The following is a 57,671-nucleotide window of genomic DNA, read 5'->3' on the forward strand; positions in this document are numbered from 1 at the left end:
AATAATGAAAATGGTTTTTTAATTGAAATGAATAGTCAGAAAGAGTTTATAGAAAAGGTAGTTCAACTAGCTCAGGATAGTGAGCTACGTAAAAAGATTGGTAATAAAGCTCAATTAGTATCTGAAAAATATTCTGAAGAGAATATTTATAGACTTTGGGATGAAACTATACACCAAGCAATGAGAGGGAAGGGATGAAGTTGAAACGAGTATTTATTTGTTCTGAAGTGTCATTTCCTCGTGGTGGAGCAACAGCAAATTATATTGAATACTTAGCGTTAGCTCTGATTGCTGGAGGATATAACCCTATAGTAATTGGGGAAGGGAAAAGCAACGAAGCGGTTTTCGATAACAATACAAGGATATATAAAGGCATTGAATACTATAATTTCCCTTTAAAGAAAGAAGTTTCTAGATATAAAATTAAAAGATTTATCGATGCGAATTTTTATAGTGGTACGCAGATAGTAAGTATACTCAAAAAGCTAGATTTATCATCAGATGATTATATTATATTTTATACATCGAATTGTTTCACCATAGATAGAGTCTGGAAGTATGCAGAACAACAAGGAACCATGGCTTCTATGTGCATTACTGAACATCATAGAAAAAGTGAGTTTGAAAGTAAATTGTTATATTGGCGATACTGTTATTCATTCAAACATTCTATTTCTAAAACAAAAAGTGTTTTTCCAATCAGTCGATATCTTGAGGATTTCTATAAAAATAAAGGTTGTCGTACATTATTGCTTCCTATTATGTCAAATCCTTACGAATATTCTTTTGAAATAGATAAAAGTGATAAAAAAATTAATTTCATTTATTCTGGTGCTGCCTTTAATAAGGATTCATTTCATACTATGTTAAAGTCCTTTTTATTGCTTACTGACCAAGAAAAAAACAATGTGCATTTTCATTTGACGGGAGTGAAAAAAGAAAAACTTCTTAAATATCTAGGAGATCAAGCTGGAATGTTAGAGGAGTTAAGTTCTGTTCTCACAATTCATCCATGGCTTGAATATGATCAATTAGTTGAATTAATGAAACAGATGGATTATTTATTTATAGCAAGAGAAAGTAATCAAACAACCGCTGCAAACTTTCCTAGTAAAGTTCCTGAACTTATGTGCTATGGAGTTGTTCCTTTGGTATCCCATGTTGGAGATTATACAGAAATTTATTTGGAAGACGGAGTGGATAGTTTAATCTTTGATGGATGTACAGCAGAGGTTGGTGTACAAGCGTTAAGGCGTGCTATCCAATTACCTCCGGAAATGAGAATTAAGATGAGAGAGAATGCTAGAAGAACTGCTGAAGAGAAATTTTATTATGGTATATGGGCAGAGAAAATTATTACATTTATAGAGAAGTGTAGAGAAGAAGGGGCTAGCTAAATTAGCTCCTATTTATATGAAAATTGTGAGGTATGGATATGCGGGAATTGAGCAGTTAAAATGATTGACTCAAGAGGGCATAACATCGACAGGGGTTTAATATGAAGGAAAAAAATCTTAAAAATAAAATTGTATCCGGATTATTTTGGACGTTCGTTGAAAGAATACTTGCCCAAAGTATTTCGTTTGCTTTATCAATTATTTTAGCAAGGCTTCTCATGCCAAGCGAATACGGTATAGTGGTTTTAGTTCTTGTGTTTATTAATTTAGCAAACGTTTTAGTATCAAATGGAATAGGAGAATCATTAATTCAAAAAAAGAATACTAATGAAATAGATTTTTCTACTATTTTCTATTGTAGTTTTATACTTTCTATTTTTTTATACTTGATTCTATTTCTTTCAGCTCCTTACATAGCTGGGTTTTACGAAAATCTTCAATTAGTATGGGTATTAAGGATACTTGCATTAGTAATACCAGTTTCATCTATAAATTCTATCCAATACGCATATGTTGCAAAAAAAATGATGTTTAAGAAATTCTTTTTTTCAACTTTGAGTGGTACGGTTCTTTCGGGAATTATTGGAATTGTTATGGCGTATTCTGGCTTTGGCGTGTGGGCGTTAGTAGCTCAGTATTTAATTAATACAGTGGTTATTACTGTAGTCTTATTTTTTATTGTAAGATGGCGCCCCAAGCTGTTGTTCTCTTTAAAATCAGCTAAAGAACTTATGGGATTTGGTTGGAAATTATTAGTAGCTAACTTTATTAACAGCTTCTATAATGAGTTAAGAAGTTTGGTGATTGGTAAGGCATATACAATGGCAGATTTAGCTTATTATAATCGGGGTAATCAGATTCCTAGTCTTATCATTACCAATATCAATACATCTATTGGAAAAGTTATATTTCCTGCAATGGCAGAAGTAAATGAAGATTCTACCCGTTTGAAAATTTTAACAAGGCGAGCAATGAAAACTACAGCGTACCTAACTTTTCCTCTAATGATAGGATTAATGTGTATTTCACATTCCTTAGTTTTAGTTTTACTTACCGAGAAATGGTTGTTTGTGGTTCCATTTTTACAGATTTGTTGTATTTATTGGTTGTTCCAGCCTATGCAAACATCTAACTGGCAAGTAATCAAGGCTCTTGGGAGAAGTGATTTATTAATGAATTTAGAAATTTTTAAAAAAATAATCGGTATTTTAATGTTAGTAGTAAGTATGAATATAAGTGTACAAGCGATTGCGTTATCAAATGCTATCTTTGCTGGTATTTCGATGTTGATTAATATGATACCAAATAAAAAGTTAATTAATTACTCAATGTTAGATCAATTTCGTGATATGGCACCTCCTTTACTAATTTCAGTTATTATGGGAGGAACTATCTATACTATTTCATGGATTTCTCTCTCAAACATCAGTATATTAATTTTACAAATTGTATGTGGAGGCCTAATATACATCGGTACTTCCTATATCTTTAAAATCGATAGTTTTATGTATCTTTTGGATATATTTTCTAAAATAATAAAGAAGAAACGTATTTCTAACTCACTAGAAAGATCAATATAGTTATCTTATAAGTTCATTCTGGATTTTCATGTATGTTGATAAGTCTAGAACTTATCGGATTTTTATTATTTGACTAAATAGATGATTTGTATAAGAATCCCTATCATTGTTAGCGGATTTTGTGTTTTAGAATATTTTATAAGAATAGAGGAATGAGAGAATATGTACAATATAGCAGTAGCAGGAACTGGGTATGTTGGTTTGGTTGCAGGTGTATGTTTCGCTGAAGTAGGACATCAGGTAACTTGTGTTGATATTGATGAAAATAAAGTTAGTATGCTAAAATCTGGAGTTTCTCCAATTTACGAAAAAGGTTTAGAAAAATTAATGCAAAAAAATTACGTAGCTGGTCGAATAGACTATACTACCGACTTTGTATCCGCCTATAAAGAGGCGGACGTAATATTTATTGGTGTAGGCACACCAGAGCAATCAGATGGTTCGGCAAACCTTTCATATATTTCAACAGTTGCAAGGCAAATTGCTGAATCAATAGAAAAGAGCTGCTTAGTAGTAGTCAAATCCACAGTGCCGGTTGGTACAAATGATAAAGTTGAACAATTCATTCAAGACTTTTTAGTAAACGATGTTCATGTTGAAGTTGCATCTAACCCAGAATTCTTGGCACAAGGTTCTGCTGTGCATGATACATTGCATGCAGACAGAATTATCATAGGAACAGAAAGTAAATGGGCTGAAAAAATACTTACAGATGTATATGAACCTTTTAATTTACCTATTGTTTCAGTAAATAGACGGTCAGCAGAAATGATTAAGTATGCTTCCAATGATTTCTTAGCTCTGAAAATATCTTATATGAACGACATTGCTAATCTTTGTGAGCTAGTGGGAGCAGATATTCAAGACGTTGCTAAAGGAATGAGCTTCGATGAACGTATTGGTAGTAAGTTTTTAAATGCGGGTATTGGTTACGGAGGATCATGCTTTCCTAAAGATACAAAAGCTTTAGAATATATTGCTAAGCAGCAAGGGTACGAACTAAAAACTGTTAAAGCTGCTATTGAAGTAAATAGAGATCAAAAAACTAAACTGTTTAAAAAGGCTAGTAAAAGGCTTATTACATTTAATAATTTGAAAGTAGCTGTACTAGGATTAACATTTAAACCTGGAACAGATGATTTAAGAGAAGCTGCATCCATTGAAAATATACCATTGTTACTTGAACAAGGAGCAGAAATTTATGCATATGATCCTGTAGGAGCGGAAAATTTCTCTAAACTATATCCAGAAGGCAAGCTAAGAAACGGGAGTATGACTTATGTGGATAGTATAGAGCATGCTTTAGATCAGGCAAATGTGTGTTTTATTTTTACTGAATGGAAGGAAATAAAAGAAGTATCACCTGAAATTTATAAAAAATTAATGCGAACACCTCTAATTTATGATGGAAGAAATATATATAACGTAGAGAATATGCAGGAAATGGGAGTAGAGTACCACTCTATAGGTAGAAAATTTTCAATAAGAAAAGGGGTAAAAAAAATTGAATTTCAAAACTCTTGATTGTAGTAAAACTTATTTAATAACTGGTGCAGCAGGATTCATTGGATATTACTTATCTAACAAACTTTTAGAACAAGGTTGTCGAGTAATTGGCGTTGATAATATGAATGACTACTACGATGTAAATTTAAAAAATACTCGTTTAGAACTATTAGAACCATACGAAAATTTTACTTTTATTAAAGGCGATATTTCAGATAAAAACATGGTAAATGATATTTTTAAAACGTATAGTCCTAATATTGTAGTAAACTTAGCTGCTCAAGCTGGAGTAAGGTATTCTATAGAGAATCCAGATGCTTATATTGAGAGTAATATTATTGGTTTTTATAATATTCTTGAAGCTTGTAGATATAACCCTGTAGATCATCTAGTATATGCTTCCTCTAGTTCTGTCTATGGAGCTAACAAAAAAGTACCATTTGAAGAAACTGATATGGTGGATAATCCTGTTTCGCTTTATGCTGCAACAAAAAAATCAAATGAGTTAATGGCCCATACCTATAGTCACCTTTATAAAATTCCTGCAACGGGTCTCCGTTTCTTTACAGTATACGGTCCTTTAGGACGTCCAGATATGGCGTATTTTAATTTTACTCAGAAATATTTTTCTGATGAGCCCATTCAGATATTTAATAACGGTGATTTTAACAATGATCTCTATCGAGATTTTACTTACGTGGATGATATTATAGAGGGAATTGAGTTATTAATTAATAATTCTCCAGTTTTAGAAGGAAGTAACAATCATGAAGTATTTAATATTGGTAACAATAGCCCTGAAAAATTAATGAATTTTATAGAAACGTTAGAGGAATGTTTAAGTAACTCTTTAGGAAAAAGAGTTTCATTCACGAAATTATTTGAACCGATTAAACCTGGGGATGTTCCGGCTACCTATGCTTCAACAAAAATGTTAGAGAAAGCAATTGGATTTAAACCTAAAACTAGTATAAAAGAAGGTCTACAAAAATTCTCAGATTGGTATATACAATATTATAATAAAAATACTATTTTAAATAATAAATAAAAATCTTCTAAAAATTCCTAACCTTATAATTGTTGTTTTATAAAATATAAGCAGAAAATTGAAGACGTTCAAAATAGATATTAAGACCTGCAAATAGCTGGGTCTTTTTTTATTGGAGGGAAATGAATGAAACTTGTATTGTTATCCGGTGGATCTGGTAAGCGTCTATGGCCGTTATCAAATGATACGCGTTCGAAGCAGTTTTTAAAGGTATTAGAAGGACGGGATGGACAGAAAGAGTCAATGGTTCAGCGCGTCTGGACTCAAATTGAAACGGTTGGGTTAAATGAATCAACAGTCATTGCGACGTCTAAGCTTCAGCGTGATATGATCAGAAGCCAGGTCGGAACCGACATTCCGTTAATTATCGAGCCTGAGCGCCGGGATACGTTTCCAGCGATTGCTTTAGCTGCTTCATATCTTCATTCTGAGGAGCAAGCAGCTGAAGATGAAATCGTTGTGGTACTGCCGGTAGATCCTTATGTGGAAGACGGATTTTTTGAACGGGTAAAAGATTTAGAAAGTGTGCTTCGTGATTCAAAAGCGGATTTAGCGTTAATGGGTGTTACACCTACGTATCCTTCATCTAAATACGGATATATCGTGCCGGAAGGAAAGGTACAAGGGGACAGTTATTTTACAGTGGATTGTTTTACAGAAAAGCCGAGTGAAGAAGCAGCTGTTGACTTAATTAATCAGCGTGCGCTTTGGAACTGCGGCGTTTTTGCGTTTCGTTTGGGTTATTTGCTTCAAATACTACAAGAGAAGAATTTGCCGCTTCAATTTGAAACGCTTCATAAAGAATATGCAACCTTGCCTAAAATTAGTTTTGATTATGAAGTGGTAGAGAAGTCAAGTCATATTGTCGCGCTTCCATATGATGGGTACTGGAAAGATCTTGGTACGTGGAATACGTTAACCGAAGAAATGGCGACATCTCAAATTGGAAAAGGTGTATTAACGGATGATTCAGCTAATACGCATTTAGTAAATGAATTAGATATTCCAGTTACGGTGTTAGGCGTGAAAGATGTAGTTGTTGCCGCTAGTCCAGACGGAATTTTAGTTGCGGATAAAGCATCTAGTCCTAAAATTAAAGAAATTATTGGCGATTGGAACTACCCTCCAATGTATGAAGAACGTCTTTGGGGGTGGTCACGCGTGTTAGATTATGCGAAGTATGATGAAGAAACTGAAATGGTGACAAAACGTATTCATATTTCGAAAGGAAAGAACTCGACGTATCATTATCATAATTTACGTGATGAAGTATGGACGATTGTACGTGGAGAAGGAGAGCTTGCGCTTGATGACTATATTCGCCGCGTGAAAGCAGGGGATATTATTCACTTGCCGGCTGGTAAAAAGCACGGAATTCATGCGTTAACTGACCTTGAATTTATTGAAGTCCAAACGGGAAAAGTCATTTCAAATGAAGATAGTATTCGCCTTATCTATGAATGGAACGATGTGATTAAACAATTCCAATCTTCAAGACCACAGGTGATTTTATAAGGGATAGAAGCTTAGATACAGTCAAAGCTTCTATTTTTTTATGTAATTAATAGGGAGGTGCTTCTGGTTGAAAACAATTGCCTATTATATTTCAGACTACGGATATGGTCATGCGACTAGAAGCACGGCCATTATTCGTGAATTATTAAAGCAAAATGAAGAGATAGAAATCATTATTTGTCATTCATTTGCGATTGAGTTTCTTAGACAATCTTTTAAATATGAACGTCGTGTGAGGTTTCGAGAGATTTTAACGGATGTTGGCTACGTACTAAAAGAAAATTCTCTAGAACCAGATGCTGATTTGTTGAATCATAAAGTTGCTTCTTATGTATCAAGTTTTCATACAAAACTTATGTATGAAAAGCGCTTTATGGAAGTAGCCAACGTTTCATTTGTGATTTCAGATATTTCTCCGTTAGGGATCGCAGGTGCCTATCTATTAAACTTGCCTTCTTTAGGAATATCAAATTTCACTTGGTTTACAGCATACGAAGGATTAATTGGAGAGCTATCGCTGGAATTTTTAGAAAAACGTTATCAGCAGATGACGTATCAGTTTTCGCTAGCATGCAGTGATGAGCCACATTGGGGTATCAAAGAAAATCAAAGCTTTGGTTTTTATTCAAGAGAGATAAACGATGCTGAAGTACAGCGTATTCGTAAAGAGATTGACCCTGTGGGCGAGAGTCATATCATCTACTTCGGTCTGGGGATGAAAGTAGATATTGAAACGTTGTCCGACTTGCCAATTTGGCAAAGTCCAAACTGCAAGTTTATCGTTTCATCGAATGTTGATGTTACTCATTCCAATGTTTATAAAATTCCTCAAGATGAAACAGAAACGCAGCACTATGTAGCGGCAGCTGATCTTGTTTTAACAAAAGCAGGCTGGGGGACGATTAGTGAAGCGGTTTGCGCTGGTGTGCCGCTGTTGATTACAAATCGCAGCAGCATGAAAGAAGATCGTCATACGATTGATTATTTAGTTCATCATCAGCTATGCGACCTGATAGAGTGGAAGGAGTTAGAAAGCTTAGTAGTGACTCCTTTACTCATTGAAACATGCAGGCGGCAGCAAATCAATCGCTATAAAAATGAAGTGATGCATATCGCCGAAGAAATCAATAAAAAAATAAACAGTAAGTAAGGAGTTCATTCAAAACGATGAAAAAAGCACCTATTTTTTTAGCGCCTCTATTTCAAGAACGTATCTGGGGTGGAACGGAGTTGGAGAGTCAGTACGGGTATCGTATACCTTCTGCTCAAACGGGCGAGTGCTGGGCGATTTCAGCTCATCCAAACGGTCCGAATACAGTTCGAGAAGGTTATTATGCCGGCAAAACGCTAGGTGAGCTTTGGGATGAGCATCCAGAGATATTTGGGCATTTTAACAGCCCAAGATTCCCCCTTTTAACAAAAATTTTAGATGCTAATGACGATTTATCCATTCAAGTGCATCCAGGTGATGAGTATGCACAGGAGTTCGAAAATGGTGAGCTCGGGAAAACAGAATGTTGGTATATCCTAGACTGTAAAGAAGATGCGACGATGATTTTTGGTCACCGTGCACAAAGTAAAGAAGAATTTATGCAGTTAGTAAACGAAGGTCACTGGAATGATTTATTGCAGCGTGTAAAAATCAAGCCCGGTGATTTTTTCTATGTTCCAAGCGGTACGCTGCATGCTCTTTGTGAAGGAACTCTCGTTCTTGAAACGCAGCAAAGTTCAGATACAACGTATCGTGTGTATGACTATAATCGCCTCGGACAAGAAGGAAAGCTGCGAGAACTTCACTTAGAAAAAGCGATTGACGTGACAACCATTCCTCATATCGCATCGCATATAGAACCTATTAGTATTCAAGAAAAAGGCGGCACCATCACTACTTTTTTAGAAGAAGATTATTTTTCTGTCTATAAATGGGACATACAGTCTTCGCTTGAGTTAGTTCAAACGCAGCATTTTACGTTAGGAAGTGTCATTGAAGGAAACGGAACGCTTTGGACAGAAGAAGGAGAGTTTCCGTTGCAAAAAGGAGACCATTTTATTTTGCCAAATTCGATTCAATCATTCACTTTGACAGGCAAGCTCGAAGTTATTGCTTCTCATCCAAATGAGAATGTTAAACGTATATACGAAGCTGCAAATGTTGCTGGAGCTATGGCAAAAATCTAACGGACCGTGTAAGAACATAATAGGCCATTTATCATAAATGGTATAAATATTTTACATGCTATGCCGATATAAAGATAGAAAGAAAAAATAAGAACTGTCAATATGTCATTTAATTTACAAAAGAATATAGTAAAAGAATCTTTTGTCAACTATAATGAACAGTATATTGAATTTTTAGAAGTTACTAAGTTCGGAGGTCAACTATGGAAGAGACAATTAGTTTGCGAGAGTTGTTTGCAGTGCTTCGTAAGCGTCTTTGGCTTATTGTACTGATTACAATTATCGCTGCAACCGTAAGTGGAGTGATTAGCTTTTTTGTGCTAACGCCTGTGTACGAATCAAAGACACAAATTTTAGTCAATCAAGCGAAAAATGATCAGCAATTGTACAATACGCAAACCGTTCAAACGAACGTACAGCTGATTAACACGTACAATGATATTATTAAAAGTCCGGCTATCTTAGATAAAGTGATTAAAGAGCTAAAGCTTGATACGTCCGCTCAATCCCTAAGCGGTCAAATTCAAGTGACAAACGCACAGGACTCGCAGGTAGCACAGATTGTCGTACAAGATACAAGTGCGAAGCGTGCGACTGATATTGCGAATACAACGGCTTCGGTTTTCAAAAAAGAAGTGCCTAAGATTATGAATGTGGATAATGTGAGCGTGCTGTCAAAAGCAACGCTTGGCGAAAGTGCAAGTCCGGTTAAGCCTCAGCCTCTTTTAAATATTGCGATTGCGGTCGTAGTTGGTTTGATGGTAGGTATCGGGTTGTCATTCTTACTTGAATACTTAGACAACACGTTAAAGACCGAGCAAGATATTGAAAATATTCTAGATCTTCCTGTGATTGGAATTGTGACGAACATTAAAGATGTACCTAAGCCAACAAACGTATCGCGACCAGATGTAGCTGCTCGTGTACCGCAAAGAGGTGAGACGTATGGCTCGTAAAAACAAAGCTCAAAAAAATGATAAAATGCTAACGTTAAAAAGACGTTTGCTTGCTCATAATAGTCCAAAAGATCCTGTAGCTGAACAGTACCGTACGATTCGTACCAATATTCAGTTCTCAAACGTTGATCAAGAGATTAAGACGATAGTTGTCACATCAAGCGGTGCTGAAGAAGGAAAGTCTACAACCACTTCTAATCTAGCAACGGTTTATGCGCAGCAAGGGTTAAACGTATTACTGATTGACGCTGATTTACGTAAACCAACGGGTCATTACACGTTTCGATTAGAAAACCACATTGGTCTTACGAATGTATTGACACGTCAATCTACGTTAGCGCAAGCGGTTCAAGAGTCAGAAATTCCTCATCTTTCTGTTCTAACAAGCGGTCCTATTCCGCCAAATCCATCTGAACTGTTAGCATCTGCTCAGATGGTTGAGTTGTTAAAAGAAATGAAGGAACAGTTCGATATGGTTATTTTTGATACGCCTCCGATTTTAGCGGTGGCCGATGCGCAGATTTTAGCGAATCAAGTAGACGGCACGATTTTAGTTGTAAGCAGCGGTAAAACAGAGAAAGACGCTGCGTTAAAATCGAAAGAGCTGTTAAGTAATGCGCAAGGTAAGCTGCTTGGAGTTGTATTAAATAACCGCAAAGTAGAAGAAGGAAACTACTATTATTATTATGGCAGCAATTAATCAAAGCCTCCCCGCTAGCTTTTGCTAGCGGGGAGGCTTTTTGGCGTATTTTTATAGAAGAAACACATAAGAAATTATGACTATTGTTATAGAAAGTTTAAAATATGAGATTTTTCATAGTTGAAGTATTTATAAAGAATTAGTGAAATTTTTTCCATTTATTTATGTATTGACAGGATAGCTAAAAAGTAGGTTTTTCTCGATGAACAGCACATTTTAGGGCTTGTTTAGTAGTTCGAATGAAATGAATAGATGTATTCAGACTATTCTTAAATATTTACAGGGCGTTGGTTTGCAGATGTTTCGACAAAAAAAGACATAGAAATACATGTTATAATATGCTAACATAAGTATTGCTTTTATTAGGTCTTAAGAAGGATAGGGGTGAGGGTAGATGATTGACTTACATTGTCATATTTTGCCTAATGTCGATGATGGTTCTGCAAGTAGTGAGATGAGTATTGAAATGGCAAAACGAGCGGTATCAGAAGGCATTACGGCTATTGTTGCTACGCCTCATCATCAGAATGGCAGATATCTCAATGAAAAAGAAGCTATTTTACAGAGTGTTGAACAATTAAATAGTTTATTAGTTCGTGAAGGAGTGCCATTAACCATTTTACCTGGTCAAGAAAACCGTATTTACGGTGAACTCTTAGACGACTATCATCAAGACAAAATACTCACTTTAAACAATACGGGAAAATACTTGTTTGTTGAATTTCCTTCGAGTCAAGTCCCTCGATATGCGGAGCGGCTGCTGTTTGATATTCAATCACAGGGAATCATCCCTATTATCGTCCATCCAGAACGAAACAGTCGGTTGTTAGAAGACCCTGATCTTCTCTATAACTTTATTAATAAAGGAGCATTAGCTCAAGTTACAGCTTCTAGCTTGGTTGGACACTTTGGAAAGAAGATAAAGAAATTTTCTCACCAGTTAATAGACGCCAACCTCGTGCATTTTGTTTCCTCAGACGCCCATAACCTTCAACATCGCTCTTTTCATATGCAAGCGGCGATCGATGTAATTGAGGAGGAGCATGGAAGAGATTATTATTATATGTTTCTAGAAAACGCTCAATGCGTTGTAGACGGAACACAGTGCTACAAAGAATCTCCAGAAAAAATTATGCGGAAAAAGTTTCTAGGTATTTTTTAATGCCTAGAGGGTAGAAGCTATTGAGCAGTATAGGAATCATGAAAGAATTTGATCATTTACCTAAGAGTGTAAAAAAGGCTGTGCGGTATATTTACCAAGATGCATCTTACGATCAGCTGCTGATTTTAAAGAAACATTTAGCACATGCCATTCAGCAGAAAGAACAAGAACTTTATAAAAAAAGAGACTAGTATTTTCTATTAAAAATACTAGTGCTTTTATACATAATTTAATGAAACTAGGTGACTGCATTGCAACAGCGTATTAAAGTAATGACGATTTTTGGAACACGTCCAGAAGCCATTAAAATGGCTCCCCTTGTATTAGAATTAAATAAACGTTCAGAAGAATTTGAATCTATCGTGACGGTAACAGCTCAGCATCGTGAAATGTTAGATCAAGTACTGCGTGTATTTGATATTACACCAGATCACGACTTGAACATTATGAAAGACCGCCAAACGCTTATGGATGTCACAACACGCGGACTTCAAGGACTAGATCAAGTCATGAAAGAAGTTCAGCCTGATATCGTACTGGTGCACGGCGATACAACAACAACCTTCATCGCAGGCCTTGCGGCTTTTTATAATCAAATCAAAGTAGGTCATGTAGAAGCGGGTCTTCGTACATGGAATAAATACTCTCCGTACCCGGAAGAAATGAATCGCCAGTTAACAGGTGTATTAGCGGACCTTCATTTTGCTCCTACTACAAAATCTGCGCATAACTTGCTGCAAGAAAACAAAAAAGAAGAAACGTTATTTATTACAGGAAACACGGCAATCGATGCACTAAAAACAACCGTGTTAGAAGAATATTCTCATCCGGTATTAGATCGTGTAGGCGACGACCGTTTAATTCTGTTAACCGCTCACCGCCGTGAAAACCTTGGTGAACCAATGCGTAATATGTTCCGTGCGATCAAACGAATTGTAGAGGAACATGATGACGTACAAGTAGTCTACCCTGTACATTTAAATCCTGTTGTTCGTGAATTAGCGGACGAAGTGCTAGGAAATGATCCTCGCATTCAATTAATTGAACCTCTAGAAGTAGTGGACTTCCATAATTTCGCTTCACGTGCTCATATCATTTTAACGGATTCAGGCGGCGTGCAAGAAGAAGCTCCTTCATTAGGTGTACCGGTATTAGTTCTGCGTGATACAACCGAACGTCCTGAAGGAATTGAAGCAGGCACATTAAAGCTTGCAGGTGTGGAAGAAGAAACCATTTATTCACTTGCTAAAGAGCTTTTAACAAATGAAGAAGAATATGCGCGTATGTCTAAAGCGTCAAATCCATATGGTGATGGTCTTGCTTCAAAACGTATTGCCGATGCAATTAGCGAATATTTCAGCGCTCAAAATAAGTAATTAGTAGATGGGGGAAGTTTAATCATGTCAAAAGTAAAAAAAGCAATTATTCCAGCTGCGGGATTAGGTACACGTTTCTTACCAGCCACAAAAGCAATGCCAAAGGAAATGCTTCCAATTGTAGACAAACCGACTATTCAGTACATTATTGAAGAAGCAATTGAATCTGGTATTGAAGATATTATTATCGTAACGGGTAAAGGAAAACGTGCGATTGAAGATCATTTCGATAATGCTCCTGAACTAGAACAAAACCTTGTAGAAAAGGAAAAGTTCGAACTTCTGGAAAAAGTGCGTCAATCAGCGAACGTAGAAATTCACTACATCCGTCAAAAAGAGCCAAAAGGGTTAGGGCACGCGGTTTGGTGTGCGCGCAAATTTATTGGTGATGAGCCGTTTGCTGTACTGTTAGGAGACGACATCGTTCAAGCAGAAACGCCTTGCTTGCGTCAGTTAATGAATCAGTATGACGAAACGCTATCTTCAGTGATCGGTGTGCAGACGGTTCCAGAAAACGAAACGAACCGTTACGGAATTGTAGATCCTATTTCAAGCAATGGCCGCCGTTATCAAGTGGATACATTCGTTGAAAAGCCAGCATTAGGAACAGCACCTTCTAATCTAGCTATTATGGGACGTTATATCTTCACGCCTGAAATCTTTAAGTTTTTAGAACAGCAGGAAGTAGGCGCAGGTGGAGAGATCCAATTAACAGATGCAATTCAAAAGCTTAACGAAATTCAGCGCGTATTTGCTTACGACTTTGAAGGCAAACGTTACGACGTAGGTGAAAAGCTTGGATTTATTCAAACGTCGCTAGAATTTGCTCTTCAGCATGAAGATCTACGTGAAGATTTACTTACATTTATGGATGAGCTATTACAAAGAGAAAACGTAAAAGCTTAATTGATGTTTCACTAGTTCGCTTGGCGAGCTAGTGAAATTGTATTGGAGTGAAGTTGCTTTGACAAAAAGGGTACTTGTGATTTCTCAACATTTCTATCCTGAAATCGGTAGTGCAGGAAATCGTATAAAAAACATATATAAGCTACTAAAAGATGAAAATTATGACGTAAATGTACTGACGACTGAGCCCACATATCCAAATAAAAAGATCTATCATGACGAACAGTTTTGGGATGATGAGTCAATCGATGAAGAAAATGATGTAACGCGCATTGGTGTGAAAAATCGCAAGTATTCTAGAAGTATTATCAACCGTTTAATGTATTATTTAGAAATTGCTTTTAAAATGATGCTATTCATTTTAACCGACCGAAAAAAGTACGATGTGATTTTCGTTACATCTCCGCCTATTTTTATTGCTGTCGTCGGGCTGCTTGCCAAATACCGTTACCGAAGGCCGCTTATTTTAGACATTCGAGATTTATGGCCCGAATCGTTAAAAGGGGTAGGGGTGTTTAATTATCCTGTCGTCATCTCTGTATTTAGCCGCCTAGAGAAAATTCTCTATGTAAAAGCCGATCATATTATTGTAAACAGTGAAGGCTTTATTCGTTTTATGACAGAGAAATATGCCATTCCGTTAAACAAAATTCACTTTATGCCTAATGCTGCAAACCGCAATGAAATTTCGATGATTGAATCTGGAAGCGATGTATTTAAAGTGATGTATGCAGGCAATATTGGTTTAGCGCAAGATGTAACGGTTCTAATGGACCTTGCAAAAGAGCTAAATGAGTATAATATTGAATTGACGGTCATGGGATATGGGTTTAAAAAGAAGGAGTTTGTGCGCTTTGCAAAAGAGCATAAGTTAACAAATGTTCGTTTCATTAAACCAACTACTCGTCAAGAATGTTTACATATTATTTCTGAGCATCATATTGGAATTGTGACGTTGAACGGCAAGCAAGTATTTGAAACGGTTCTTCCTGGCAAGATCGTTGATTATATGACGTGTGGAATTCCTATTGTCGCATCGGTTTCTGGCTATGCAAAAGACGTGATTGTTTCACATGAAGCTGGAATTGTATCAGAGACGAATACAGCAGATGAGATGCTCAGACATATCCTCTATTTGTATCAGCACCCTTCTAAAAGAGGTGAAATGTCTCGCAACAGCTTGAATTATGTGAAAAAGCATTTCTTCTGGGAAAAAAATATTGAAGTATTAATACGTTTGATTGAGAATAAAAGTTCTGAGCCGCTGCATGTGGAGCAGACAGAATCAGTGGATAAGGTTGAAGTATTATGAGAAAAAATGTCTGTATGTTTGTATGGAATCATTTTACCAATGATGCGCGCGTCCTGCGCGAATGTACGGCTTTATCAGAGAATGGTTATGCCGTTGATTTAATTTGTATTCATGATCCGAGCAATCCGGATTTAAAACAGTATGAAGAAGTAAATGAACATTTTCACGTTCATCGCGTCAAGCGATATCCTTCTTCGCTGCTTTTTATGAAAAAAGCGTATCGCGCACTTCTAAAATATAAAGTGCTCGCTCTGATCGCTTTTTTGCTGTGGTTAGGAGCAGCGTACGTAGCTCCTTATGCAGTCCTTCCTGTTACAATTGTAGCCGCGCTGTTATTAAAAACGAAGCTCCAAGTAGTCTGGGTAAGAGGAAGCATTATCTTAAGGATGATTTTAAAAGGCAGGAAGAAGAAGTACGAGATTTATCACTCGAATGATTTAAATACGCTTCCTCAAGGGTTTATCTGTTCAAAGCTTCGCTTTAAGCGTAAGTATCTTGTCTATGATTCTCACGAGGTGCAAACGAGTAGAACGGGCTATGACAGCGGCGTATACGCAAAAATGGAGTCGTTCTTTATTAATAAAATTGACTCTATGATTGTAGAAAATCATACGCGTGCAAAATACAATGAAGATTTATATGGCTTCTATCCAAACGTTGTCTATAACTATCCGTTTCGACCAAAAAATAAGCAGCAGCAACAAGCGAATTTGCACGAACGCTTAGGGCTTCCTGCAAATGAAAAAATTCTGCTGTATCAAGGCGGCATTCAAACGGGACGAGGTCTTGAAAAGCTTGTTCAAGCGGCGCCGTTATTTAAAGAAGGAACGTTAGTTTTTATTGGAGACGGACGCATCAAGCCAGAGCTAGAGCGTATGGTAGCTGAAATGAAGTTAGAAGATAAAGTGAAGTTTATTCCAAAAGTACCCCTGCAAGACTTACCGAAGTATACAAAAAATGCGTACTTAGGTTTTCAAGTATTAAATAATGTGTGCTTCAATCACTATTCCGCTTCTTCAAATAAGTTGTTTGAATACATTATGAGCGATGTACCGGTGGTAGCATGCGACTTTCCAGAGATTAAAAAAGTAGTAGAAGGCGAGCATATTGGATTGTGTGTAGATTCGCATGATTACAAAGAGATTGCGAGTGCTGTTAATCAGTTATTACGAGATCCTATGCTGCGCGAAACGATGAGCAACAACTGTAAAACAGCGAAGTTCAAGTACAACTGGGAAAGTGAACAAGTTCAATTTTTGAAAGTCTATCAAGCAATATAACGTAAAAGGAGGAACTTACGCGTATGGGTGTCAAACTCCATAGCCATGTATCTGTAGAAGTTCTGGAAAAAGAACTTCAAGTGGTTAAATCGGAACTAATCGAACAATTAAACATAAGAGAAAAAGAATTAAAAGAGTACCAGGATTTGCAAAAGCGTTATACGATGTTAGAAAAAAGATATGCGGCTATCAGCCGTTCTTTTCTAGGAAAGTTAACGCTAAAGTATTGGACGGTTCGAAAGCGAATGGGTACAAATAAAGCAACAAAGGGGCATAGATAATGATCAGTGATATTCAAAAGCGTATGAAGTCGATTACGCAAAAAAGAGATTGGGCAAAAGCACATCGCATTCCAAGCCTAGAGTTTTCAGAAGTCGAAGCGAATAGCGGCTGGTTTAAAAAGCATCAAGCTGCTGTTTCATTTAATGAAGACGACCGAAGTTTTACTGTTGATTTGAATTCTAACAACTATACGTATCTAACTTATCGCGAGCAGAATATCGACTTTCAACAAGCTCCTGTAGAAGAGAATATTGCATTTGACTTTTCTAGTCAGCAAACGCTTGTCTTCAAAGGGACAAAAAGTGAAAGTGTCTCCGTCGAGTTATTCATTATTGAATATAAAAATCGTCAAAAAGTAGGTATACATAGATTTGAAATGAACAGTGAAGGTATTATACCGTTCTCTCAATCTACTGATTCTATCCGCTTAGCGCTGCGCGTGAAAGGGCAGGGAACATTTAAAATTGAGAGTATGTTAATTAATGACCGAGGATTCTGGAATCAAAGCGAGCTTTTGACAGAAGGAAATTATATTGTTTTAGAACAAAATCAGTGGTACATGCCTAAGTCCGATCAACTATACTATGATCCATTTAACAAAAAGTTCAACGTAAGTTTTGAAGATAAGCAATTCGCGTATGTAACGCACAGAGAAGGAAATGCTGCTTTCTCTGCTCAGCCTGCAAGTCCAGTGGCTGTTCATGACGATACACTATCGGTTTGTTTCCAAGGCGAGAAAGAGAATGCTGTTGATGTACGTCTTGCTATTGTTTTCTACCTAGACGGAAAAAAAGTAGGAACAGATGAATTAAAGTTAAACAATAAAAAGCTGATTCATTTCCAAGAAGAATATAACGCTATTCGTCTAGCAGTGAGAGTATCTGGTAAAGGTGAATTTAAGCTTGATGATATCATCATTAACAACGTGTCTTATTGGTGGGTTCATGATGTTGAAGTGACCGTTCCTAAAGTGACGGTTGATGCACCTGTTAAGTATGCTCTTAATGAACACTCTCTTAAAGGATGGCAAGAATCAAATAACGGTGTCATTTATCATCCTTGGAACCAGCTGTTTCAATCGAAGTTAAAAGGACAGGAATTCATTCATTTAACGGCTCAGCACTTTAATACAAGTGAAAATATCTCAGTAGCTGTTGATCATAATTCTACGTATGTGATTACACCAGCAGGTGAAGTGTACGAAGGTATTGAGTTAGTTGTATATGCTGTAGGATATAAAAACAACAAGCAAAATGAAATCCATCAGCTTGAGCTAAATGAAAAAGCTGAACTGCGTTTCAAAAAAGATACGGAACACGTTGAGTTTTTAATACGTGTGACGGAGAGCGGATTCTTTAAAGGACTGCAGATTAACATTCAAGAAAAGCCAATTGAAATTACCAACAGTGCACAGCTAGAGCTACAAGCTTCAGATTGGTTTGCAAGCGCGAAGAAATTAGTACAGCTTTCTGCATCAGAAAAAGGGCTGCGCGGTTCAGTAAATATTGAAGCTGGCAAAAACAGCTATATTTCGTATAAAGAAACAAATAACAGTTTTAAAATGCTTCCGACTCACCATATCATGACGATGCAAAAAGGATTTGAATATGAGTTCACTGTAAAAGGGAAAGCAGATGAAGATGTAGCTGTGATTCCAATGTTTATTGGATATTCAGATGAAGAAAAGCTTCAAGTGCTGCAGCTAAAATTTAACTCAATGACAAAAGTTCAAATTCATCCTGACATTACACAGTTCCGAATTGCTTTACGTGTTTCTGGAAAAGGTGAATTTGATGTTCATACGATTTCTATTAATGAAATGAAAAGCATTGAACGAGAGCAGTCATTAGATTACGTAGCCAAACAAGAAGTAGATGCATTTAACATGCTTCCTCCAAAGCCGATCAAAGAAATGAAGATGGCGGTTATTTTTGACGAATTTACGACGGCTTCTTATGAACATGAGTGTAAATTAATTAAAATGACGCCGGATAACTGGCTTGAGGTTATGACAAAAGAACAGCCAGATCTGTTAATGGTTGAATCTGCTTGGCGTGGTAACGGAGGCGTTTGGAATAAGCGTGTTGGTTACTACGGAGAAGAGAATATGAAGCCTCTTTACTCACTGTTAGCTTGGTGCAAAGAGCATAATGTGCCAACCGTATTCTGGAACAAGGAAGATCCTGTTCACTTTAATCGTTTTATTGAAACAGCTAGACGATTTGATTATATTTTCACAACGGATGAAAACATGGTTCCTTACTACCAAGAAAGAGCTGGACATCAAAACGCATTTGCGCTGCCGTTTGCTGCGCAGCCGGCTATTCATAACCCGATTAAAATCGTGGATGAACGCGAAAACAAAGCGTGTTTCGCTGGATCTTATTATCGTCATCATGAAGAAAGATGTATTGATATGGATCGATTATTAGATGCCGCGGCTAAAGTGGGATTAGATATTTATGATCGAAACTATATTCAAAACTTAAAAGGTCTTATGCCAAACCATCAATTCCCGGATCGCTTTGTTCCTTATGTAAAAGGAAACTTAAAGTATTACGAAATTGATAAAGCCTATAAAGGCTACAAAGTTATGATTAACGTAAATACAGTAAAAGAATCTCCTACGATGTTCTCTCGCCGTGTGTATGAAGGATTAGCATGCGGAACGCCTGTTATTAGTACGTATGCACAGGGAATTGGAGAAATTTTCGGTGATCTTGTTTATATGTCTGAAGATCCAACGAGTTTGCATGAAGAATTCAAGCAGCTGTTAGAAGATGAACGTTACTACGAAGAAAAAGCTTTAACGGGTATTCGAGATGTATTAACTAAGCATACGTATACGCATCGCCTAGAGTACATCATTGAGAAAGTGGGCTTAAACTTTGCTTTTGAACTGCCGACAGTTACGGTAGTCGCGATTGCTAATACGCGTCAAGAGTTTGAGAACATCGTTGATCAATTTAACCGTCAAGCTTATGAAAATAAGCAATTATATATTCTAGTAGATACATTCGATGGCTATTTAGATCTTTACAATAAGTACAACACAAAAACCATTCACACGTTTGTTCGCAGTTATATGCACAACTACTTAAACATTCGCGACTGGATTTCAAGTGAGTATGTAACGTACTTTGGCCAAGACAGCTATTATGGGCAAAATTATTTACTAGACTTAATGCTGAGTACAACGTTTACGGACAGTGACTTTATTGGTAAAACAACTCACTACAGTGTGGAAAACGGAAAGCTTGAAGAGAAAAATGCAGGTCAAGAATACGAGTTTGTAAGAGAGTTATCGTCACAGAGCTCCGTTGCTAAAACAAATGTATACAGCAATCTTTCACTTGAGCAAGTAATTAATCTCTTTGAACAAGATCAAAGTCTTGCGTCATATGCTAAATACGGCAAGCAGTTCTTTAGTAATGACAAATTTAATTACTTGAAATTAGAAGATAGCAGCAAGGACGACATCACTGCTATGGTAAATAAAATAGAGCTGTGAGGTTACAAAAATGAAAAAGATATTATTTGCAGGACATGATTTAAAATTTGCACGTATCATTATGGACCGTTTGGCAAGCCGTCCTGGGTTTGAAATTAAAACGGACGAGTGGAGTGGCCATAATGCTCATGATGAAGAACAGAGCCAAGCTTGCTTAGAATGGGCCGACGTTATTGTTTGCGAATGGGGACTTGGAAATGCAGTGTGGTATTCTCATCATAAAAAGCCTCATCAGCAGTTAATTGTACGCATGCATCTTCAAGAGCGTGATACGATTTACCCTCATAGTTTTAACATGGAAAATATCGATAAAATTATCGCGATTTCTCCATACGTATATGAAGAGTTTTATCGAACGTTTAATTTTCCGCGTGAAAAGATGACGATGATTTATAACGTAGTAGATACAGAAAAAGTGGATGGCTCCAAAACGGAAGACGCTAAGTATCATTTAGGCATTATTGGAATTTGTCCGCAGCGAAAGCGTCTAGACTTGGCTGTAGATATGCTAGATAAGTTATGGCATCAAGATAATCGCTATAAGCTGTTTGTTAAAGGGAAAATGCCGCAGGAATATTCATGGCTGTGGAATAAAGAAGAAGAGCGTGAATATTACGAAGCAATTTTTAATCGTATCGAAAAAGCTCCATGGAAAGACGCTGTTATTTTTGAAGGGTTCGGCGATATTTCTGAATGGCTTTCAAAGGTAGGAATTATTCTATCAACAAGTGATTTTGAAAGCTTCCACCTTTCACCAAGTGAAGGGATGGCTTCAGGTGCTTATCCAATTATTCTCAACTGGGACGGCAGTGATACGATTTATCCGAAAGAGTATCTTCTATCTGATGTGGAGGAAGCAGTAGCGTGTATTCTAGCACTGAACTCAAAAGAAACAGATGCAGAGCTTCAAGCTTCTTTAAAAGAGTATGTAAAGCAGCACTTTGGAGCTGAAAAAGTAGCGAATCAATGGGAAGAGTTAATTGTGAACGTTGCGGAACCTGTTTTAAGTTAATCTATAAGTTCCTTTTGAAATTTATAGTTTGTATGCGTACAGCGCGCATATGAGAAAGTGGGAAATGACTGAATGATAAATACAAAAAAAGCATTAACGGCATTGGATGAAGAAAAAATTCAAAAGCTGATGAGAATCTTACCGAAAAGTCGGAATAAAGATCCGCTAGCAGCTGCTAAAAACATTATGGGTAATAAATATCCACTTCCGCCTTTTGGGGTCATTCGATACCCAAAAGGAATTCTATGGAATGAAGATAAATCTAGAAGTTTTTTACGCTTGATTCATGGTCATACTTTTTTAGGGTGTTTGACAGATGCTTACGAAGAGACAAAAGAAGAGCAGTACAAAGATAAAGCCGTTGGTTTAGTCAAAGATTGGATTCAGAAAAATCCTTATCCTAATGGTTCAAATGAAATGGCTTTTCACGATGAGACAACGGCAATGCGTTTGCAGTATTGGCTGAGATTATACATCTTAGCGAAGGACAAGCTTGCTTCATCCGATGAACAGCTTATCGTAGAGAATATGGCCAAAACGGCTAATTTACTGTCTCAAGATGACTTCCATTCAACAAATACAAATCACGGCATGTTCCAAGATATTTCTTTGCTTGCTTACGCAATGTATTTTGAAGAAGCAGATAATGAGTCGGATCGTTATCGTGATATTGCATTAAAGCGTCTTGTTGATTACTTTACCTATGTGTATACAGAAGAAGGCGTACATAAGGAACATTCGCCGTCTTATCATTTTCTCGTATCCAATTATTTAAATAAATTGGTTGTATGGCTGAAGGATGTGAGCCCTAACCACGCAAAGTTTTTTGTTGATTTATTTAAAAAGACAGAAAAATATGCAACCTATATTATTCGACCAGACGGACTGTTCCCGCCTCTTTGTGATACAGAATCGAAGCCTGTTGTAAACAGCAGCTACCGAAGCTTGTACAAAAGTGAAGAGTTTCTATATGCAGTACATCAAGGTAAAGCTGGGAGAATGCCTGTAGAAAAAGATGCGGTGTTCAAAGACTCTGGTTATGCGATTTTCAGAAGCGGATGGGAAAGAAAAGAAAAGGAAACGTACGTACTGTTTTCCGCAGCTTATCATACTAGTTACCATAAGCACAGTGATGACTTAAATATGCACATTTATTCAAACGGTGATATCATTACAGAAGCTGGACCGAATGGATATAATTACAAAGATAAGTTTACGAAATATGCGTATTCTTCATTTGGACACAATACGCTAATCGTGGATGGACAAGGTCTTCCTCGAGTGGATCATCAGCACGAAAAAGTATATATAAAAGATTATCAGCTAACGGAAGGCTACTCGGAAGCAACGGGAGTGAATGAACGTTATAGCGGAGTTACTCACACACGTAACGTACGCTATAACAAACAGCTTGAGCATATTACTGTACGCGATCAAGTCGCTTCAGAAGATACTCATCAATACAAGCTGTTTTGGCATGTGGCTCCAGACTTAGAGGTTCACGTAAGAGATCAAATTGTTGAGTTGTTTAGAAACAATAACAAAGTAGCTGAACTTGAAATTACATCTACTACAGATGTGAATATACGAGCTGTGCGTGAACAAACAGTTCCGCACGTGCAAGGATGGGTATTTCCTAAGATGGAAGCAAAAAAGCCTGCCACTGTGCTTGAGCTGGATTTCAGCAGCGGCAAAGAGTCGGTTGAAGTAGTGACAGAGTTCCGCTTAGCGAATTATAAAATCGCAGCAAGAGATCAAGGACCATTTGAATTAGAGTCACATTACCAATCTATGAACGGCGTGAAGTATCACTTTGTTCCAGCAGCTGACGAGACATTACAGGATAAATTGGTTATTGTCTTTTCTGCTTTAGCTAATAAATATCATTATGTATATAATTATATGAAAACGTTAGATGAAGTTGGAGCGAACAAACTGTTCATTTTAGATGATTTTGGTGAACAAGGCTCTTACTACTTAGGCAAAAATAGAAATCATGTGATTGAAACAAGCGTATCTTCGCTTATTCAATATATTATGTCCAAGCACGGTTTTATGCACAAAAATGTCATGACCGTAGGTTCGTCTAAAGGCGGCTATGCGGCGTTATACTATGGAATTAAGTATCATTTTGGACAAGTAATTGCCGGTGCTCCTCAAAGTAAATTAGGAGACTTTTTGATTGATCAGGCAGAGCATGTCAACATTGCAGAGTATATTTCGGGATCGGATAATGTAAACAAAGAATACTTAAATCAAATTCTATTTAACTTGCTAGATCAGCCCGTGGATAGCGCACCAGACATCCGTTTATATGTAGGAACGTGGGATTATCATCACAAAAGTCATGTTCTTCCGCTGTATCATCAGCTAAAAGACAGAGGATATAAAGTAACGCTAGATTTAGAAGATCGAGCAAATCATAAAGATTTAAAAGGTTATTTTCCTCTGTATCTTGGCCGAACGATTAGCGAAATTTTAGACGTGCAGTATGTCGAACATGTGCCATTTAAAATTAAAAGAGCTCTTTTAAAAGATAACGAGAGCTACTTTATTGTAAGATGTGACACAGAAGGTCAAGGCAATTTAGAGTACGCGTATTACATTTATAAAGACGATAAAATCGTTCACAAAACTTCTTACATCGACGAAGAAATTTTCCGCTATAAGCCAAGAGCTAAAGGCGAATACAGATGTAGAATTTTTGTAAGAAATCAATACAAACAAAAAGCGGTTAGAGACACAAATAGTGTCTTTATATAAAACATTATTAAGCAGTTAACACAGGAGGAAATAAAATGAAACTTTGTACAGTAGGATTAGGATATATCGGATTACCAACATCTATTATGTTTGCAAAACATGATGTGGATGTTGTAGGTGTAGACGTAAGTCAACGCGTAATTGAATCATTAAACAATGGGAAAATCCATTTAGAAGAGCCTGGTCTGCAGGAAGCGTTAAATGAAGTAATTGAAAAAGGTACATTCCGCGCAGCATTACAGCCGGAAAAAGCAGATGCATTCATCGTAGCGGTACCAACACCAAACCATGATGATCAACATAAATCTTGTGATCTATCATATGTATTAAGTGCTGTAAGCAACGTCATTCCTTACTTAGAAAAAGGAAACGTATTAATCGTAGAATCTACAATCGCACCGCGCAGCATGGATGACCATGTGAAACCGTTAGTAGAAGCAGCAGGTTTTGAAGTTGGTAAAGATGTGTTCTTAGTACATTGTCCAGAACGTGTACTTCCAGGACAAATTCTTCACGAACTAATCCACAACAACCGTATTGTTGGAGGGCTTACACCAAATTGTACAGAAGCTGGTGCAATGGTATACAGCACGTTTGTACAAGGTGAAATCATTAAAACAGATGCAAAAACAGCAGAAATGTCAAAACTAATGGAAAACACATTCCGTGACGTAAACATCGCGCTAGCAAACGAATTAACAAAAGTATGTAACGAATTAGAAATCGATGCGTTAGAAGTTGTTCAAATGGCTAACAAGCATCCGCGTGTAAACCTTCATACACCAGGACCGGGTGTAGGCGGACACTGCTTAGCTGTAGACCCATATTTCATCGTTGCAAAAGCGCCTAAAACAGCGCAGCTTATTAATCTAGCAAGAACAATTAACACATCTATGCCTCAATACGTAGTAGACAACACAAATGCTCTAATGGAAAAAGTAGACGGACGCGTTGTGACAGTATTCGGTTTAACGTATAAAGGAAACGTAGACGACATTCGTGAAAGTCCGGCAATGGAAATCTATGATCTATTAAAAGCAGAAGGCAAATACGAAATTCGCGCATTTGACCCTCACGTGGAACAAGATTGGGTTGAACAAGATATCAAGGAAGCTGTACGTAACTCTGATTTAGTTCTTGTGTTAACAGACCATAATGAATTTAAAGAATTAAACTGGAGCGAATTAGAAGGTATGGCAACAAAACGTATTTTTGATACGAAAAACGTGGTAGCTAACCGTTCTGACAATTTCAGCTATATTAACTATGGTAACCTACATGCATTTCTTAAGAAGGAAGAAGTAATGGCATGAATTCTGTAGGGAGGATTTTGAAAGAACAATCCTCGAATTTTCATTTGATATTGAGATTATCTCTTTATGATGCAAAAAGTAAATACCAAATGCACTATCTTGGAGCTGTATGGCAGTTTTTAGGACCTGCCATACAGATTCTTCTGTACTGGCTTGTTTTTGGATTAGGAATTCGTGGAGGCGCACCCGTACATGGAATTCCATTCTTCGTATGGCTAATTGCTGGGTTAATCCCTTGGTTTTTTATTAGTCCTTCCATTACTCAAGGTTCAAACAGTGTGTACGCAAGGGTAAATTTGGTTTCAAAAATGAAGTTTCCAGTCAGTGTACTGCCAACTGTCACAATTGTCAGCAACAGTTTTCAGTTCATCATCATGATGCTGGTTATGGGAGTTATCTTCGTTATTTATGGAATTAATCCAGGATGGTATTTACTTCAATTGCCATATTATTTAGTAGCGTTATTTGTGTTTTTATTTGCGCTTACGCTGCTAACATCAACTATTTCAACGTTAATAAGAGATTTTCAGCAAGTATTACAATCATTAATGAGAATGGTGCTTTACTTATTGCCTATTTTATGGGATACGTCTAAATTGTCACATGTATATGAAACGATTTTAAAATTAAATCCTCTCTTTTACATCGTGCAAGGATTTAGATATTCATTGTTAGGTTACGGTTGGTTTTATGAGGATTGGATATATACATTATATTTTTGGGTTATCACATTATTAATACTAACAGTAGGATCAATCCTGCATTTAAAATTCAGAAATAAATTCATCGATTACTTGTAATCTAGGAGCGTAATCTATGGCACTAAAAGTTCAGTTTAAGAACGTTAGTAAAAAGTATGTTTTATATAAAAAAAGATCTGATAAACTGCTCGAGATTTTCTTTCCAAAAAAGAAAAATGAAAGCTTTTACGCACTAAGAAACATCTCTTTTTCCGTGAACGAAGGAGAAACCATTGGTGTTGTGGGAATTAACGGATCAGGAAAATCAACTCTTTCTAACTTGCTGTCGCAAGTTGTGCCTCAGACGTCAGGTGATATTAAAATTAATGGTGAAACATCATTAATTGCTATTTCGGTAGGGTTAAATAATAACTTAAATGGATTAGAAAATATCGAATTGAAGTGTCTGATGCATGGACTAACGAAAGAAGAGATTAAAAAAATCACTCCTGATATCATCGAATTTGCTGATATCGGAAAATTTATTACTCAGCCTGTTAAAAACTATTCGAGCGGTATGAAATCGAGGCTTGGATTTGCCATTTCGGTTCATACTAATCCTGACATACTGGTAGTCGATGAGGCTTTATCAGTAGGAGATCAAACATTTTACGATAAGTGTTTGAAAAAGATTAATGAATTTAAAGAACAAGGTAAAACTATTTTCTTTATCAGTCATTCGTTGACTCAAATTCGCAGTGTGTGCAACAAGGTCATGTGGATTCACTTTGGAGAGTTAAAACAATTTGGCGGCACTCGTGTTGTTTTAGAAAAATATAAAGAGTTTGTTAAATGGTTTAATGGATTAACTGATGAAGAGAAAAAGCAGTATAAACTAGATATGCTGGCTAATCAGGCAAAAGATGAATATGCCTTGATGAATGAAAAGAGTGAGTATGATCAGCCTTTATACTCATTAGAGCAGCGTACAAAGCGACGTGAACGAAAACAAAAAAGACGAAAAACGTTCAAGCTTTATTGTCAAGTAGGCATTTTATCTATGCTGTCTTTGTTTTTAGCGATTTTAATGTTTTATACATAAGGTTTATAAAGCATTTTAATAATATTGAGAATAGATATGTAGATTGATATATCTACTATTCAAGGAGGATCTCTAATGAAAGCAAAAGTATTAATTCCAATCGTAGCAGGTGCGCTATTATTCACAGGCTGCAGCAATGACAAAGAAACTGCGAGCAAACCAACTAAAACGGAACAAACTCAACAAGAAAAAACAGCATTAAACAAAGTCTCTATTAAAAACGTAGGAGACAAACGCTTAGAAGTAAAAACAACAGCGGAAGGGAAAGACCTTAAATACGCTTATTCCGTTTATAAAGACGGCAAGTTATTCCAAAAAATCCCTTACTCTTCAAAAAAAGAGTTGGCTTATAAGCTAACGAAGTCTGGCGACTATCGTGTACGCGTATACGTGAAAGCTGGAAAAGAAAAAGCTGTTGCTAAAAGCACAGAGTTAGTAAAAGTAACAAAATCATAATAAATAAAAAAGATCACGGGATATCTCCCGCGATCTTTTTTTATTTTAGATTTAAACTTTCTTTTAATTCAGTAGATAGTTGGTTACGCGTGTCGTCAGATACGGCATAATAGTAGATACCATTAATCTTTTCGCCTTTTCCATCTATCTGCAGCTGTTCTGAATTTTTACGTGCGTCTTTATAGTTCGATTGGATTTGCTTCATGTCATCAAACGTAAGGTTTGTTTTTACATTTTGACCAATTGCATCTAAAATCGTACCATAATTTGTTAAAGACTGAACGCTAGCTCCTTCTTCAATAACTGCGTTAATCACTTGACGCTGACGCTGCTGACGTCCAAAGTCACCGCGAGGGTCTTGTTTACGCATACGTGTATATGCTAGGGCTTCTTTACCATCCAATGTTATATTCCCTTTCTGGAAGCTGTATCCACCAGAACTGAAGGCAAAGGAGTTGTTAACTGTTACGCCTCCAACAGCGTCTACAATGTCTCTGAAGCTTTCCATATTCACTTGAACGTAGTAGTCTACAGGTACATCTAGAAAGTTCTCGACTGTATTGATAGCCATATCCACGCCACCAAAAGCATAAGCATGGTTGATTTTATCTTGTGTTCCTTTTCCTACAATTTCAGTTCGCGTATCACGTGGAATACTTACCATTTTCATAGACTGTGTCTTTGGGTTTACCGTCATTAAAATAAGAGAGTCTGAACGTCCTCGGTCACCGGCACGCTGATCTACTCCTAATAGTAAAATAGAAATAGGATCGCCGTTTTCCAAACTCACTTTATTTGAACGTTTTTCAGATACATCACGTTTTAAAGGTTCGTGTGTTTGTGTAAATGTCTTTTCAACGGAATGCCATATGCTATATGCATAGCCTGCTACACCTAGAATTAATACTAAAATAATACCAAGAATAATTTTAAACGCGCGTTTCTTTTTCGGTTTTTTTCGTTTGCGTCTGCGCGCATTTGAAGGTTGTACTTGTTCTTCCATGTGGAACCTCTCTTCCTTTTCTTTATGTATTGATAAAATAAATGTCTTCTATGTAAGCCATTATTCTTATCTTTTTCATTGTAAAACACGTCAAAATGATTAAAAAAATGACAAATTTAATCAAATTTCTTCATGTACTTTAAAATTATATTATAATAAAAGAAAAAAAGAAAGATATAGTAAGGGAGACATTTTATGAAAATTTTAATTAATGTATTTGCTATTCTCATCTTTATCTCGTCTTTAGTAGCAGGAAAGATGTACTGGAATCATCAATTAGACAAGCAGTTCGAAACAAAGCCTACAAGAGTAAGCGCAGCCGAAACAAAAAAGGATATGCAAAGTGAGACTAAGAACTTGCCGGAATCAATCGTGAAGAAATTAGAAAAGGCAAAGAAAATGGGAAATACTGTAAAACTTGTAATTGTGGGATCCGCTCCCGAGAAAGATGTAAAGACATGGGGAACTTTATTGAAAGATAAACTAGAAGATACATATGGGACAGATTTAATAAATGTAGAGTTGTATGAATACAAACAAATGAATACATTACAATTTGTGAAATCAAAAACGTATGAAGAAATTACAAAAGCAAAGCCTGATATCTTGCTTTTTGAACCATTTTTATTAAATGATAACGGCGTAGTAGGTATTAACAATACAATTGATAACTTGCAAATTATTATGAAGCATATTGAAAGTGAAAATAAAGACCTAGTTACTATTTTTCAACCATCAGCTCCGGTCTATCAAGCTCAAAATTACCCTAACGACGTAAAGGCTTTAGGAACCTTTGCTAAAGAAAATGGATACGAGTTTGTAAATCATTGGAGTGCATGGCCAGATTATAATGAGGAAGACATTTTAAAGTATTTATCTGATGAAAATGGCCAACCGAACGAAGAAGGAGAGAAGGTATGGTTTAAATTTCTCTCTGAGTATTTTACTAATTCATAATGAAAAAGCACGCTACCTTATAAAGAAGGTTCGTGCTTTTATTTTTTAATTTGTTACAACAGGTAAAAGTAAAGCGTTAAGCTGCTCTAAAAATCTTTCATAATAAGCTGGTTGATAGTGTCTTGGCGTAAGACCCCATTTGTGATTTTCATCTGCCATAAATTCTTCTTTTATTTCAAGGTATGTACTATTGTTAATTTTGTTGCCAAGGTATGTATACATATACTCTAATTGCTGATTGTGACGTTGAATTTCGTCTTGATTTTCAAAAACTTGAACGTTTCCTTCTTTATCTACATATTTTTCTTTCCAAAACGCTTTATGAATAATGACTTTTGAAATGCTGCTTGCGTTGATTCTTTCGCATATTTTATCAGCAGAACTTTCCCATAATTCATCAGTGCGTTCTACAATTCTTTTACTCTTTAAATCATTCATTAAATTAGATTGAGCAAATTCTTTGGAAAGGGCGATGTAAGATTCTCCGCGTTTCATAAGTCTTAATCTTTCAGAGAGTAAGTCAATGATTAACGTGTCGGCAGGCTCTTCATCCACATGTTTTAAGAAAAGTTTATTAAGATCATTGTATACACTTCTACGCTGGAATCTGGACTCAATGTGGATGCCTCGAATGGAAAGTCCAACAGGTTTGGATGCTAGCGATATAATATTCGTTCTAGCAAAATACTCATTAATTTCATATTGATGGTCAAACATAGCAAAAGGGTCTCTAGAAACACAGCTTCCTAGAATGTCAATTTTTTTCTTCAAATTCATCTACAACTCCTACAATATTTTCTCATTTTTAGACACATATAGAAAAACTATAAACGAAGAAGAAGAGAAAAGTCAATCAGTGTTTAGGTATATTTACTCACTTTCTATCTCGTTAATTTTCCATTATTTATTTTTAACATTTTCTTCAAGAAAAGAATGTTACATTTCAATACAAAAGGAACGTCTATCAATCCCAAAAGAGAGCATGAGCAAAAATAGATACTTATGCTAGAAGATAGAAAAAAAGCCCTGTGATATAATATAATTCATGGAATACTATCCATGATCTGAGGCATAGAAAGAGGAGAAAAAAATGATAGATATATATACCAATATCTTGCCAAATGCGAACAGTGGTCCCAAAAGTGTAGAAGAATTTTTAGAGATGGCAAATGTATTAGTGAAACAAGGAGTAACAGAAGTCGTAGCAGCACCTCTTTATAACGGAAAAGATTCCAGCTGTAGAGAAGATGTCGATCTTGCGAATGAATGGTTAAGAAAATCTTCTATTTCGTTAAGCGTTTTACCAGGTCAAAAAGTAATTGCCTCTACCAATATGATTGTATCAAATGAAGATTATTACACGATGACAATAAATGAAAATGAAAAATATATGTTTTTACACATTCCGCAAGACGTGGAAATTGAAGTGTTAGAAAATATTGCTTACGAGCTTCAGCTAAAAGGTATTGTACCGGTTTTAAATGAGCCTGAGTGCCATTCATTATTTGTGGAGAATCCTCCGCACTTGTACAAGCTCGTAAAAAATGGAGCAGTCGTTCAGCTGTCTGCACAAAGTGTGCTGGGCGGCAACGGCAGTAAAGCTAAAAAAGCAGCTTATCAGTTCATTGATCACGGATTAGCACACGTTATTGCATCAGGTGTAAATCGTGAAAACTATCAGCAGTACGGCCTGCAAAAAGCTTATTCAGCCGTTTCTAAAAAATACGGCAACAGCAAGCTTTATCATTTCATGGAAAATGCTGAGGCTATTGCGAGCGGGAAGGCTATTTATAAACAAGAGCCTGAACGCATCAAAAAAACAAAATTTCTAGGAATCTTTTAATTTTTCCCTTTGTATCCTGATTAACTTCTGTTTAATCAGGGTATTTGCATACAAAGACCTATTTAAATCCCTTCTTTTATCATCATTATTTGGAGTTATTTTACAAATTATGTTTGCGTTTTCACATAGAGTGATAGTAAAATATTGTTAGTTAAGTAGATGGCAGGAAAGTACGCGGTTTTCCGGGGTTCGTGGTGGTAAATGTCGAGAAGAATACATAGTTTCACATTTAAAATCGTCGTAGAATAGAGCTATACAAAACGCAGGGAGGGAAATAAAGTGATTGATATTCATACGTACATATTGCCTAATATCGATAGCGGACCTGAGGAAGTAGACGGCTTTTTGAAGATGGCACGCTCCTTAGCGGATCAAGGTGTTCAGTCGGTTGTGGCGACGCCTCTTTATGATAGCGATCAAGAGTTTATGAAACACCATTTATTTCTCTATGTGAACGCAGCTAATGAATGGCTCACGAATTCATGTATTCCTCTTCAAGTATTACCAGGTCAGCTTGTCCCTTTATCGCCTCAACTTCTGCGAAACTATGAGCGAAATCAGCTTCTTACGCTTAATCACACCGATAAATATTTGTTTCTTTCACTGCCTGAATATGATGTCTCACCTTATTTTGAAAAGATACTGTCTGATCTTCTAACAAAAGGCATTGTGCCTATTCTTCGTTCACCAGAATGTCATCCAATTTTCCGAGATCACCCTGAGCGTTTGTATGGGCTTGTTAAAAAAGGCGTACTTATTCAGCTAAGCGCGGCTAGTATTCTTGGTTTAAACGGAAAAAAAGAAAGAAAAGCGGCGTGTACGTTTATTAAATACCGCTTAGCCCACGTGATTGCCTCTGGCGTTCATGCTCGCAATTACCACGACTATTCACTTTCAAAAGCGTATGATTACATTTCCGATATGTACGGTGCGTCAGAACTTTATTTTTTTATTGAAAATGCAGAGGCGATTATCGACGGTCGTCCGGTTCATCAATTAGAGCCTGAGCCGATGAAAAAATTTAGTTTATTTAAATTATTCAGCTGAAAACAAGGGACTTTTCCATAAAAATGGGAAAGTCCCTTGTTTTGTCTTTCTTTCATTGTGGTATGGAATAGAAACAACGTTAAAAGAAAGGAAGGCTGAATATGATAAAAACTACAGCTGGAAAAGCAGCTATGTCGGTATTAAAAGAATGGAATATCGATCACATTTTCGGTATGCCGGGAGATTCCATCAATCATTTTATGGACAACTTGCGCAGTGAAAAAGATGAAATTGAATTTATTCAAGTCCGTCACGAGGAAGTAGGCGCACTTGCGGCATCTTCTTACGCCAAAATCACAGGCAAAATCGGCGTCTGTCTGTCGATTGGAGGGCCGGGTGCGATTCATTTGTTAAATGGTTTGTATGATGCGAAAGCAGACGGTGCACCGGTTCTGGTGCTAGCCGGACAGGTGCCTCGTGCGAAGCTTGGCAATGAATCATTTCAAGAAGTGAACTTAGAACGGGTTTTTGATGATGTGTCGGTGTTTAATCACCGAGTAGACTCGCCTGAATCGTTTCCGCATTTGCTGCAGCAAGCGATTCGAACGGCTTACGCTAAAAAAGGTGTAGCAGTTCTAGTTATTCCAGATGATATTCCGTCTTCAACAATTAAAATTGATGAAAAAACGCCAATTGCTAATGTATCAAAAAGCATTTCTCACAGTGACCCAGAAGATGTAGCTAAAGCGCTTCTAGCGATTAAATACGCGAAAAAACCGGTTATTTTAGCAGGAACGGGTGCCAAGCATGCGAAGCTTGAATTAGCGCAGTTTGCGGAAAAAATTGCGGCGCCGATTATCTTTACGCTTCCGGGCAAAGGAATACTCCCTGATCACCACCCTTATAATCTAGGGCAGCTCGGTCAAATTGGGACGAAGCCGGCGTATGAAGCGATGGAAGAAACCGATTTGCTGATTATGATTGGAACGTCGTTTCCATACCGTGAATTTTTACCGGACGGGGTTGAAGCGATTCAGCTGGATTCTGATGCCACACAAATCGGCAGACGCTATCCTGTATCCATCGGATTAGTCGGAGACTCTAAAACGACCCTATCACAGCTTACGCATAATTTAGATTACCAGGAAAACCGCCGTTTCTTAGAAGAGTGTCAAGTTAATATGGAAAACTGGTGGAAACACGTAGAAAAAGAAGAAAACGAAGTGAGTACGCCAATCAAGCCGCAGCAAGTCATCCCTAAGCTGCAAAAAATCGTCGATGATGATGCGATTGTATCTGTTGATGTCGGGAACGTAACGGTATGGATGGCGAGACATTTCCGCATGACAAATCAAAAATTTGTGATTTCAAGCTGGCTGGCAACGATGGGCTGCGGACTTCCAGCTGCGATTGCAGGAAAGCTTGCTCATCCTGAAAAACAATCGGTAGCCGTTTGCGGTGACGGAGGCTTTACGATGGTCATGCAAGACTTTGTGACCGCTGTGAAGTACAAGCTGCCAATCGTTGTAGTCGTCCTCAATAATAGTGAAATCGGGATGATTAAATATGAACAAGCAATTCAAGGTCACTTGGATTACCAAACGCAGCTCGGGGAAATGAACTTTGCGAAGTTCGCTGAATCATGCGGAGGAATTGGCTACCGCGTTGAAAAATACGAGGAGCTCGAAACCGCTTTTGAAAAAGCAGCGCTTGCGAATGTCCCTGTGGTGATTGATGTCGTTATTGCGGATGAGCCGCCGCTTCCAGGTAAAATTTCATTTGGACAAGCAGCCAATTATTCGAAGCACATCATGAAAAAGTTCTTTAAAGAACATGAGCTCGAAATGCCGCCGCTTCGAAAAGGACTAAGCAGAATGCTTTAATCAGTGACTCTCCTTACAGGAGAGTCTTTTTAGGAGGGATATCATGGGAGTGTTTGAAATCATTTTACTTATTTTTGGTGCGGTCATGATGCTTGTGATTGTAGTGCCGGTTATTATGGCTATTATTCTTTGGATGAAAGATGAAAAACAAGAAGAGCATTCGGTTTTGAGAAACTATCCGCTGCTCGGGAAAATGCGCTATATTTTTGAGAAAATGGGGCCTGAACTGCGTCAGTATTTATTTTTAAATAATAACGAAGGCAAGCCGTTTTCTAGAAATCAATACGAGCAAACCGTTAAATCAGGTAAATACCTCAACCGAATGATGGGGTTTGGCTCAGAGCGTGATTTTAACGAACCTGGCTATTATATTCGAAACGCGGTATTTCCAAAGCAGCGCGATGAAATGAAAGCGGATAATACGACAAAAATTAAAACAAAAGTATATAAAATGGACGCCGATAACTTATTCAGCCGAAGAGAGCACCGAGAAGAAAAAGAAGCGGATCCGTTTTATTTGCGGGATGAAGAAGCGGTTGTTATAGGTCCTTCATGCAAAAAACCGTTTGTTGTAAAAGGATTAATCGGCCAGTCCGGCATGAGCTTTGGAGCGCTTGGTGACCACGCGATTACCGCTTTATCACTAGGGTTAGGACGAGCAGGCGGCACCTGGATGAACACGGGAGAAGGCGGACTGTCACCGTATCATTTAAAAGGAAACGTCGATATCATTTTTCAAATTGGGCCAGGGCTTTTTGGCGTTCGGACAAAAGAAGGCGAATTTTCATGGGAAGAATTTAAAAAGAAAAGTGAAATGAAGCAAATCAAAGCGTTTGAAATTAAGCTCGCCCAAGGAGCTAAAACGCGAGGCGGTCACGTAGACGGTTCAAAAGTAACGGAAGAGATCGCAGAAATCCGCAACTTAAAGCCAGGAGAATCTGTAGACAGTCCAAACCGCTTTAAAGAGTTTGCATCGTATCCTGAAATGTTCCAGTTTATTGAAAAGCTTCGAGATATAGGCGGCAAGCCAGTAGGCATTAAAATGGTTGTCGGCAACACAAATGACCTTGAAGAAATGGCGGCGTATATGAAAGAGACGGGAATCGGACCTGATTTTATTACGATCGACGGAGCAGAAGGCGGAACAGGCGCATCGTTTCAAGAATTAGCGGACGGAGCCGGCGTACCGCTGTTTTCAGGACTTCCTTTTGTAGATGAACTGCTTAAAAAATATGGCGTTCGTGATGAAGTGAAGCTTTTTGCATCGGGCAAGCTGCTAACGGCTGATAAAGTTGCGACGGCTTTATCACTGGGTGCTGACTGCGTAAATATTGCCAGAGGCTTTATGTTTTCTGTTGGCTGTATTCAAGCGCAGGTTTGTCACAATAATAGGTGTCCCGTGGGCGTAGCGACAACGGATCCAAAGCTGCAAAAAGCGCTTATTATTGAAGAAAAATCATACCGCGTGTGCAACTACGTGCTGTCATTACGTGAAGGGTTGTTTAATTTAGCCGCAGCAGCCGGTATTGATTCGCCAACGAAGTTTTCAAAAAAACACGTGGTGTTTAAAAACAGCAGCGGACAGTTAGCTGATATTTCTGTAAAAGAAAAGATGTATGTATAAAAAGCTGCCAATCGGCAGCTTTTTATTGTCTTCTTTGAAGCAAATGCAGGCAAAACTCTAAGTCTTTTTGTAGGTGCTCTTGCATTAACGTTTCGGCTTTTTCAGCATTGCGTTCTTTAATCGCGTTATAAATGTCTTCATGTTCGTCAATTAAAAACGGGCGGTTGTAAAATACCACGGTATGACGGAACAAGTAAATGATGGACTGCATGCGGTCGATGATGTTAATCATTACGTCATTGTTGCTTGCGTTCACAATAATGGCGTGAAAACGTTCATTTGCACTCATAATTTCTTCAAACGAGCCGTTTCTTCCGATGTCTACGCATTCCTTTAACTCTTCTAATTCGTTATCAGACAAAAAAGTCGCTGCAGCTTTAGAAGCTGAGCCTTCTAGCAGCATTCGCACTTCAAACAAGTTGCGTAAATCTTTTTCTGTCGGCGACACCACTTTTTTTCGAACAATCAGTCCTTCATATTCTAAGCGTCTAATGGAATCACGAATCGGCGTTCGGCTGAATCCAAGCTCGCTCGCTAATTTTTCTTCGACGATTTTTGTACCGCCTTCAAGCTCACCGTTTAAAATTTTATCTCGAATCATCTCATAAGAAGGGTGATGAGACGAACGAGAACCTTGATTTCTTAACATACTCTACTTCACCTCTAGCATTCGACACGAGAAAATCTCGTCTCTTTCTCTCTTTATTTTTAATCATTTTGTACGCGTATACCCAAATCATACTATAACTTGTGAAAAGGTGGGACGGAAAGTTTCGGTTTTGGAAATAAATTTCATTTAAAAAAAGGCTAGACAAATAAATAGAATGCGAATATGATGAGTGTATACAAAATTATCAGAAATGTATACAAAAAATATTTTAACGTATACATTATTTTTTAAAACATATTTGAAAACGTATACAACAAGGGGAGGAAACGAAAATGACAAAACGCGTTGGATTTATTGGACTTGGAATTATGGGAAAACCGATGACGCTCAATTTATTAAAAGCAGGTTTTGAGGTAACGGTTTACGATATTAATAAAGCAGCAGTAGAAGAAGTGAAAGCAGCAGGAGGATTTGGAGCAGAAAGTCTTGCTGAAGTTGCAGTGAACAGCGACGTGATGATCACGATGCTTCCGGCTTCACATCATGTAAAAAGCGTGGTGCTTGGAGAAGAAGGGTTAATTCATAGCGCCAAAGAAGGAAGCGTTATCATCGATATGAGTTCCATTTCACCGGTAGCATCAAAAGAAATTGCGGCTGAACTTGCACAAAAAGGAATTCACATGCTAGACGCTCCGGTTAGCGGCGGAGAGCCAAAAGCAATTGACGGCACGCTTGCGATTATGGTCGGTGGAAATGAGCACATCTTTGAAAGCGTTTCATCTATTCTTTATGCGATGGGAGCAGAAGTAACGCTTGTTGGAGACAACGGAAGCGGCGTAACGGCTAAGCTTGCGAACCAAGTGATTGTAAACTTAAACATTGCAGCGATGTCTGAAGCACTTGTGCTAGCAGCCAAAGCAGGCATTGACGTTGAAAAAATGTATCAAGCGATTCGCGGCGGATTAGCAGGAAGCGCTGTATTAGATGCAAAAGTGCCGCTTATTTTAGACCGCAACTTCGTAGCAGGGGGACGCATTGATATTAACTTAAAAGATATGACAAACGTGATGGAAACGGCTCATGACATTGGCGTACCGCTTCCGCTTTCAAGTCAGCTGGTGGAAATTTTCCACGCGTTAAAAGTAGACGGAAAAGCAAGCGATGATCACGGCGGAATTGTACAGTACTATGAAAAGTTAGCAAACGTTGAAGTGAAAAAGAAGGTGGAAGCATGATTAAACAGCAGGAAAAACGCCTTGTAAGCGATGTGTTTAAAAACATTCCAGCGGTCGATGATGCACTTGTACAAAAAATGCTCGACGAAGAGCTTCTGACGTTTAATCAAAAAATCATTGTGCTAGACGATGATCCAACGGGTGTTCAAACGGTTAACGGTATTTCCGTCTATACAGACTGGAGCAAAGACAGCATTAAGCAAGGGTTTTTAGAAGAAAACTCCATGTTTTTTATCCTAACGAATTCACGCGGATTTACCGCTTCTGAAACGGAAAAAGCCCACGCGGACATTGCTGCTGTTATTACAGAGGTAGCGGCTGAAGTAGATAAAGAGTTTTTAATTATCAGCAGAGGTGATTCGACTCTTCGCGGTCACTACCCGTTAGAAACAGAAGTATTAAAGAAAACCGTTGAACAGCACTCCAATCAAGTGCTCCACGGCGAAGTGATTTTTCCTTTCTTTAAAGAAGGCGGACGCTTTACGATTGATAACATTCACTACGTGCAAGATGAAGACTACTTAGTGCCGGCGGGAGAAACGGAATTTGCAAAAGACCGTACGTTTGGCTACAGCAAGTCTCATTTAGGCGAGTGGGTAGAAGAAAAGTCAGAAGGGAAATTCAAAGCAAGTCATACGACGTATATTTCGCTCGGGAGCATTCGTGCCCTTGATTTAGTAACGATTACAAATCAGTTAATGGAAGTGAAAGACTTTAACAAAGTGATTGTGAACGCAGTGGATTATGTAGACGTGAAAGTTGTGACGATTGCGCTTCTTCGCGCGATGAAGCTTGGAAAGCACTTTATGTATCGAAGCGCTGCGGCTTTAACAAAAGTGATGGGCGGAGTGAGCGACAAAGACCTTTTAACAAAAGAAGAGCTCATTAAAGAAAAGTCGTCAAACGGCGGATTAATTATGGTTGGCTCGCACGTAAAAAAAACAACAGAGCAGTTAGAAGAATTAAAGAAATGCAGCTTCATTGAATTTATTGAATTTGATTGTCATCTTGTCTTAGAACCTGAAAAGTTTGAAGAAGAAGTGAATCGTATTATCAATGAAGCAGAAAAGCTTATTTCCAAAGGTCAAACGGTAGCTGTGTATACAAGACGCGAGCGCTTAGATCTTGGCGAAGGCAAAAAAGAAGAAGAGCTTAAATTATCGGTAAAAATTTCAGATGCGGTTACAAGCATTGTTCGCCGCTTGAACGTTCGTCCAAACTTTATCGTCGCAAAAGGCGGCATTACGTCAAGTGATATTGGCGTAAACGGCTTATCTGTAAAGCGTGCGACGGTTGCTGGACAAATCAAACCCGGCATTCCGGTATGGGTAACGGGAGAGGAAAGCAAGTTTCCAGGCATTGCATACATCATTTTCCCTGGGAATGTTGGAGCCAAAACAACGCTTCGAGAAACGGTTGAATTACTAAGTAAATAGAAAGAAGTGAACGTACGAGGTGCGTTCACTTTAGAAAATATTTGAAAGCGTATACATTATTTGGATGTACGTACATGAAAAATGGTCACACTAAGGGGATGAACATATGAATTCAGTATTCGGATTAAGTCATGAAGCAAGTCTTTTGCTGTATGCGATTGTATCGATTGTCGGACTGATCTTTTTAATTGCTAAGTTTAAAACAAATCCGTTCGTAGCGCTAATTGTTGCGGCTTTGTTTATGGGTCTTATTTCAGGAATGAAGCTGCCTGATATCGTAACGGCTTTCCAAGAAGGAGTAGCGAGCGTCTTAGGATTTATCGCGATTGTTCTTGGTCTTGGAACGATGTTAGGTAAAATGATGGCAGAGTCAGGCGGAGCCGAGCGTATTGCCCGCACGTTAATTAAAGTGTTCGGTGAAAAGAACGTACACTGGGCAATGATGGTTGTAGCCGTTATTTGCGGTATCCCGGTCTTTTTCCAAGTTGGCGTTGTGTTATTAATTCCGCTTGTGTTTGTAATTGCCAAGCATACGGGTACGTCACTTATTAAAATTGGTTTATCATTAATTGCCGGTTTAGCCGTTGTTCACAGTTTGGTACCTCCGCATCCGGCAGCGATGCTAGCGGTGGATATCTTTAAAGCAGATTTAGGTAAAACGATTTTGTATTCATTAGTTGTAGCATTTCCAGCTGCAGCCGTGGCGGGTCCTATTTACGGATCGTTCATTTCACGCCGTGTTCACGTAGAACCAACGGGTGAAATTATGGAGCAGTTCACAGAGTCGAAGCATAAAGATCTTCCTGGCTTCGGCATTACATTATTTACGATCCTACTTCCGGTACTATTAATGCTTTTAGCAACGATCACTGGGTTTGTTTATCCAGAAACAAGTACGATTCGCTACGTAACAAACTTTATCGGAAGTCCAATCGTTGCGCTTTTAATTTCATTGGTATTTGCTTTTTACTCGTTCGGTTTTGCAAGAGGATACAACAAAGACGATCTATTAAAATTCACAAACGAATGTCTTGGACCCGTTGCTTCGATCATTTTAATCATCGGTGCAGGCGGCGGTTTTAATAAAATTTTAACAGCAAGCGGTGTAGGTGACGCGATTGCAGGATTTGCTCAAGATGCCCATCTTTCTCCTATCGTGCTAGCGTTTGTGATTGCCGGGTTAATTCGTGCAGCAGTTGGTTCAGCAACAGTGGCAATGACAACAGCAGCAGGTATTGTCGCACCAATTGCAGCAACGATGCCAAACGTAAGTCCGGAGCTGTTAGTACTAGCAACAGGCGCAGGTTCTGTGATGCTATCGCACGTAAATGATTCTGGCTTCTGGTTAATCAAAGAATTCTTCAATATGTCAGTGGCTCAAACGTTAAAAACGTGGACAGTGATGGAAACGATTCTATCATTTGCGGCTTTTGCAATGGTTCTTATTTTAGACATTTTCATCTAAGAAAAAAAGCGCTGGTTTCAGCGCTTTTTTCTTTGATATAAAATATATTCAAAATATTTCAAATAATGAGAAAAAAAGACTAGATTTTTCCCGTTTCGATAGTATAGAATAGTTATAAAGTAGCAAAGGGGGTAGATGTATGACAAATGACGAAAAGTATCAAATTGGTTTGACGACAAAAGCATTAATTCCAGTGAACGATTCTGTGCACCGAACGAAGGTGCTGGATGAAGCAGGAGAATACATGCTAAGCAAGACGTGTAAGCAATTATTAGAAGAAGCGTGTATTCGAGAATTAAGTACGTTTAAGGGATCGATTGCCGCCGTTCGAAAAATGTTTCCGTACAAACAGCTTACGCCGCTTGTTATTAATCGTTCACAAGCCATCATTGCGTTTCCGACATCTTCGCCAAATGACTATAGCTGCGCTTGGATTTTTGCCTCTCATGTTCATACTTCACACACGCTTGCTACAGTTGATCCAACCTCCATGCTAATTCACTTCAAAGATGGAACGTTCATTCCAGTGAAGCTTTCTTATTATAGTTTAGAAAAAAAGCTGGCCAGAGCGGCTGTTATTCGTAATTACTGTTTAGAAAGTCCCGTTGTCTTGGCATAATCGTTCGATTTATCGAATAAACTTGTCCTACATATGAACAATCGTTTGGACTACACATATGAACGGAAGGAGGAAGCTTATCATAAGCTTCCTCCTTTTCTTACTCCTGAAGAAGCGAGGCCTTTAGTTTTTTGCGAGCTGCTTTTCCCCAGTTTTTAACGGCTCCCGTGGAGACTCCGTATTTGTAGGCAATATCTTTATACGAGTAGCCTTCTAGCAGATGTTCGAGTACATAGATTTTTTCTCTCCCTGTTAAGTGTTCGATATGCTGCTCGATGATTTCACTTTCTAGCGGCACGGGAAGAGCGGGATCTTCGTTCAGTGAAAGCAGGTTTTGCTCAGCCGGTGTTTCACGTTCTTCGTATAAAATGGTGCCTTTTAGATGAGAAAGGATCGTACCGCGTACAGTTGTGTAGGCATAAGCGGAAAAAGAGCCTTTGTTTTCATCAAATTTTTGATACGCTCTCCATAAACCAATTAACGCAATTTGATAATATTCGTCGTAGTCTTTGTAAATATGAAATTTTTTAATCATCGACACAATTAATGGATGAAAAGATGAAGCGATTTGATCAAACGAGCTTTTTTGCATGCAGCATTCCTTTTTCAAAAACGCGTTTTTGCTGTATTCCGCCGGTATCTCTACTGTACAAGAGAAAGATTACATGCGCGAATGAGCGTACATTATGTTTTCTTTTTAAGAAACGTGACGTAATTTCCCCGGAAACTTCACGTTTCGCTAGGAAATATGCGAAGTATACGTGTATTTGTAGAGATTTTACGTACGAAAGGCCCCCCATTCCAATTTCTACTAATCTATAATTACTCTTATATCAATCGATGTAGCAACTCTACCATCACCAAAGAGCGGTGATGGTAGAGTTGCTAGACCTAAGCGGCAGTCACCCTCCCTTGCGGGTTTGCGCCTGCCGCTTAGGTGAACCTTTTTGGGCAAATTCAGTGGAGTATTTTTGTGTTTGTCTCTTTGTTTATTCTATTGAATGTAAGTTGGGTGGGCAGAATATATTTGGTTTTTAAAAACGGGTAAAGGGGAGATTGAATGAAGGCGATGGTTGGGGTAAATGTGGCGGCGGCTGTTTTGTGCGGGGCGGTGATGTATGCGGGGACGCAGCACTGGCAAGAGCAAACGGAAGCGCAGGCAAGTGAAGTAAAAACTGCTGTTGTACATAAAGAAAAACAGTTTTCCGATGTATCTGCTTATACAAAAAATCTTCCAGACTTTATCACAAAACAAATCCAGTCATCTATCGCAAATAAAAAACCTCTAACTCTTGTGCTTGCCACATCCGCAAAGGAAGCAGAGTGGCCTCAGCAGTTAAAAAAAGAACTAGCAGCTACATATGGACGTGATGTATTTACGGTCAAAACACTTTCATACGGCAGCCAAACAACCGATGAGCTTTTATCCTCACATATTGCCGATCAAATTGATCAACTTCAGCCAAACATTATTCTGTTTGAAGCACCTCTTAAAAATGACTATCAGCACCTTACGCTAGATGAGACGCTTGAAAATACAGACAAGCTGATTCATCAGCTTAAAGACTTGAAGAAAACCCTTATGATTCAGCCGTCACAGCCATATATTTCACAAACTGAGTCCTACGAAGAAGGGGTAGAAGCGATCAGAGGAGTATCTGAAGCAAACTGGGTATATTATATGAATCACTCGCTCATTTGGCCGTTTCATTTAGGAGAGTATATAAATAAAGACAGCGGCAATTTAACGAAAAAAGGAAATGAGGTGTGGGGGGAATATGTTGTGAATTGGTTTACAGGAGAATAAAAAGATAAGCCCTCTTTCAAAAGAAAGAGGGCTTGTTTTTTACAATTTTGCTAGATTGTGACTTTTTCTCGTTTTATAGTAGTAATTTTTGGTATCTCTACACTTATAAAGTTTAAAGCCAAAAATCTCTAAAGGGGTCCAAACCTTTTTGATGTTTACGAGTGGCATTACAATTCTCCATTCTGTTCTTTATAAAAGTTCTATTGTTTCATTATAAAGAACTCAAGAGGGATAGTAAATACTATAAAGAACAGTTTATCTAAAAAATTCTTTATAAAGAATTTTTTGGGATTGTCATTTTTGACATATAAACATTTAGAATTGCTTGTTCTGCGATACAGGCGATAATCAATTTATATATTGATGAAAAGATAGATGATAAGATACTAACCCAAGTCTTTAGAACAAGACGATCAAACTATCGCTCATTTTTAATAGGAGTGATTTTTATCATAGCCCAAGCTGCATATTCTTGTTACATTAACGTTGTGAAAAACATCACAAAATAAAATGCAAAGGATGATCTAAATTAAAACGTAATTAGACCACTTATTTTTTTTCTTGCTGTTAAAGTAATGGAATCGCATACATACCGTAACTGTGTTAGATAATCTGACACATAAGTTGAACGATTCAGAAAATTCATATATCTTAAGTATATCTTTAAAGATGCATAGAAAATATATCTTTGAAACAAGCAGGTATAGACGCCAGGGGAGGAATGGAAGATGCAAAAAAAGAAACTCGTATTGATTGGAAATGGAATGGCTGGAGTTCGAGCGGTTGAAGAAGTATTGAAGGTTTCAAACGAAGCGTTTGAGATTACGATTTTCGGAAGCGAGCCGCATCCGAACTATAATCGTATTTTACTATCAAAAGTGCTGCAAGGAGATACGAATGTTGAAGACATTACGTTAAACGATTGGAACTGGTATCAAGAAAACAATATTACATTATATACGGGGGAAACGGTTACTAGTATCGATTCAGTAAAAAAAGAAGTAGCGACAAACAGCGGCAGAGTAGAATCATATGATGAATTAATTTTAGCAACGGGCTCTCTTCCTTTTATTCTTCCGATTCCAGGATCAGATAAAAAAGGAGTTACGGCTTTTCGAGATATAAAAGACACGGATGAAATGCTGCAGGCATCTCAGCAGTATAAAAAAGCAGCGGTTATTGGAGGCGGACTGCTTGGGCTAGAAGCGGCGCGGGGACTGTTAAATCTAGGGATGGACGTATCTGTCATTCATTTAGCTCCGTATTTAATGGAACGTCAGCTCGATCCAACAGCCGGCAAATTGCTTCAAAACGAATTAGAAAAACAAGGCATGAAGTTTTTGCTTGAAAAACAAACGGCGGAAATCGTCGGCAATGAACGAGTTGAAGGATTATCTTTTAAAGACGGTACGTTTTTAGAAGCTGATTTAGTCGTAATGGCGGTTGGAATTAAACCAAATGTTCAGCTTGCAAAAGAAGCGGGACTTAACGTAAATCGAGGAATTGTCGTGGATGATTATATGCAAACGGATATCCCAAACATCTACGCTGTCGGAGAATGTGCAGAGCATAGAGGAATGGTATACGGGCTAGTAGCACCTCTGTATGAACAAGGAAAAGCATTAGCCAAAGCGATTTGCGGGGCAGAAAAAGTGCCTTATGAAGGATCGGTTTTATCAACGCAGCTAAAAGTATCAGGTGTTGAAGTGTTTTCGGCAGGCGACTTCATGGAAGATGAAGAGAAAAAAGCGATCAAAGTGTTCGATGAACAAGACGGCATTTATAAAAAGCTTGTTCTGCGAGGCAATCAAATCGTAGGAGCCGTTCTTTTTGGAGACAGCAGCGACGGAAATCGACTGTTTTCAATGATTCAAAAGCAAGAAGACGTATCAGATGTCGCAAAAGTGTCGATTTTACAGCCATCTGGCGGTAACGCGGGTGAAAGTTTAGTAGCAAGCATGAGCGCGGATGATATTATTTGCGGCTGTAACGGCGTAACAAAAGGTACGATTGTGGAAGCTATCCAAAAACAAGGATGCTCATCGGTTGATGAAATCAAAGCTTGTACAAGTGCCTCTCGTTCTTGCGGAGGATGTAAACCGCTTGTAGCGGAAGTGCTTCAGCATACTCTTGGCGCTGACTTTGACGCTACGGCTCAAAAAGAAGCGATTTGCGGCTGTACGACTCTGTCACGAGATGAAGTTGTCGAAGAAATCAAAGCAAAAGGCCTTTCGCATACGCGTGAAGTTATGAATGTACTCGGCTGGAACAATGAAGAAGGCTGTTCGAAATGCCGCCCGGCGCTAAACTATTATTTAGGTATGGTGAATCCAACCGGATACGTTGATGAACGCGAATCACGATTTGTGAATGAACGCATGCACGCGAATATTCAAAAAGACGGCACGTATTCTGTTGTTCCTCGCATGTACGGAGGCGTCACAAATGCAGAAGATTTACGAAAAATTGCAGATGTTGTTGATAAATATGAAATTCCGCTCGTAAAAGTGACGGGTGGTCAGCGTCTTGACTTGTTTGGTGTTAAAAAAGAAGATTTGCCTAGCGTATGGGAAGAATTAGATATGCCTTCTGGCTATGCGTACGGCAAGTCGCTGCGCACGGTGAAAACATGCGTCGGCGAACAGTTTTGCCGTTTTGGCACGCAGGATTCAATGGGCGTTGGGATTGCGCTTGAGAAAAAATTTGAAGGACTATGGACGCCTCATAAAGTGAAAATGGCTGTATCTGCTTGTCCGAGAAGCTGCGCTGAGTCAGGTATTAAAGATATTGGCTTTATTGGAATTGACGGCGGCTGGGAAATTTACGTGGGCGGAAATGGAGGTACGCATCTTCGCGGCGGAGATTTGTTGTATAAAGTAAAAACAGACGAAGAATTGATGGACATCACAGGAGCGTATTTACAGTATTACCGAGAAACGGCTAATTACTTAGAGCGTACGTCTGCATGGATTGAGCGCATGGGACTTTCACACATTCAATCAGTGCTTGATGACGCGGAGACGAGAAGAGAGCTGAATATGCGTATGGACGAAGCGTTATCTACGTACCGTGATCCTTGGAAAGAAATCGTCGAAAGCAAAAAAACGAAAAAAGAGCTGTTCGAAACAGTTGTCACATCATAATGCTGGGGGGAAATAAAGATGGTGAATAAAAACATTACAAAAGTATGCGTAGGGTCGATTCATGATTTTCCGGTAAGCCTGGGTAAAACAGTGAAAGTAAACGGAAAAGAAATTGCGGTGTTTAAGCTATCAAGCGGAAAAATACGGGCAATTGAAAACCGCTGTCCGCATAAAGGCGGGGTGCTAAGTGAAGGAATCGTGAGCGGCGACTCGGTGTTCTGTCCGATGCACGACTGGAAAATTTGCCTGCATGACGGCAACGTACAAGAGCCTGACAGCGGCTGTGTAGACACGTACGAAGCGTCTGTTGAAGGAGATTTGCTGTATCTTTTAATTGAAGAATAAGTAACGAGGCGCGTTGATTTTCAACGCGCCATAAAAATTCAAGGGGACACACTAAAAGGAGCGAAGCAAAATGCGGACAGGAAAAGTGTACATTGTAGGAGCCGGACCAGGAGATCCAGATTTACTAACGATAAAAGCAGCCAAATGTTTAGAAAAAGCAGATGTTATTTTATATGACCGACTAGTGAACCCTGTTCTTCTTCAGTATGCAAAAGAAGGAGCCGAACTCGTCTACTGCGGGAAAAAGCCTGGTGATCACTGCGTTTCTCAAGACGATATTCATGATTTGCTTGTATTCTACGCAAGAAAAGGAAACACCGTTGTGCGGTTAAAAGGCGGAGATCCGTTTATTTTCGGAAGAGGCGGGGAAGAAGCAGAAGTGCTCGTTCAAAACGGAATTCCGTTTGAAGTCGTTCCAGGTATTACAGCAGGCATCGCGGCACCGGCCTATGCTGGAATTCCTGTGACGCATCGTGAGCTCAGCCGTTCGTTTGCGGTTGTGACGGGACACTGTTTGAGCGGCAAGCCGGAAAGTATTCGCTGGGAGCATTTAGCAAAAGGTGTTGATACGCTTGCGATTTACATGGGCGTTAAAAACTTGCCGTATATTTGCCGTCAGCTTTTAGAGGCGGGGAAAAGCGCAGATACGCCGGTCGCTCTTATTGAACAAGGCACGTCGGTTTATCAGCGCACGGTTATAGGCACGCTTGGCACTATTATAGACACGGCTGCGGAGCAGCAAGTGAGCAATCCTGCGATGATTGTGATTGGTGAAGTGGTGAAGCAAGCTTCTGCTCTTTCTTGGTTTTTGGAAAAATCAGAAGAAAAAGTATGCGTCTAAGATGAATAAAAGGAGGGAACGTTTTTGCTTAAGAATTCACTGCAGTCAATGAATGAGTTAGCCCGTGAAAAAACGAAGCTTGTCAATGATTATTTGCCGAGTTATTTGCTGTTAGCTGTGCTTGCGGGTGCTTACGTGGGACTTGGCGTTATATTAGCTCTATCGGTAGGAGCGCCTTTAGCTTCTGCTTCTTTACCGGTCGTTTCTCTTGTGATGGGGTTATCATTTGCTGTTGCTCTCTTGCTTGTCGTATTTGCAGGAGCTGAATTGTTTACGGGGAATCATATGGTTTATACGGTCAGTACGTTATCAGGAGTCACGACATGGAAAGATACGTTCAAAAACTGGACGTGGTGTTTTATCGGAAATGCGATAGGTGCGTTTGGGCTTTGTTTGTTAATTACCGGAACCGGTTTGTTTAAAGGAATTGAACCGAACCATTTACTCATGACGCTGGCAGCTAAAAAAATGAATTTGCCGGTTAGTGAATTATTTTTCCGCGGCATCCTTTGCAACTGGCTTGTTTGTCTTGCGATTTGGACGGCTTCGCGCACTAAAAGCGATGCGGCAAAGATCATGCTTATTTTTTGGATGCTTTTTGCATTTGTTGCTTCAGGATACGAGCACAGCGTGGCAAATATGACGTTTCTTGGCCTAGCTTTACTGCTTCCGCATCCAGATGCGATTTCGGCTGCTGGACTATTTCATAATTTAATTCCTGTTACGCTCGGAAACATCGTAGGGGGAGGAGTGTTTGTAGGAAGCCTCTACTGGTTTGTGAACGCTAGGCAGCTAAAAGAAGCTAAAAAGCAGCCGGCTTCTCTCTCAGCTGACTTGGATTCTGCTAAACTTTCTAAATAGCAAAAAAACCGCTCTTTGTACCATATAGTCTGCTTTTTAAAGCTATCATCACGGTATTTTAGAGCGGTTTCTTCTATATAATATAAACTGCTTAAAGCGTATTCACATCTATACGTATCGAACAAGCAGTATTGTTCTTCATTTTATAGAAACAGGAAGTCTGTGAGAATTGAATCCGGACAGATTCTGTTGAAATGAATATGTGAGGGTGCAGATATCATCGAAGAGGCAGAGGGCATCTTAGAATTTTAATGTTGTTTGGCATTTTATGCTCTTTTTGAGCTTCCTTAAAGCAGTTGTACATTGCTTTGCTGCCTAAATGATTAGCGGAGTGAATCGTAATTCGGTCGGCATATAAATGATGTTTTACCATAAAATGCACGAGCATTAATCCATTCCGTGTCTTGCTGAGTAAATCGTGATCGAGTGACAAATGTTCAACATCGAATGATCTTAGCAGATCAATACATTCGTCAATCGTTTCGGCTAAAACATGACCGTCAGGGCATTTGCGATAGTCGTCTAGAAAAACATTGATTTTCATGACTGATTCTCCCTTCCTTGCCTTGTATTTAGTGTAACATACATAATGTCATATACCTACCTAAGTCTATTCGACACATTTTCCTGCATTCCTTCTTAAATAGGGGTAAAAACACGAATTTTTATCATTATTTGCATATCTGAGGCGAATAAACAGGAAATAAGGAAAGAGATGTCGAACGAAAAATGAATAGATAAACAGTTTAAACTGGAAATTAACTTTTTTTATTCCGCGATCTTTGCGTAAGAGAGTCATTTTAATCCTAGATTTGACAAGGGATGAAAGGGGTTTGACCCATAAAAGATTGTCAGAAAAAAACTATAATTTGCGATTTTTTTAAAATAAATTGGAAATTTCTCTTTACGAAAAAGATGTTTGGGACGTATAATTTGATTTAAGGATTTTTTGGAACATAGTATGACAATATGACAAAAAAGAAAAGTAAGGTGAATAGAATGGGTAAGTTATTTAGTATCGGTGAAGTATTAATTGATATGATTCCAGCTCAAAAAGGTCTTCAATTGAAAGAAGTGGAATCGTTTACGCGTGTGCCAGGCGGAGCGCCGGCAAACGTTGCAGCAGTTGTTGCTACATACGGTAATGAGTCAGCGCTTATTACAAAAGTTGGAGAAGATGCGTTTGGAGACTTTCTAGTAGATACGCTTCGTGAAGTAGGAGTAGGTACTGATATGGTCTATCGTACAGAAGAAGCAAACACAGCTTTAGCTTTCGTTTCTCTGCGTGAAGACGGAGAAAGAGATTTCAGCTTCTATCGTAATCCTTCAGCAGATTTATTGCTAACAGAAGACGAAATTAACCCTGATTGGTTTGCAAGCAACGATGTTCTTCATTTCTGTTCGGTTGATTTAGTTGAAAGCCCTATGAAATACGCTCATATGAAAGCGATTAAAAGCATGAAAGAAAAAGGCGGAGTTATCAGCTTTGATCCAAATGTACGTCTTCCGCTGTGGAAAGATCATGAGCTATGCCGTCAAACAATTTTAGAATTTATTCCTCAAGCGCACATTGTCAAAATTTCAGACGACGAGCTAGCGTTTATCACAGGAATTGAAGATGAACAGCAAGCGATTCAGTCTCTATTTACAGGTGACGTTCAAGTAGTTGTGTTCACAAAAGGTGCAGAAGGCGCAACGCTTTATACAAAAGAAGCTGTCTATGAATCAAACGGTTACAAAGTAGCAGTTGTTGATACAACAGGTGCAGGAGATGCGTTTATTGGCGGATTCCTTTATCAGCTATTAAGCCGCGATGTGTCACAAGAAAACTTAACGGCTATTCTTGACTCAGACCACGATGCTATTTTGCGCTTTGCCAATGCAAGCGGTGCCTTAACGACAACTGGAAAAGGTGCAATCAGTTCCATTCCAGCCAAAGAAGTAGTAGAGCAATTTTGTAAGCCTGTAGCTAACTAAAATGAAAAGGCTTTATCTCTTCTTATTTTCAATCAGCAGAGGCGCTCGTTTCTGCTGATTGCAGATCACATAAGAGGAAGAAGCGAGCTGCGGAGCAAGAAGAAAAAATTTTTTTCTGTTTTTAAAAAATAATCAAAAAAATTTCTAGCTAAACGATAAATGTTCGTGTTAGTATAATACGAGCAGCAAAAAGTAGCAGTTTTACCACCATTTATGAAAACGTTATATATTTATCGATGTAGAACATTTGGGGGGATATTCAAGGGGGAATAAGCGAGCGCGTAGCCCTTGGTGAAAGAAAAGCAGCAGGTCGTTACATACGATGTACATAGATTAGAAATAGGAAAGTAGGTTAAGAGAAAGATGGATATTTTGCTAGGTGTTCTTCCTTCCGTTGCGTGGGGAAGCATGATTTTAGTTAGTATGAAGATGGGCGGTGGACCTTACAGTCAAACGCTTGGAACAATTATTGGAGCTTTAATTCTTTCATTTGTTCAGTTTATGATTGTTCAGCCAGTGTTAACGCCAACGCTTGTTATTGTCGGAATTGTTTCAGGTTTGTTCTGGTCAGTAGGTCAAAGCAATCAGTTTAAAAGTGTTCCATACCTTGGGGTTTCAAAGTCAATGCCGATTTCAACGGGTATGCAATTAGTATCAACAGCTCTTTTTGGTGTTATTGTATTTAAAGAATGGTCAACGCTTCAAACGATTGTACTTGGATCTATTGCGATTCTTTTAATACTAGCAGGCGTTGTGCTTTCTTCATTAGACGGTAAAAAAGAAGGAGCACAAGGGACTCCGGGACAAACGAAAAAAGGAGTTATCACTCTTATCATTTCAAGTCTTGGATTCTTAGTTTACGTCGTTATCGCACGTATTTTCAACGTAGACGCATGGGCAGCACTATTCCCGCAAGCAATTGGTATGTTAATTGGCGGTTTAATCATTACATACAAACATAAGCCATTTAACAAATATACGATTCGTAATATCTTACCAGGTCTAATTTGGGCATCTGGAAACATGTTCTTATTCTTATCTCAATCAAGACTAGGCGTAGCAACAAGCTTTTCATTATCGCAAATGGGTATTGTTATTTCTATCTTTGGCGGTATTGTCTTCTTGGGAGAAAAGAAAACAAAGCGTCAATTATTCTATGTATCTCTTGCGAGTGTGCTGATTATTTCAGGCGGTATTTGTATCGGCCTCGCAAAAGCCCATGCTTAATGTATCGATGTAGAAAAACCCCCATGGCTAAAGTGCAGCCATGGGGGTTTTTTTAGACCTAAGGTTTTGAGGCACCCCTTGCGGGGTAGCCTCAAAACCTTAGTCAAAGTCAAGATCAAAACCTTAGTGCTCTTCTGAATTTCAAAGCTGTATGTTCCTGTTGAGGGTTTCTCATTCTTAAGGCGGAATGTTTTTCATTCTTTGTTAGGAAGCTGTTCGGTGTGAGATGGCTTATAGTAGTAGAAAAGGATGGAGGAGAGGCTATGATTAAGAGTATTTATGAGACGCATGTACAGGTACGGAGTTTGGAGAATTCAATTGAGTTTTATAGACGTCTTGGGCTGACGTTTGTTCATAAAATTGAAGAGCGGCGCTGTGCTTTTTTCTTTATTGGGGAACAAAAGCAGATGCTCGGGCTTTGGGAAACAGACGAAAAAGAGCTGAAAAGAAGTCATTTTGCTTTTGGAATTGAAGCAGCAGATATTCATGAAGCATTAACATGGCTGCGTTCAAAAGGAATTGAACCGGAAGAAACGTCGTTTGGAAAACCGCAAACAGAGCCGATTGTTCATACGTGGATGCCAGCGGCGTGCGTGTATTTTAATGATCCTGACGGCAACCGCTTGGAGTTGATTACGCTTTTGAATGATAAGCCTGTCGTATCTAAGGATTTTCCCTATTTAAGTGAATGGAACAAAGAGTCCAAGACGAAATTATTCTAGCTCAAGTGAAAAACGAACCATTGATCAAAATGTTTGATTAGCGGTTCGTTTTTTTAGTTATGGTAAACGTAGGTTTGATCTGTTTTGTTCCTTCTAGCAGTTGATTGGAGGGCAAGGCGTAGACTCCTGCGGGAAAAGCGAAACAGGTGAGACCCCGCAGGAGCGCAAGCGACGAGGAGGCTCAGCGGCCGCCCGCGGAAAGCGAAGCCTTGCATGGAAATTAACTGCGGTGTCATAAGCGATCTATATGAGCTCGTGTATCCCATTTGTTCGTCTTTAGATTGGATTCATTTCGTTATGTCTCAACCTTTTTTGTGTATCATAAACGCAAGTTTGACATATTTATAAACATATAATATATTTGTTTATAAATTAATAAACAAAATATAGAGGTGTCTATTTATATGGTAAACGATTTGTTTTGGGAATCATCTTTTGAAGATATGAAGAAAGGGTACGGGGAAAGCGAAGAGCACTACCACTGCTTACTGTGCGGTGAAAGCATTGAAAAAGGCATTATTTATCCGGTGGAAGGTGTTTTTTATGAAGCAAAACGTTATATGAAGCTTCATGTGGAACAGCAGCACGGGTCTGTGTTCCAACATTTAATAGCGCTAGATAAAGAGGTAACCGGTCTTTCTGATCATCAAAAAAATTTAGTGAAGTTTTTTAAAGAAGGAAAAAGCGATAGTGATATTCAAAAAGAAATGGGAATCGGCAGTTCATCGACCATTCGGAATCACCGCTTTACGTTAAAGAAAAAGGAGCGTCAGGCCAAAGTGTTTTTAACGCTGATGGAACTGTTGAATGACGGAGAAGAAGAGAAGAAGCTACCGGCATCCACTGCAGCGCCTAAAAGAAGTCAGCGCTGCAGCATAAGTGATGAAGAACGAGAAAAAATTTTAGCGAAGAATTTCCCGCAAGGTTTAAACGGACCGCTTCGTACTTTTCACTTGCAAGAAAAACACCGTCTTGTTGTTCTTGAAGAATTAAGCGGGCATTTTGAGTTTGGCACAACGTATACGGAAAAAGAAGTAAATGATAGGTTAGCACCTTTTTATGACGACTATGCCGTGCTGCGACGCTATTTAATTGAGTACGGTTTCTTAGAGCGCAGCGCAGACGGAAGCAGCTACTGGAGAAAAGGAGAGACAGGGATGAGTATGGACTCAAAAGGCTATAAAAAGCAAATGAAGCAGCTAGCGAAAGAAGTAAAAACAGAAGGCGGCGTGTATCAAATAAAAAACCTTCACAACGATAAGATTTACATTGGCTCTACGCCCAACGTCAAAACGTTAAACGGCGTAAAGTTCACGTTGAAGACGAACACTCATCAAAATAAAGAGCTTCAAAACGAGTGGAATACGTACGGAGCAGATGCTTTTTCAATTGAGATGCTGGAAACGATTAAAAGAGAAGAAGAAAAAGCACTTTCAAAAAAGGATTTGCTGAAACTGGAAGCGAAATGGTTAGAGAAGCTGCAGCCTTACGGCGAAAAAGGCTATCATTCGCCTAAAGCTGATACAAAGGAGAAATAGGTGTGAAGAATCAAGATGTTAAAAGTGAAGTAGTGGAATCAGAAAAATCCGTCAGTAAGCTGATGCTTGTGTTTTTGATTCCGCTCATGTTAAGCAACGCCATGCAGTCCGTTGGGCAGCTGGCGGGAAGTATTATTGTCGGAAGAGCGCTTGGCGTTGATGCATTAGCAGCTATTTCCGCTTTTTTTCCTCTGTTTTTTCTGCTCGTGTCGTTTTCAATTGGAATTGGTTCAGGAAGTTCGATTTTAATCGGGCAGGCGTACGGGGCACAAAATGAAAAACGAGTGAAAGAAATTATCGGTACCACGCTCACGTTTACCTTTTTAGTCGGAATTGTGCTTGCTGTTTTGGGAAGCATATTTGCTCCGGATATTCTTCGGATTATGGGAACGCCGGCTAATATTATTGACGTAACGGTTCACTATGCGCGCATTTTGTTTGTGGCAATTCCTGTTTTGTTTTTATACTTTGTTTATACGACGTTTATGCGCGGAACCGGAGACTCTAAAACGCCTTTTTACTTTTTAGTTGTGAGTACGGTCTTAAATATCATTTTTCTTCCGATTTTAATTTTTGGATGGATCGGAGTACCAAAGCTTGGCGTGTACGGCGCTGCGTACGCAACGGTGTTTTCAACCGTATTAACGTTCATTATTATGGTTGTTTATTTGCGCAAGAAAAATCATCCGTTAAAGTTTGACTCATCTATTTCATTAAAAATGGACGGAACGCTTTTAAAGCTGCTTATGCGTTTAGGAATTCCAGCTAGTATCAATATGATTTTAGTTTCTCTTTCTGAAATTGCGGTCATTACGTTTGTAAATGGATTTGGCTCAGACGCTACGGCAGCTTACGGAGCGGTGAACCAAGTGGCAAGCTATGTACAAATGCCGGCAATCAGCTTAGGAATTGCCGTTTCTATTTTTGCGGCGCAGTCGATTGGCGCCAATAAATTTGAACGTTTAAAAGAAGTGATTCGCTCTGGAATTATGCTGAATTACGTCATTGGCAGCGTGTTGATTTTACTTATTTATCTCTTTTCCAATCAAATTTTAGCGCTGTTTTTGACCAGTCAGCATACGCTCCGTATTGCCGAAGAGCTGTTAGTGATCACGCTTTGGAGCTACTTGATTTTCGGTCATGCACAAATTATTACCGCTACGATGCGAGCAAGCGGTACGGTGCTTTGGCCTACGGTATTTAGTATTATGGCTATTTGGTGTGTAGAAGTGCCTGTAGCTTACGTGTTATCGCAGTTTACGTCTCTTGAAATCAAAGGGATTTGGATTGGGTATCCAGCGGCGTTTGTGGTCAGCTTAATCCTGCAGTACAGCTATTATCAATTTGTATGGAAGAAAAAGAAAATTGAACGTCTTGTCGGATAAAAAACGAGTGGAAACGCTCGTTTTTTATTTTTTTTAATTAAAACACCCTTATCAAAAAGTTTTAATAGGATAGTGCATATAACTTTTTAATGAAAAGAGGGTATGACACTATGAGTAAATCTGGATTTGTGCCGGATAATTCAAATATCAAAAAAAGCTCAGGAACGCCTAATCTGTCAGTAAACTATAAGCAAAACGTCCTGTTCAAACGAAATGATCAAAATATAGCGTATCAGCTAACCTCAACTCAGCTGCCTGCCATGCTCGGAGGAGCGTTTGTTGATTTATATATGACAAAAGGGCATATGAGAGAACCGCACTGGCATCCAAATGCTTGGGAATTAGATGTCGTCGTTTCAGGTGAAGTGCAGGTGTCTATCTTGGACCCTGATACAAGCAGCATGCACAATTACCAAATAAAAGAAGGGGAAGTTGTTTTTATACCGATGGGCTGGTGGCATTGGATTGAACCTCTATCGGAAGAAGCGCATCTTCATCTCTTTTTTAACAATGATCAATTTGAGTCTACAGAAGGATCCGACGTGCTGCGCTTAACGCCTCCGATGGTGTTTCAAAAAGCATACGGAGTAAGCGCAAGCGAAGTAGCAGAAGCCGTCGCGCCGATTACGGATACAGTTGTGATTGGACCGCCTCATGATCATTCTTTTTATCAAAAGAGCTATCTCAAAGACGAACGGGATGAAAGAATTGTGGTGAAAATAAATGAAAAAGTGGTGCCTGCTGAAGATAAGTAGCAAAAAAGAGGCTGGGATAAAAGTCTTCTAGGCGAAGTGAAAAACGAACCATGAATCAAAATGTTTAATTCACGGTTCATTTTTCTGTTATGGTGAACGTAGATTTCATCTGTTTCATTCCTTCTAGCAGTTGATTGGAGGGCAAGGCGAAGACTCCTGCGGGAAAAGCGGAACAGATGAGACCCCGCAGGAGCGCAAGCGACGAGGAGGCTCAGCGGCCGCCCGCGGAAAGCGAAGTCTTGCACGGAAATCAACTGCGGTGTCACAAGCAGTTCAGCTTATGTATCTCCTTTGGTCGTCTTTAGATTGGTTTCATTTTGTTGTGTCCCAGCCTCTTTTTCGTGAAGCGTTTTTTATAAAAACAGCTCGCTGCGTTCTAAGTGCTTATACAGCCGCGTTGTGACTTGCTTTTGGTTCCATTCGTTTTGCGGAAACTGCTGCTTGTCTACGTGAGCAACGGCCGGCTTGTAGGTTTTTTGAATCCGTTTGATATCATTAAACGTTGCGTTGGTTTCAATGTGATCAGCCAGCGTAAATACAAGAGAATGCAGCTTTGCAACGTTGGGTACCGTGGCTGCTTGACTGAAAATGGCTTTTGCTACAGACAGCTGCCTTTCATGGGCAGTAAAGACGTCTTGTTCATTACGCTCCTTTAAATAAACAAGCGCTTCTTTTCCGTTAAGGCGAATTGATCCTTTTGGAAAAACAATGTTGCTGTGTTCAAAAGCACGTTTGTTTGTGACGATAATGCCGCCTAATTTATCTACAGCATCGACGACTGCCTGCTGATCCATTTTGACATAATAATCCACAGGAAGCTTTGCGTATGCTTCGACTTTCTTTACAACAGCATTCATATTTCCTTGGTGATAAACAGTTCGCAGCGTTTCATCGCCGAGCTGAGTTGACCCGGGCAAGTGGGTCATTTTTATTGATTCATGCTGCTTATTAACAGTCATATATACAAATGACGTATTTTGATGGTTTTCTTGAATTAAAAGCAGGGAAAACGGTTGTCCTTTTTTTAGATTGACGTGTGTTTTGTTACCATGCTCAAGCGGTACATACGTTTGATCAACGGCAGCTTTCACCGTATGATAGCCTGCAAACGTGATGCTGACAAAACTGACGAGTAAAAATAGTACGAGACCGCCAATCCACTCTTTTTTTGCTTTGCTGCTCATCGTCTCACCTTTTTCTATCGAATTCGTTCGTAGTATTGCCATCTTAAAAGGGGAGTAAAACAAATGAGCGCTATTTTTATTGCGTATCTTGCTTTTTCTTGGCGTAGGTTTTGAGTTCTGTAATTAAAATTGCTTGTTCTTCCACATCGTTAAACGCTTCAATGCCATAAAGGTATTCGGTGTGCCGTT

At 38.6% G+C, this 57,671-nt stretch carries 53 protein-coding genes (2 of these 53 cut by a window edge); 46 read left to right on the forward strand and 7 right to left on the reverse strand.

The window, feature by feature from the left end; genetic code table 11:
- The 24 genes from ACOZIR_RS14850 to ACOZIR_RS14965 all read left to right on the forward strand — a co-directional run.
- Positions 1–198 carry the final stretch of a glycosyltransferase gene (locus tag ACOZIR_RS14850; RefSeq protein ID WP_421535691.1) on the forward strand. The gene continues 894 nt to the left of window position 1, outside the view, so only the last 198 of its 1,092 coding nucleotides appear in the window; its start codon lies off the left edge, out of view; its stop codon occupies positions 196–198.
- A gap of 2 nt (positions 199–200) precedes the next feature.
- On the forward strand, positions 201–1,397 hold the full coding sequence (locus ACOZIR_RS14855; protein WP_421535692.1) for a glycosyltransferase: 1,197 nt from the start codon (positions 201–203) through the stop codon (positions 1,395–1,397).
- 101 nt (positions 1,398–1,498) lie between these two features.
- Entirely contained in the window at positions 1,499–2,977 is a 1,479-nt protein-coding gene (locus ACOZIR_RS14860) for a lipopolysaccharide biosynthesis protein (protein WP_421535693.1), read from the forward strand.
- Positions 2,978–3,139: 162 nt separating this feature from the next.
- The gene (locus ACOZIR_RS14865; RefSeq protein WP_421535694.1) at positions 3,140–4,501 is read left to right on the forward strand and encodes a UDP-glucose dehydrogenase family protein; all 1,362 of its coding nucleotides are present in this window, start codon (positions 3,140–3,142) and stop codon (positions 4,499–4,501) included.
- The gene (locus ACOZIR_RS14870) at positions 4,482–5,531 is read left to right on the forward strand and encodes an SDR family NAD(P)-dependent oxidoreductase (RefSeq protein ID WP_421535695.1); all 1,050 of its coding nucleotides are present in this window, start codon (positions 4,482–4,484) and stop codon (positions 5,529–5,531) included. The genes ACOZIR_RS14865 and ACOZIR_RS14870 overlap by 20 nt, the downstream gene beginning before the upstream one ends.
- Positions 5,532–5,657: 126 nt before the next feature.
- Entirely contained in the window at positions 5,658–7,046 is a 1,389-nt protein-coding gene (locus ACOZIR_RS14875) for a sugar phosphate nucleotidyltransferase (RefSeq protein ID WP_421535696.1), read from the forward strand.
- A 67-nt stretch (positions 7,047–7,113) separates the two neighbouring features.
- Complete coding sequence (locus ACOZIR_RS14880; protein WP_421535697.1) at positions 7,114–8,196, forward strand: glycosyltransferase; 1,083 nt, start codon at positions 7,114–7,116, stop codon at positions 8,194–8,196.
- 17 nt (positions 8,197–8,213) lie between these two features.
- Positions 8,214–9,224 (forward strand): mannose-6-phosphate isomerase, class I, encoded by a 1,011-nt coding sequence (gene manA, locus ACOZIR_RS14885; RefSeq protein WP_421535698.1) that lies wholly within the window; start codon positions 8,214–8,216, stop codon positions 9,222–9,224.
- 203 nt (positions 9,225–9,427) lie between these two features.
- Positions 9,428–10,180, forward strand: coding sequence for a YveK family protein (locus ACOZIR_RS14890; protein WP_421535699.1), 753 nt, complete (start codon positions 9,428–9,430; stop codon positions 10,178–10,180).
- Positions 10,170–10,880, forward strand: a complete 711-nt coding sequence (locus tag ACOZIR_RS14895; RefSeq protein ID WP_421535700.1) for a CpsD/CapB family tyrosine-protein kinase — start codon at positions 10,170–10,172, stop codon at positions 10,878–10,880. Before ACOZIR_RS14890 ends, ACOZIR_RS14895 begins: the two co-directional genes overlap by 11 nt.
- A 394-nt stretch (positions 10,881–11,274) precedes the next feature.
- Positions 11,275–12,042, forward strand: a complete 768-nt coding sequence (locus ACOZIR_RS14900) for a tyrosine-protein phosphatase (protein ID WP_421535701.1) — start codon at positions 11,275–11,277, stop codon at positions 12,040–12,042.
- Between the two features lie 38 nt (positions 12,043–12,080).
- A complete protein-coding gene (locus ACOZIR_RS14905) occupies positions 12,081–12,233 on the forward strand; it encodes a hypothetical protein (RefSeq protein ID WP_170959563.1) in 153 nt (50 codons plus the stop codon).
- Positions 12,234–12,293: 60 nt separating this feature from the next.
- Complete coding sequence (gene wecB / locus ACOZIR_RS14910) at positions 12,294–13,418, forward strand: non-hydrolyzing UDP-N-acetylglucosamine 2-epimerase (RefSeq protein WP_274155895.1); 1,125 nt, start codon at positions 12,294–12,296, stop codon at positions 13,416–13,418.
- Positions 13,419–13,442: 24 nt separating this feature from the next.
- Positions 13,443–14,324, forward strand: coding sequence for a UTP--glucose-1-phosphate uridylyltransferase GalU (gene galU / locus ACOZIR_RS14915; protein ID WP_045293121.1), 882 nt, complete (start codon positions 13,443–13,445; stop codon positions 14,322–14,324).
- Between the two features lie 58 nt (positions 14,325–14,382).
- Positions 14,383–15,636 carry a glycosyltransferase family 4 protein gene (locus tag ACOZIR_RS14920; protein ID WP_328120800.1) on the forward strand — a complete coding sequence of 418 codons (1,254 nt, stop codon included), beginning with the start codon at positions 14,383–14,385 and terminating at the stop codon, positions 15,634–15,636.
- Positions 15,630–16,916, forward strand: coding sequence for a glycosyltransferase (locus tag ACOZIR_RS14925; protein WP_237894123.1), 1,287 nt, complete (start codon positions 15,630–15,632; stop codon positions 16,914–16,916). The genes ACOZIR_RS14920 and ACOZIR_RS14925 overlap by 7 nt, the downstream gene beginning before the upstream one ends.
- Before the next feature lie 23 nt (positions 16,917–16,939).
- Positions 16,940–17,197, forward strand: coding sequence for a hypothetical protein (locus ACOZIR_RS14930; RefSeq protein ID WP_043979847.1), 258 nt, complete (start codon positions 16,940–16,942; stop codon positions 17,195–17,197).
- A complete protein-coding gene (locus tag ACOZIR_RS14935) occupies positions 17,197–20,709 on the forward strand; it encodes a CgeB family protein (protein WP_421535702.1) in 3,513 nt (1,170 codons plus the stop codon). The genes ACOZIR_RS14930 and ACOZIR_RS14935 overlap by 1 nt, the downstream gene beginning before the upstream one ends.
- Positions 20,710–20,719: 10 nt before the next feature.
- Positions 20,720–21,721, forward strand: coding sequence for a glycosyltransferase family 4 protein (locus ACOZIR_RS14940; RefSeq protein WP_328120804.1), 1,002 nt, complete (start codon positions 20,720–20,722; stop codon positions 21,719–21,721).
- A gap of 72 nt (positions 21,722–21,793) precedes the next feature.
- The gene (locus ACOZIR_RS14945) at positions 21,794–24,484 is read left to right on the forward strand and encodes an accessory Sec system protein Asp2 (RefSeq protein WP_328120806.1); all 2,691 of its coding nucleotides are present in this window, start codon (positions 21,794–21,796) and stop codon (positions 24,482–24,484) included.
- Between the two features lie 35 nt (positions 24,485–24,519).
- Positions 24,520–25,797 (forward strand): nucleotide sugar dehydrogenase, encoded by a 1,278-nt coding sequence (locus ACOZIR_RS14950; RefSeq protein WP_045293110.1) that lies wholly within the window; start codon positions 24,520–24,522, stop codon positions 25,795–25,797.
- Positions 25,794–26,597 (forward strand): ABC transporter permease, encoded by an 804-nt coding sequence (locus ACOZIR_RS14955; protein WP_045293108.1) that lies wholly within the window; start codon positions 25,794–25,796, stop codon positions 26,595–26,597. Before ACOZIR_RS14950 ends, ACOZIR_RS14955 begins: the two co-directional genes overlap by 4 nt.
- 16 nt (positions 26,598–26,613) lie before the next feature.
- Positions 26,614–27,579 (forward strand): teichoic acids export ABC transporter ATP-binding subunit TagH, encoded by a 966-nt coding sequence (gene tagH / locus ACOZIR_RS14960; RefSeq protein WP_071276409.1) that lies wholly within the window; start codon positions 26,614–26,616, stop codon positions 27,577–27,579.
- A 75-nt stretch (positions 27,580–27,654) separates the two neighbouring features.
- The gene (locus tag ACOZIR_RS14965) at positions 27,655–28,035 is read left to right on the forward strand and encodes a triple tyrosine motif-containing protein (RefSeq protein WP_043979836.1); all 381 of its coding nucleotides are present in this window, start codon (positions 27,655–27,657) and stop codon (positions 28,033–28,035) included.
- A gap of 40 nt (positions 28,036–28,075) precedes the next feature.
- Here ACOZIR_RS14965 and ACOZIR_RS14970 read toward each other — a convergent pair whose 3' ends face one another.
- Complete coding sequence (locus ACOZIR_RS14970) at positions 28,076–29,038, reverse strand: LytR family transcriptional regulator (protein ID WP_328120810.1); 963 nt, start codon at positions 29,036–29,038, stop codon at positions 28,076–28,078.
- 195 nt (positions 29,039–29,233) lie between these two features.
- On the opposite strand from ACOZIR_RS14970, the gene ACOZIR_RS14975 reads away from it, so the two are divergent.
- Entirely contained in the window at positions 29,234–29,995 is a 762-nt protein-coding gene (locus ACOZIR_RS14975) for an SGNH/GDSL hydrolase family protein (RefSeq protein WP_421535703.1), read from the forward strand.
- Positions 29,996–30,040: 45 nt separating this feature from the next.
- On the opposite strand, the gene ACOZIR_RS14980 is transcribed toward ACOZIR_RS14975, so the two are convergent.
- Entirely contained in the window at positions 30,041–30,772 is a 732-nt protein-coding gene (locus ACOZIR_RS14980) for a DUF6270 domain-containing protein (protein ID WP_328120813.1), read from the reverse strand.
- Between the two features lie 313 nt (positions 30,773–31,085).
- Here ACOZIR_RS14980 and ACOZIR_RS14985 point away from each other — a divergent pair, with 313 nt between their 5' ends.
- The 4 genes from ACOZIR_RS14985 (at position 31,086) to ACOZIR_RS15000 (ending at position 36,332) form a co-directional block, all read left to right on the forward strand.
- Positions 31,086–31,838 carry a CpsB/CapC family capsule biosynthesis tyrosine phosphatase gene (locus tag ACOZIR_RS14985; RefSeq protein ID WP_328120815.1) on the forward strand — a complete coding sequence of 251 codons (753 nt, stop codon included), beginning with the start codon at positions 31,086–31,088 and terminating at the stop codon, positions 31,836–31,838.
- 279 nt (positions 31,839–32,117) lie between these two features.
- The gene (locus tag ACOZIR_RS14990) at positions 32,118–32,885 is read left to right on the forward strand and encodes a tyrosine-protein phosphatase (protein WP_328120817.1); all 768 of its coding nucleotides are present in this window, start codon (positions 32,118–32,120) and stop codon (positions 32,883–32,885) included.
- A 101-nt stretch (positions 32,886–32,986) separates the two neighbouring features.
- Complete coding sequence (locus tag ACOZIR_RS14995; RefSeq protein WP_045293097.1) at positions 32,987–34,708, forward strand: pyruvate oxidase; 1,722 nt, start codon at positions 32,987–32,989, stop codon at positions 34,706–34,708.
- 43 nt (positions 34,709–34,751) lie between these two features.
- A complete protein-coding gene (locus ACOZIR_RS15000) occupies positions 34,752–36,332 on the forward strand; it encodes an FMN-binding glutamate synthase family protein (RefSeq protein WP_328120819.1) in 1,581 nt (526 codons plus the stop codon).
- A 22-nt stretch (positions 36,333–36,354) separates the two neighbouring features.
- On the opposite strand, the gene ACOZIR_RS15005 is transcribed toward ACOZIR_RS15000, so the two are convergent.
- A complete protein-coding gene (locus ACOZIR_RS15005) occupies positions 36,355–36,981 on the reverse strand; it encodes a GntR family transcriptional regulator (RefSeq protein WP_061859631.1) in 627 nt (208 codons plus the stop codon).
- Positions 36,982–37,274: 293 nt separating this feature from the next.
- Between ACOZIR_RS15005 and garR the strand changes: the two genes are divergently transcribed.
- The 4 genes from garR to ACOZIR_RS15025 all read left to right on the forward strand — a co-directional run bounded on the left by garR (position 37,275) and on the right by ACOZIR_RS15025 (position 41,697).
- Entirely contained in the window at positions 37,275–38,177 is a 903-nt protein-coding gene (gene garR / locus ACOZIR_RS15010; RefSeq protein ID WP_045293093.1) for a 2-hydroxy-3-oxopropionate reductase, read from the forward strand.
- Positions 38,174–39,613 carry a four-carbon acid sugar kinase family protein gene (locus tag ACOZIR_RS15015; protein WP_045293092.1) on the forward strand — a complete coding sequence of 480 codons (1,440 nt, stop codon included), beginning with the start codon at positions 38,174–38,176 and terminating at the stop codon, positions 39,611–39,613. Before garR ends, ACOZIR_RS15015 begins: the two co-directional genes overlap by 4 nt.
- A 106-nt stretch (positions 39,614–39,719) precedes the next feature.
- Entirely contained in the window at positions 39,720–41,078 is a 1,359-nt protein-coding gene (locus tag ACOZIR_RS15020; RefSeq protein WP_013055857.1) for a gluconate:H+ symporter, read from the forward strand.
- Between the two features lie 139 nt (positions 41,079–41,217).
- A complete protein-coding gene (locus tag ACOZIR_RS15025; RefSeq protein ID WP_230931995.1) occupies positions 41,218–41,697 on the forward strand; it encodes a competence protein ComK in 480 nt (159 codons plus the stop codon).
- A 100-nt stretch (positions 41,698–41,797) separates the two neighbouring features.
- Here ACOZIR_RS15025 and ACOZIR_RS15030 read toward each other — a convergent pair whose 3' ends face one another.
- A complete protein-coding gene (locus ACOZIR_RS15030) occupies positions 41,798–42,289 on the reverse strand; it encodes a sigma-70 family RNA polymerase sigma factor (protein WP_257041167.1) in 492 nt (163 codons plus the stop codon).
- A 468-nt stretch (positions 42,290–42,757) separates the two neighbouring features.
- On the opposite strand from ACOZIR_RS15030, the gene ACOZIR_RS15035 reads away from it, so the two are divergent.
- From ACOZIR_RS15035 to ACOZIR_RS15055, 5 genes are all read left to right on the forward strand, one after another.
- The gene (locus ACOZIR_RS15035; RefSeq protein ID WP_328120824.1) at positions 42,758–43,504 is read left to right on the forward strand and encodes an SGNH/GDSL hydrolase family protein; all 747 of its coding nucleotides are present in this window, start codon (positions 42,758–42,760) and stop codon (positions 43,502–43,504) included.
- A gap of 728 nt (positions 43,505–44,232) precedes the next feature.
- Complete coding sequence (gene nirB / locus ACOZIR_RS15040) at positions 44,233–46,647, forward strand: nitrite reductase large subunit NirB (RefSeq protein WP_045293084.1); 2,415 nt, start codon at positions 44,233–44,235, stop codon at positions 46,645–46,647.
- A gap of 18 nt (positions 46,648–46,665) precedes the next feature.
- On the forward strand, positions 46,666–46,992 hold the full coding sequence (nirD, locus tag ACOZIR_RS15045) for a nitrite reductase small subunit NirD (protein WP_013055862.1): 327 nt from the start codon (positions 46,666–46,668) through the stop codon (positions 46,990–46,992).
- Positions 46,993–47,062: 70 nt separating this feature from the next.
- On the forward strand, positions 47,063–47,833 hold the full coding sequence (gene cobA / locus ACOZIR_RS15050; RefSeq protein WP_045293082.1) for a uroporphyrinogen-III C-methyltransferase: 771 nt from the start codon (positions 47,063–47,065) through the stop codon (positions 47,831–47,833).
- Between the two features lie 24 nt (positions 47,834–47,857).
- Positions 47,858–48,694: a formate/nitrite transporter family protein gene (locus ACOZIR_RS15055; protein WP_080890195.1), complete on the forward strand. Its 837-nt coding sequence runs from the start codon at positions 47,858–47,860 to the stop codon at positions 48,692–48,694.
- 217 nt (positions 48,695–48,911) lie between these two features.
- Here ACOZIR_RS15055 and ACOZIR_RS15060 read toward each other — a convergent pair whose 3' ends face one another.
- The gene (locus ACOZIR_RS15060) at positions 48,912–49,238 is read right to left on the reverse strand and encodes a cyclic-phosphate processing receiver domain-containing protein (RefSeq protein ID WP_014461165.1); all 327 of its coding nucleotides are present in this window, start codon (positions 49,236–49,238) and stop codon (positions 48,912–48,914) included.
- 455 nt (positions 49,239–49,693) lie between these two features.
- Between ACOZIR_RS15060 and ACOZIR_RS15065 the strand changes: the two genes are divergently transcribed.
- The 8 genes from ACOZIR_RS15065 (at position 49,694) to ACOZIR_RS15100 (ending at position 56,701) form a co-directional block, all read left to right on the forward strand.
- Complete coding sequence (locus tag ACOZIR_RS15065; RefSeq protein WP_016763311.1) at positions 49,694–50,671, forward strand: carbohydrate kinase family protein; 978 nt, start codon at positions 49,694–49,696, stop codon at positions 50,669–50,671.
- 363 nt (positions 50,672–51,034) lie between these two features.
- The gene (locus ACOZIR_RS15070; RefSeq protein ID WP_014461163.1) at positions 51,035–51,898 is read left to right on the forward strand and encodes a GRP family sugar transporter; all 864 of its coding nucleotides are present in this window, start codon (positions 51,035–51,037) and stop codon (positions 51,896–51,898) included.
- A gap of 263 nt (positions 51,899–52,161) precedes the next feature.
- Positions 52,162–52,620: a VOC family protein gene (locus ACOZIR_RS15075; protein ID WP_328120827.1), complete on the forward strand. Its 459-nt coding sequence runs from the start codon at positions 52,162–52,164 to the stop codon at positions 52,618–52,620.
- 100 nt (positions 52,621–52,720) lie between these two features.
- Entirely contained in the window at positions 52,721–52,858 is a 138-nt protein-coding gene (locus ACOZIR_RS15080) for a hypothetical protein (protein ID WP_169746671.1), read from the forward strand.
- A gap of 166 nt (positions 52,859–53,024) precedes the next feature.
- Positions 53,025–54,158 (forward strand): DUF2087 domain-containing protein, encoded by a 1,134-nt coding sequence (locus ACOZIR_RS15085; protein WP_045293080.1) that lies wholly within the window; start codon positions 53,025–53,027, stop codon positions 54,156–54,158.
- Between the two features lie 62 nt (positions 54,159–54,220).
- A complete protein-coding gene (locus tag ACOZIR_RS15090) occupies positions 54,221–55,543 on the forward strand; it encodes an MATE family efflux transporter (protein WP_310878130.1) in 1,323 nt (440 codons plus the stop codon).
- 110 nt (positions 55,544–55,653) lie between these two features.
- Positions 55,654–56,298 (forward strand): cupin domain-containing protein, encoded by a 645-nt coding sequence (locus tag ACOZIR_RS15095; protein WP_328120828.1) that lies wholly within the window; start codon positions 55,654–55,656, stop codon positions 56,296–56,298.
- A 130-nt stretch (positions 56,299–56,428) separates the two neighbouring features.
- On the forward strand, positions 56,429–56,701 hold the full coding sequence (locus ACOZIR_RS15100) for a hypothetical protein (protein WP_080890194.1): 273 nt from the start codon (positions 56,429–56,431) through the stop codon (positions 56,699–56,701).
- On the opposite strand, the gene ACOZIR_RS15105 is transcribed toward ACOZIR_RS15100, so the two are convergent.
- Together ACOZIR_RS15105 and ACOZIR_RS15110 are read right to left on the reverse strand one after the other, a co-directional pair.
- Positions 56,652–57,482: an LCP family protein gene (locus ACOZIR_RS15105; RefSeq protein ID WP_045293075.1), complete on the reverse strand. Its 831-nt coding sequence runs from the start codon at positions 57,480–57,482 to the stop codon at positions 56,652–56,654. The two genes, ACOZIR_RS15100 and ACOZIR_RS15105, sit on opposite strands and share 50 nt — an antisense overlap.
- Positions 57,483–57,558: 76 nt before the next feature.
- Positions 57,559–57,671, reverse strand: partial view of a PilZ domain-containing protein gene (locus tag ACOZIR_RS15110; protein ID WP_034270461.1) — the 3' portion only. 259 nt of this gene lie beyond the right edge of the window; only the last 113 of its 372 coding nucleotides appear in the window; its start codon lies off the right edge, out of view; the stop codon is at positions 57,559–57,561.

Origin of the sequence: Priestia sp. D3YE.R1 (genome assembly GCF_049199565.1) — a bacterium.
In the GTDB taxonomy this organism is placed as follows: domain Bacteria; phylum Bacillota; class Bacilli; order Bacillales; family Bacillaceae_H; genus Priestia; species Priestia aryabhattai.

What these genes read in the sequence shown, in the direction of transcription:
- ACOZIR_RS14860 (WP_421535693.1), top strand. Translation starts at nt 1,499, where the DNA reads ATGAAGGAAAAAAATCTTAAAAATAAAATTGTATCCGGATTATTTTGG.
- ACOZIR_RS14865 (WP_421535694.1), top strand. Translation starts at nt 3,140, where the DNA reads ATGTACAATATAGCAGTAGCAGGAACTGGGTATGTTGGTTTGGTTGCA.
- ACOZIR_RS14875 (WP_421535696.1), top strand. Translation starts at nt 5,658, where the DNA reads ATGAAACTTGTATTGTTATCCGGTGGATCTGGTAAGCGTCTATGGCCG.
- manA (WP_421535698.1), top strand. Translation starts at nt 8,214, where the DNA reads ATGAAAAAAGCACCTATTTTTTTAGCGCCTCTATTTCAAGAACGTATC.
- ACOZIR_RS14890 (WP_421535699.1), top strand. Translation starts at nt 9,428, where the DNA reads ATGGAAGAGACAATTAGTTTGCGAGAGTTGTTTGCAGTGCTTCGTAAG.
- ACOZIR_RS14895 (WP_421535700.1), top strand. Translation starts at nt 10,170, where the DNA reads ATGGCTCGTAAAAACAAAGCTCAAAAAAATGATAAAATGCTAACGTTA.
- ACOZIR_RS14900 (WP_421535701.1), top strand. Translation starts at nt 11,275, where the DNA reads ATGATTGACTTACATTGTCATATTTTGCCTAATGTCGATGATGGTTCT.
- ACOZIR_RS14905 (WP_170959563.1), top strand. Translation starts at nt 12,081, where the DNA reads ATGAAAGAATTTGATCATTTACCTAAGAGTGTAAAAAAGGCTGTGCGG.
- galU (WP_045293121.1), top strand. Translation starts at nt 13,443, where the DNA reads ATGTCAAAAGTAAAAAAAGCAATTATTCCAGCTGCGGGATTAGGTACA.
- ACOZIR_RS14930 (WP_043979847.1), top strand. Translation starts at nt 16,940, where the DNA reads ATGGGTGTCAAACTCCATAGCCATGTATCTGTAGAAGTTCTGGAAAAA.
- ACOZIR_RS14935 (WP_421535702.1), top strand. Translation starts at nt 17,197, where the DNA reads ATGATCAGTGATATTCAAAAGCGTATGAAGTCGATTACGCAAAAAAGA.
- ACOZIR_RS14940 (WP_328120804.1), top strand. Translation starts at nt 20,720, where the DNA reads ATGAAAAAGATATTATTTGCAGGACATGATTTAAAATTTGCACGTATC.
- ACOZIR_RS14945 (WP_328120806.1), top strand. Translation starts at nt 21,794, where the DNA reads ATGATAAATACAAAAAAAGCATTAACGGCATTGGATGAAGAAAAAATT.
- ACOZIR_RS14950 (WP_045293110.1), top strand. Translation starts at nt 24,520, where the DNA reads ATGAAACTTTGTACAGTAGGATTAGGATATATCGGATTACCAACATCT.
- ACOZIR_RS14955 (WP_045293108.1), top strand. Translation starts at nt 25,794, where the DNA reads ATGAATTCTGTAGGGAGGATTTTGAAAGAACAATCCTCGAATTTTCAT.
- tagH (WP_071276409.1), top strand. Translation starts at nt 26,614, where the DNA reads ATGGCACTAAAAGTTCAGTTTAAGAACGTTAGTAAAAAGTATGTTTTA.
- ACOZIR_RS14965 (WP_043979836.1), top strand. Translation starts at nt 27,655, where the DNA reads ATGAAAGCAAAAGTATTAATTCCAATCGTAGCAGGTGCGCTATTATTC.
- ACOZIR_RS14970 (WP_328120810.1), bottom strand. Translation starts at nt 29,038, where the DNA reads ATGGAAGAACAAGTACAACCTTCAAATGCGCGCAGACGCAAACGAAAA.
- ACOZIR_RS14975 (WP_421535703.1), top strand. Translation starts at nt 29,234, where the DNA reads ATGAAAATTTTAATTAATGTATTTGCTATTCTCATCTTTATCTCGTCT.
- ACOZIR_RS14980 (WP_328120813.1), bottom strand. Translation starts at nt 30,772, where the DNA reads ATGAATTTGAAGAAAAAAATTGACATTCTAGGAAGCTGTGTTTCTAGA.
- ACOZIR_RS14985 (WP_328120815.1), top strand. Translation starts at nt 31,086, where the DNA reads ATGATAGATATATATACCAATATCTTGCCAAATGCGAACAGTGGTCCC.
- ACOZIR_RS14995 (WP_045293097.1), top strand. Translation starts at nt 32,987, where the DNA reads ATGATAAAAACTACAGCTGGAAAAGCAGCTATGTCGGTATTAAAAGAA.
- ACOZIR_RS15000 (WP_328120819.1), top strand. Translation starts at nt 34,752, where the DNA reads ATGGGAGTGTTTGAAATCATTTTACTTATTTTTGGTGCGGTCATGATG.
- ACOZIR_RS15005 (WP_061859631.1), bottom strand. Translation starts at nt 36,981, where the DNA reads ATGTTAAGAAATCAAGGTTCTCGTTCGTCTCATCACCCTTCTTATGAG.
- garR (WP_045293093.1), top strand. Translation starts at nt 37,275, where the DNA reads ATGACAAAACGCGTTGGATTTATTGGACTTGGAATTATGGGAAAACCG.
- ACOZIR_RS15015 (WP_045293092.1), top strand. Translation starts at nt 38,174, where the DNA reads ATGATTAAACAGCAGGAAAAACGCCTTGTAAGCGATGTGTTTAAAAAC.
- ACOZIR_RS15020 (WP_013055857.1), top strand. Translation starts at nt 39,720, where the DNA reads ATGAATTCAGTATTCGGATTAAGTCATGAAGCAAGTCTTTTGCTGTAT.
- ACOZIR_RS15025 (WP_230931995.1), top strand. Translation starts at nt 41,218, where the DNA reads ATGACAAATGACGAAAAGTATCAAATTGGTTTGACGACAAAAGCATTA.
- ACOZIR_RS15030 (WP_257041167.1), bottom strand. Translation starts at nt 42,289, where the DNA reads ATGCAAAAAAGCTCGTTTGATCAAATCGCTTCATCTTTTCATCCATTA.
- ACOZIR_RS15035 (WP_328120824.1), top strand. Translation starts at nt 42,758, where the DNA reads ATGAAGGCGATGGTTGGGGTAAATGTGGCGGCGGCTGTTTTGTGCGGG.
- nirB (WP_045293084.1), top strand. Translation starts at nt 44,233, where the DNA reads ATGCAAAAAAAGAAACTCGTATTGATTGGAAATGGAATGGCTGGAGTT.
- nirD (WP_013055862.1), top strand. Translation starts at nt 46,666, where the DNA reads ATGGTGAATAAAAACATTACAAAAGTATGCGTAGGGTCGATTCATGAT.
- cobA (WP_045293082.1), top strand. Translation starts at nt 47,063, where the DNA reads ATGCGGACAGGAAAAGTGTACATTGTAGGAGCCGGACCAGGAGATCCA.
- ACOZIR_RS15060 (WP_014461165.1), bottom strand. Translation starts at nt 49,238, where the DNA reads ATGAAAATCAATGTTTTTCTAGACGACTATCGCAAATGCCCTGACGGT.
- ACOZIR_RS15065 (WP_016763311.1), top strand. Translation starts at nt 49,694, where the DNA reads ATGGGTAAGTTATTTAGTATCGGTGAAGTATTAATTGATATGATTCCA.
- ACOZIR_RS15070 (WP_014461163.1), top strand. Translation starts at nt 51,035, where the DNA reads ATGGATATTTTGCTAGGTGTTCTTCCTTCCGTTGCGTGGGGAAGCATG.
- ACOZIR_RS15075 (WP_328120827.1), top strand. Translation starts at nt 52,162, where the DNA reads ATGATTAAGAGTATTTATGAGACGCATGTACAGGTACGGAGTTTGGAG.
- ACOZIR_RS15085 (WP_045293080.1), top strand. Translation starts at nt 53,025, where the DNA reads ATGGTAAACGATTTGTTTTGGGAATCATCTTTTGAAGATATGAAGAAA.
- ACOZIR_RS15090 (WP_310878130.1), top strand. Translation starts at nt 54,221, where the DNA reads ATGCTTGTGTTTTTGATTCCGCTCATGTTAAGCAACGCCATGCAGTCC.
- ACOZIR_RS15095 (WP_328120828.1), top strand. Translation starts at nt 55,654, where the DNA reads ATGAGTAAATCTGGATTTGTGCCGGATAATTCAAATATCAAAAAAAGC.
- ACOZIR_RS15105 (WP_045293075.1), bottom strand. Translation starts at nt 57,482, where the DNA reads ATGAGCAGCAAAGCAAAAAAAGAGTGGATTGGCGGTCTCGTACTATTT.